Consider the following 56,241-nt stretch of genomic DNA (forward strand, 5'->3'; position numbering starts at 1 on the left):
GGGGGGGGGGGGGGCCCCGGGGGGGGCCCCCGGGGGGGGGGCCCGCGCCCCCCGGGCGCCCCCCCCCCCCCCCCCCCCCGCGGCCCCCCGGCCGGCCCCCCCCCGGGGGGGCCCCCCCCCCTCGCCGGTTTCCGGGCCCGGGGACGGTCGGGCCCGGAGGGGATCAGCAGGCGGCGCCGTTGAGCTTGACCGCGCCGGGTGCGGCGGCCGAGCCGTTCGCGGTGAAGCCGACGGTCACCGACGCCCCGGCCGCCAGCGAGCGCGCCCAGTCCGGGGCGGCCGCGGTGACCGTGGTGCCCGACTGGGTGACCGTGGCGTTCCAGCCGCTGGCCAGGGTCACCCCGGCCGGCCAGGCCCAGGTGACCGACCACGGGTTGGCCGCCGAGGTGCCGGTGTTCTTCACGGTCAGCTCGCCCTGGAAGCCGCCCTGCCAGGCGTTGACCTGCTTGTACGTCGCCGTGCAGGCGCCGGACGGCGGCGGCGGGGTGGACGAGCCGGTCGGGGTCGGCGTGGGCGTGGGAGTCGGCGTCGGGGTCGGGGTCGGCGAGCCGGTCGGGGTCGGGCTCGGGGTGCCGCCGCCGCCACCCACCGGCGGGATCAGGTACGGCGAGATGATGTCCTGCTTGGCCTGGTTGATGGTGGTCCAGTCGTCGTTGGCGATGCCGCCGGTGTCACCCGAGTTCGGGTTCCACGACCAGTAGGTGAAGGACATCCCGTTCACGCCGGTGCCGGTGTAGGCGAGCAGGTTCTGCAGCCAGACCTTGTCCTTCGGGTCCTGCAACGTGGTGCCGAACTCGCCCATCATGATCGGCGCGATGTTCTGCTTGTACAGGTAACCCCAGTACTTGTCCCAGATCGCCGGCAGGTTCGCCGGGTAGGTCGGGTCGTCGAACCAGGCCTGGTGGTAGACCGAGGTGGCGTACTCGTGCGGGGAGTAGACCAGCCGGTTGGCCACGTTCAGCCGGACCGGGAACTGCCCGGCCTTGGACAGGTTGCCACCCCACCAGCCGCAGTCCTCGTCGTTGCTGGTGTCGCCGTCCCAGACGTTCGACAGGCCGCCGCTGGGGCAGCTCACCCCCTCCACGAAGATCAGCCAGTTCGGCTGCACCCCGAGGATCGCGTTGCCGGCCCGCTCGGCGGCCAGCCGCCAGTCGCGGGCGGTGTCGCCGCAGCCCCAGCAGGCGCCGGTGGCGGCCGGGTTGGTCCCCTCGGCGTGCGGCTCGTTGTGCAGGTCCGCGCCGATGACGGTGGGGTTGTTCGCGTACCGCTGGGCGAGCGCCTTCCAGTCGGCGATCCAGGTCGCCTCCGAGACACCGGCGGTGTACCACAGCGGCGACTGCCCGGCCGAGGTGGGCCGGTGCCGGTCCAGGATGATCCGCATCCCCTTGCTGCCGGCGTAGTCGACGACCTTGTCCAGAATCTGCAGCGGCGACAGCCCGACCAGGTCCGGGTTGACGAAGTCGTTGACCCCGCTGGCCGTCGCGCCCGGCTTCACCGCGTCGTCCGACCACGGGATACGCAGCGTGTTGTAGCCCAGCCGGGCCATCGTGTCGAGCTGGCCGCGCCACGGGTTGCTCGACCACAGGCCGTGGAACGTCTTGTTGTCGGTCTCCATGCCGAACCAGTTGATGCCGGTCAGCCGGACGGTGGCGCCGGTGCTGTCGACGATCTTGTTGCCGTTGGTGTGCAGGTAGCCGGTGCCGGTGCCGCCGACGGCGGCGGCGGCCGGGGTGGTGCTGACGGCGGCGGCGACGAGGACGCCGGCCGCGGCGGTGGCGAGCGCGGTGAGCGCGCCGCCGAGGGCGGTGGGTCGGTGCATGCGAGCTCCATCTCGGATGCCCGCGCCGCGCGAGCGCCGCGGGCGGAGGACCTGGGGGAGACGTCCCACTCGTCATCGCGTACGCGGACAGCGCGGGACGGGCCGTGCCACGTGGACGGCCACTCGCGGACATCATCGACGCGTCCTCCCGCGGCGCTGCGCGCCACCGGTGCCCTCGCGTCGATGGTGGAACCTGGCTCTGCCGCCATTGTTCTCACCCCACCCCACCCCGTCAACAGCCCCACCCCCGCCCCGGTTCCCGCTGATTCACGCGAATCAGCGCGGGTGGGGTGGGTGGGGGTGGACGGGCGGGAGCCCCGGTCCCCGTGAGGGGACCGGGGCTCCCGGGTGGATCGGGGTCAGCCGGCCTGTTCGGCGAGCTGGAGGAACTGCCGCTTCGAGGCGAGCGCCTGCTCGGCCTCCTTGACCCGGCGGGCGTCCCCGGCGGCCTGCGCCCGGGCCAGCCGCTCCTCGGCCTCGGCGACCTGCGAGCGCATCTGGGCCAGGAGGGGATTGTCCTCCTTGGTGGTGCGGCGCCAGGCCGAGTCCATCACCTCGCGGACCTTCTCGTCGACCGCCCGCAGCCGTCGCTCCAGCCCGGCGGCGGCCTCCCGCGGCACCCGGCCGGCCTCGTGCCACTGGGCCTGGATGTCGCGCAGCTTGGCCTGCGCGCCCTTCGGGTCACCGTCGACGTCCAGCGCCTCGGCCTCGGCCAGCAGCGCCTGCTTGCGCTCCAGGTTGCCGCGCTGCTCGTTGTCCCGGGCGGAGAAGACCTCGCTGCGCCGGCTGAAGAAGGCGTCCTGGGCAGCACGGAACCGTTCCCAGAGCTTCTGCTCCGCCTCCTTGGAGGCGCGCGGCGCGGCCTTCCACTGGTTCATCAGGTCCTTGAGCTGGTTGGCGGTGGCCGCCCAGTCGGTGGAGTCCCTCAGCTTCTCGGCCTCGGTGACCAGCTCCTCCTTGACCGTCTGCGCCTGCTTGCGCTGCTGGTCCAGGGTGGCGAAGTGGGCGCCCCGCCGGCGGGTGAAGCCGTCCCGGGCGGCGGCGAACCGCTTCCACAGCTCACCGTCGGTCTTCTTGTCGACGCCGCGGATGGTCTTCCACTCGTCGAGGATCTCCTTGAGCCGGTCGCCGGCGGTCTTCCAGCCGGTCGACTCGGCGGCCAGCTTCTCGGCCTCCTCGACCAGGGCCGTCTTGCGCGCGAGCGCCTCGACCCGGGCGGCGTCCTTGGCGGCGCGGGCCTCGCCGGCCTTGGTCTCAGCCACCTCGGTGAGCTTGTCCAGCCGGGTGGCCAACGCGTCGATGTCACCGACGACGTGCGCCTCGGGCAGCGAGGCACGGATCCGCTTGATCGTGGTCAGCGAGTGACCGGCGTCCGCCGCGCCCGAGTTGAGCCGGGCCTCCGTCAGGTCGACCTCGGTCACCAGGTCGGCGAAGCGCCGGGCGAAGTGGGCCAGGCCCTCCTCCGGCGCGCCCGCCTGCCAGGATCCGACCACCCGCTCGCCCTCGGCGGTCTTGACGTACACGGTGCCGTCCGCGTCCACCCGTCCGAAGGCAGTCCAGTCGCTCATGTGCCCATCCTCGTTCTCCCGGCGTCGACGGGACACGTCCCGCGATCGCCGCCACGGCGCAGCAAAGTCACTCCCGGCATTGTCACAGGTCCGCCCCCGTCCGCGTCGAGCGCCTGTCGTTGACCGTGACCATACGGTGTCCTTGCGCCCAGATGACCGGATCGGCGCGGGGACGCACCGGCGCGTCCGGCTACCGTGACCGGTGTGCCTCTGGTCGCCGCAGCCGTCTGCCCCCACCCTCCGCTGATCGTCCCCGCGCTGGCCGGCGCCGCCGCCGGTGAGCTGGACGACCTTAGGGCCGCCTGCGACGCGGCGGTCGCCGGCCTGTACGCCTCGGGCGCGCGCACCGTCGTCGTGGTGGGCGGCGGCGACCGCACCGCCGACCTGTCCCACCCGTTCCGGGGCAGCTTCGCCCCCTGGGGCCTGCCGCTGGAGGTCCGGCTCGACGCCCCGCCCGGCGACCCCACCGGCACCCGGTCCGACGGCGACGTCGGCGCCCAGCCCGCCGGTGCCGGGCCCGACGTCGGTGTCGGGCCCGACGGCGGTGCCGAGGCCGGGGACCTGCCGCTGAGTCTGCTCGTCGGCGCCTGGCTGCTGCGCCGCTCGTCGCCCGCCCGGTCCCGACCCGATGCCGGAACCAACGCCGACGCCGGGCCCGGTGCCGGTGCCGGTGCCGGTGCCGACGAAATCACCTGGCGGATGGCGATCGTGGCACCGGACGCCCCGACCGGGGAGTGCGCGGCCCTCGGGGCCGGTTACCGGTACGACGGTGACTGGGCGTTGCTGGTGATGGGGGACGGGTCGGCCTGCCGGGGCCCGAAGTCCCCCGGGTACGACGACCCGCGCGCCGAGGCGTACGACGAGGGGGTTGCCCGGGCCCTGGCCGGCGCGGACGCCGAGGCCCTGCTCGGCCTGGACCCGGTGCTGTCGGCGCGGCTGAAGGTCGCCGGGCGGGCGCCCTGGCAGGTGCTGGCCGGCGCGGTCCGGGCGGCCGGCGGCGACTGGCGCGGCGAGCTGAGCCACTCCTCGGCCCCCTACGGCGTTTCCTACTTCGTGGCGAACTGGGTGCGGGCATGACGGTGATCGCGGTGGTCGGGCCGACCGCCGCCGGCAAGTCGGCGCTGAGCATCGCGCTGGCGCACGCCCTCGACGGCGAGGTGGTCAACGCCGACTCCATGCAGCTCTACCGGGGGATGGACATCGGCACGGCGAAGCTCACCCCGGCCGAGCGCGAGGGCGTGCCGCACCACCTGCTGGATCTGTGGGAGGTCACCGAGCCGGCCAGCGTCGCGGAGTACCAGCGGCTTGCCCGCGCGGCGGTCGACGACATCCTGGCCCGGGGGCGTACGCCGCTGCTGGTCGGCGGCTCGGGCCTGTACGTGCGGGCGGTGCTGGAGCGGTTCGAGTTCCCCGGCACCGACCCGGCGGTACGCGAGCGGCTGGAGGCGGAGCTGGCGGCCGTCGGCCCGGCTCCGCTGCACGCCCGGCTGGCCGAGGCGGACCCGGCCGCCGCGGTGAGCATCCTGCCCGGCAACGGGCGGCGGATCGTCCGGGCACTGGAGGTGATCGAGCTGACCGGTGCGCCGTTCACGGCGTCCCTGCCGCAGCCGACGCCGTACTACCCGTCCGTGCAGCTCGGCGTGGACCTGGACACCGCCGCGTTGGACGAGCGGATCGCGCTGCGGGTGGACCGGATGTGGGCCGACGGGCTGGTCGCCGAGGTCCGGGAGCTGGTCGGTCGGGGCCTGCCCGAGGGGCGGACGGCGAGCCGGGCGCTCGGCTACCAGCAGGTGCTGCGCTTCCTGGCCGGCAAGACCACCGAGACCGAGGCGTACCAGGAGACCATCCGGGCCACCCGGCGGTTCGTCCGCCGGCAGCGGTCCTGGTTCCGCAGGGACCCGCTGATCCACTGGCTGGACTCCGCCGCGCCGGACCTCCTGCCGAGTGCGCTGCGGACGGTCGCCGAGCATCGGGGATGATGGGGGCGTGGAGTTCACCAAGGGCCACGGCACCGGCAACGACTTCGTCATCCTGCCCGACCCGGACGGCGCGCTCGACCTGACGCCCGGCCTGGTCGCCGCGATCTGCGACCGGCGGCGGGGGCTCGGCGGGGACGGTGTGCTGCGGGTCGTCCGGGCCGCCAAGCACCCGGACGGCGCCGCGCTGGCCGGCGAGGCCGAGTGGTTCATGGACTACTGGAACTCGGACGGCTCGTTCGCCGAGATGTGCGGCAACGGCGCCCGGGTCTTCGTCCGCTACCTGCTGACCCACGGGCTGGCCGACGCGGCCGGCGGCACGCTGCCGGTGGCCACCCGGGCCGGGCTGGTCCGGGCCCGGGTCGAGGGCGAGGCCGTCGCCGTCGAGATGCGCCGCCCCCGGATGTACGACGCCTCGGTGGCCACCCTGGGCGGGCTCACCCTGCCCGGCACGGCGGTGGACGTCGGTAATCCGCACCTGGTCTGCGCGCTGCCGGCCGGGCTGGAGCTGGCCGGGCTGGACCTGACCCGGGCCCCGGAGTTCGACGCCGCGCTCTTCCCGGCCGGGGTGAACGTCGAGTTCACCGCCCCCGGCGAGCCGGTGGACGGCACGGACGACCACGTGCTCATGCGGGTCTACGAGCGCGGCTCGGCCGAGACGCTCTCCTGCGGCACCGGCGCCTGCGCGGTCGGCGCGGTGGCCCTGCGCGACGCCGGCCGGGACACCGGCACGGTCACCGTGGACGTCCCCGGCGGCCGCCTCACGGTGACGGTGACCGACGACTCCTGCTGGCTCTCCGGCCCCGCCGTCCTGGTCGCCGCCGGCACCCTCACCCCAGGCTCCCTCCACCCCTGACCACTCGCACCCCCGGGGCCGGCCGATCGCCCAGTTGATCATGATGTTGACTGGCCAACCCGGCCCTCAGTGCGCGGTCAACCCCATGATCGACGCCTCAATCCCACGCCCCACCCCGGCCGGCTTGCCCACCCCGGGTCTGTCGAGCGGTTGTTGATCAAGAGGTTTGCGTCAGGAATCGGCCTCAGGGTGACGCAAACCTCTTGATCAACACGGCCGGGGCCGGGGCCGGGGGTGGGTCAGGGGGTGGCGGCGGCGTTGGCGGCGATCTCGGGGAGGTCGGCGGGGCCCGGGTCGGCGGCCGGCGGCGGCGTCACGGCCGGGTTCTGGGCGGCGGCGCGGACGGCCGCGGCGACGGCCGGGGCGACCCGGGCGTCGAACACGCTGGGCACGATCACCGTCGGGTTGATCTTGTCCTCGCCGACCACGTCGGCGATGGCCCGGGCCGCCGCGATCGCCATCTCCTCGGTGAACTCCTCGGCGTGCGCGTCCAGCATGCCGCGGAAGACGCCTGGGAAGGCGAGCACGTTGTTGATCTGGTTCGGCTGGTCGGAGCGGCCGGTGGCGACCACCGCGGCGTGCTTGCGCGCCTCCCGCGGGTCGACCTCCGGGTCCGGGTTGGCCAGCGCGAAGACGATCGCGTCCTTGGCCATGGTGGCGACGTCGTCGCCGGTGAGCAGGTTCGGCGCGCTCACCCCGATGAACACGTCCGCGCCGCGCACCGCGCCGGGCAGGTCACCGGAGTAGTTCTCCTTGTTGGTGTTCTCCGCCAGCCACTGCCAGGCCGGGTTGAGGTCGGGCAGCCCACGGTGCAGGGCGCCCTGCCGGTCGTACGCGATGATGTCGCCGACGCCCTGGCGCAGCAGCAGCTTCATGATCGCGGTGCCGGCCGCGCCGGCGCCGGAGACCACCACCCGGACGTCCGCGAGCCGCTTGCCCACCACGCGCAGCGCGTTGGTCAGCGCGGCCAGCACGCAGATCGCGGTGCCGTGCTGGTCGTCGTGGAAGACCGGGATGTCCAGCGCCTCGCGCAGCCGGGCCTCGATCTCGAAGCAGCGCGGCGCGGCGATGTCCTCCAGGTTGATCCCGCCGTACGCGGGCGCGATCGCCTTGACGATTGCCACGATCTCGTCGGTGTCCTGGGTGTCCAGCACCACCGGCCAGGCGTCAACCCCGCCGAAGCGCTTGAAGAGCGCGGCCTTGCCCTCCATCACCGGCAGCGACGCGGCCGGCCCGAGGTTGCCCAGGCCGAGCACCGCCGAGCCGTCGCTGACCACGGCGACCGTGTTGCGCTTGATGGTCAGCCGGCGGGCGTCGGCCGGGTTCTCCGCGATCGCCATGCAGACCCGGGCCACCCCCGGGGTGTACGCCCGGGACAGCTCGTCCCGGTTGCGCAGCGCCACCTTCGGGGTGACCTCGATCTTGCCGCCCAGGTGCAGCAGAAAGGTGCGGTCGGAGACCTTCCGGACGTCCACCCCGTCCAGCGCCGTCAGCGCGTCGACCACCTGGTCGGCGTGGGTGGCGTCGGCGGTGTCGCAGGTCAGGTCCACGATCACGCTGGTCGGGTCGGAGTCGACCACGTCCAGGGCGGTGACGATCGCGCCGGCCTCGCCGACGGCGGTGGTCAGCCGGCCGATGGAGGAGGCGTCCGCGGTCACCGCGATCCGGACCGTGATCGAGAAGCCGGCACTGGGCAGGCGGGTGATGGCCACGGGAAGTTCCCTCCGTCAACGCTGAGCGGCTCGCCTCGCCTTTCTACCCGCCTCCCGGCGGCGGCCGGCGGGCGGCCCCGCTTTTGGCGGTGTTCACCACGGGCATATAGCGGGTGCGTCGCGCGTTGACACATGTCAGGATTGCTCGGTACGTGCACAGAACGGACAGGAGACGCGACTTGCCAGACCAGGAGACCTACGTTCCCTACGAGGACGACGAGCTCGAGGCCGGCAGCACCGGCGAGTACGAGCTGTCGGAGCGGCAGGCGTTGCGGCGGGTCCCCGGCCTCTCCACCGAGCTCACCGACATCACCGAGGTCGAGTACCGCCAGCTCCGGCTGGAGCGGGTGGTGCTCGTGGGCGTGTGGACCGAGGGCACCCAGACCGACGCGGACAACTCCCTCACCGAGCTCGCGGCGCTCGCCGAGACGGCCGGCTCGCAGGTGCTCGAGGGGCTGATCCAGCGGCGCGGCCGCCCCGACCCGGCGACCTACATCGGCCGGGGAAAGGTCGACGATCTCAGTTCGGTGGTGCTGTCCACCGGCGCCGACACGGTGATCTGCGACGGTGAGCTGTCCCCGTCCCAGCTGCGCAACCTGGAGCAGCGCACCAAGGTCAAGGTGGTCGACCGGACGGCGCTGATCCTCGACATCTTCGCCCAGCACGCCAAGAGCAAGGAAGGTAAGGCGCAGGTCGAGCTGGCCCAGCTCGAATACCTGCTCCCGCGCCTGCGTGGTTGGGGTGAGACGCTGTCCCGGCAGACCGGTGGCTCCGGTCGCGGTGGCGGCGCCGGTGGCGGCGTCGGCGTGCGTGGCCCCGGTGAGACCAAGCTGGAGACCGACCGGCGCCGGATCCGGCACCGCATCTCCCGGCTGCGCCGGGAGATCAAGGCCATGAAGACGGTACGCCAGACCAAGCGCTCCCGCCGGTCGCGCAACTCGGTGCCCGCGGTGGCGATCGCCGGCTACACCAACGCCGGCAAGTCCAGCCTGCTCAACCGGCTGACCGGCGCCGGCGTGCTGGTGGAGAACGCGCTCTTCGCCACGCTCGACCCGACCACCCGCAAGGCCACCACCTCCGACGGCCGGCTCTACACCCTGTCGGACACGGTCGGCTTCGTCCGGCACCTGCCGCACCAGATCGTCGAGGCGTTCCGCTCCACCCTGGAGGAGGTCGCTGAGTCGGATCTGGTCGTGCACGTGGTCGACGGCTCCCACCCGGATCCGGAGGAGCAGGTCCGCGCGGTCCGCGAGGTGCTCTCCGAGGTGGGCGCCGACCGGCTGCCCGAGCTGCTGGTGGTGAACAAGACCGACGCGGCCGACGAGGACACCCTGCTGCGGCTCAAGCGGCTCTGGCCGGACGCCGTCTTCGTCTCCGCGCACAGCGGGCGCGGGATGGACGGGCTGCGCCAGTCCATCGAGGAGCGGCTGCCCCGCCCGGCGGTGGAGGTCCGCGCCGTGCTGCCGTACGACCGGGGTGACCTGGTCGCCCGGGTGCACCGGCAGGGTGAGGTGCTGAGCACCGCGCACCTGGCGGAGGGCACGCTGCTGCACGTCCGGGTCGGTCAGGCGCTCGCCGCCGAGCTGGCGCCGTACGCCGCGGGGGAGGAGCAGGCGGTGGCCGCGCTGCGCTGAGCGCTCCCACGGTCACCATGGCGGCGCGGGCGGCATGCGACACTGGCGGAATGCGCCGCGCCGTTTCCTCGGTCACGGTTGCCCTCGGCCTGTTCGGGGCGACCGTGGCACCCGCCGTCGCCGCCATGGCGGCGCCCACCTCTTCCGCCCCCGTCACCCCGGGCAAGAAGCGCTGCACCATCGAGGACCCGCGTCTGCGCGAGCTGTCCGGCCTGGTCGCCACCAGGACCGGCTATATCGTGATCAACGACGGGTCGCCGCAGGAGAACCGCAAGCGGGTCTTCTACCTCGACACCAGATGCGCGATCGCCAAGGAACCGGTGCGGTACTCCGGCGACGGCCCGTTCGACACCGAGGACCTGACCCTCTCCCCGGACGGTAAGACGCTCTGGATCGCCGACACCGGTGACAACGTGACGAGCAAGGAGCGGCGCAGCCGGGTCGCCGTGTGGACCATGCCGGTCGACGGCAGCAAGCAGCCGGTGCTGCACCGGCTGTCGTACCCGGAGCGCAAGCCGCACGACGCGGAGGCGCTGCTGATCGGCGCCGACGGCCTGCCCCTGGTGATCACCAAGGTGCCCAGCGGCAAGTCCGAGATCTTCACCCCGACCGGCAAGCTGCGCAGCGGCGACACCGAAGCGGTGCCGATGAAGAAGGTGGGCGAGGTCAGCCTGCCCACGACCAGCACCGAGAACCCGTTGAGCATCCTCGGCCGGGTGGCGATCACCGGCGCCGCCCGGTCACCGGACGGCGCCAAGGTGGTGCTGCGCACCTACGCCGACGCCTTCGAGTACGACGTCACGGGCGGCGACGTGCTGGCCGCGCTGACCGGCGGCAAGCCGCGGGTCACCCCGCTGGCCGACCCGTTCGGCGAGGCCATCTCCTACACCCCGGACGGGAAGACCTTCGTCACCGTCTCCGACGGCGGGGACCTGGCCGCGGACGACCCGATCGACATCTTGGCCTACACCCCGTCGACCAAGGGCGCCGAGCCGACCGGCAATGTCGCCGCCGCCGTGAAGAAGCCGGCGGAGAAGGCCTGGTACGCCGACATCAGCCTGGACCAGATCAAGTACCTGATCCTCACCATCGGGATCATCGGCGTGCTGCTGCTCGGGGCCGGTGTGTTCGGCATCGTGCGGGCCCGCCGCAACCCCCCGCCGGTCGACGACGGCGACGCCGCCGACCGGGACGACGTGTACTCCTCGGGTTCGCTGCCGGCGGGCGGTGGCTACGGCGCCGGCCGGCCCGCGGGAGACCCGGCGGGCGGTGACCGGCCGCGCGGCGGCGTGTACGGCGGTGCCGCCGGAGGCGGGGTCTACGGCGGTGGTCGCGCGGGCAGCGGCGTCTACGGCGCCCCGGCCGGGGCGGCGCCGGGCCGGCCGACCGCCGGCGGCGGCGGCGGCTTCTACGGTGGCCCCCGGCCGCCGGACGGTGCCGGTGAGCGCCCCCGCGGTGGTGGCGGCGTCTACGGCGGCGGTCGACCGGCCGGTGGCGGGGTCTACGGCGGCGCGCCGCGCGGCGGCCCCGGCGACGGGCCGGCCAACGGTCGCGGCGCCGCTCCCCAGGGCGGCGGCGGCCGAGCCGGTGTGCCAGGCGCGGGCCCGGGCGGCGGGGGGCCGCGCGGCGCAGCTCCCGCAGCGGGCACACCGGGTGGCGGTGGGCCGCGGGGCGGCGGTTCCGGCGGTGGCCCACGCGGCGGTGGTTCCGGTGGCGGGCCGCGCGGCGGTGGTTCCGGTGGCGTGCCGCGCGGCGGCGGTGCCGTGCCGCGCGGCGGCGGTGCCGTGCCGCGCGGCGGCGGCGGTCAGGGTGGCCGGGCCGAGCCCCCGCGCCGGGAGCCGGGCCCGCGGGACCAGTGGTCCGGCCCGCGTCGCGACGGCCGCCCGGACGACCGGCGCGACGGCCAGTACGGCTACGGCGCGCGTTACTGATCCGACGAGAGAACGAGGCTGGCCCCGCCGGCAGGCGGGACCACCCTCGTCGCGTTCCAGATGGTCAGATCCGCCGGAGCACCGCGACGACCCGACCCATGATGGTCGCGTCGTCGCCGGGGATCGGGTCGAAGGCCGGGTTCTGCGGCATCAGCCAGACGTGCCCGTCCCGGTGGCGGTAGGTCTTGACCGTCGCCTCGCCGTCGAGCATGGCCGCCACGATCTCGCCGGAGTCGGCGTTCGGCTGCTGCCGGACCACCACCCAGTCCCCGTCGCAGATCGCCGCGTCGAGCATCGAGTCGCCCTTGACCTGCAGCATGAAGACCTCGCCCTCACCCACCAGCTCGCGGGGGAGCGGGAAGATGTCCTCCACGGCCTGCTCGGCCAGGATCGGGCCACCGGCCGCGATCCGGCCCAACATCGGCACGTACGCCGGGGCGGGGCGCTGGGCCCGGCTCAGCTCGTCGTCGGCGTCGCTGGGGGCACGCACGTCCACCGCGCGGGGCCGGTTCGGGTCGCGCCGCAGGAAGCCCTTCTTCTCCAGCTCCTTGAGCTGGTAGGCCACGCTCGACGGGGAGACCAGGCCGACGGCCTCGCCGATCTCGCGCACGCTCGGCGGGTAGCCGTGCCGCTCCACCCAGCTCCGGATGAACTCCAGGATCCGCCGCTGGCGGGCGGTGAGGTCGACCGTCGCCGGGTCGGGGAAGCTGCTGACCACCGCGGTGACCGGGCGCACGGCCGGCTGGCCGCTCCGGCTGCGGGCGGCGCGGGGGCGCCGAGTGGCCGGCGGACCCGCCTCGGCGATCTGCTGCGGGTTCTTCTGCCGGCTGGCCCGGTCCTCGGTCACGTCCGTCCTCCCTGGTCGGCGCTGGGTGCCTTGGCGGCTCGTGGTGCGTGCGGGGGTGTCGCGGGGTGTTCCGCGACGCCGACCCGACGTGGCTCGCCGGGCCCGGTCGTTCATGACCGTATAGGTGAGATCGGTCATTTTCAAACATCTGTACGACCTGCCGTCGGCGTGTCGGGTGGAAAAGGCGGGAATCTCGAACGCGCGTTCTGATAAATGGTACGACGGGCTCGTACTCCTGTTCGACCGGCAGGCGTTCTCGCGGTGACCGTCCGTTTCCCGGTTCTCGGCCGGACGGCCGGTAACCTCCCGCGGGGCGCGTCGGTTGGGGATGTCGGCACACCGTCGACGAGCCGGTTGTCGATCTTCCCGGAGGGGGTGGGTGGCGGTGTCGGACAGGTGACGCGCCGGACACGCCGACCAACTTGACCGCACCCGGCCGGCGGCATACGGTCGACCCCTAGATGTAGTAGTCACACGGGCGTAAGTTGCCCACAGGTTGGGTTCGGCTACCGACCGCACTCCCGTACCGTCGACGACGGCGAGGGCCCGGCCACCGGGTCGCGCCGGGCCGACGCGTGCCCGGGTGCCGGTGCCGCGCCCGCCGTCGATCAAGGAGGTCCGGCGCATGCGGTGTCCGTACTGCCGACACGCCGACTCCCGGGTGGTCGACTCGCGGGAGGCCGACGACGGGCAGTTGATCCGCCGCCGGCGGTCCTGCCCGGAGTGCGGCAAGCGGTTCACCACGGTCGAGGAGGCCGTGCTCGCGGTGGTCAAGCGCAGCGGGGTGACCGAGCCGTTCAGCCGGACGAAGATCATCGGCGGGGTGCGCAAGGCGTGCCAGGGCCGCCCGGTGGACGAGGACTCGATCGCCCTGCTGGCGCAGAAGGTCGAGGAGACCGTGCGGGCCAAGGGGGCCGCCGAGATCCCGAGCAACGAGGTGGGGCTGGCGATCCTGGGCCCGCTGCGGGACCTGGACGAGGTGGCCTATCTGCGCTTCGCCAGCGTCTACCGGTCCTTCGACTCGCTCGCCGACTTCGAGCGCGAGATCGAGACGCTGCGGGCCGCGGCGCGCGCCCGCGAGGCCGGGGCCGTCGAGGCCGCCGGCCGTACCAGTTGATTTTGAATTTCTGACAGTGAACGACGCGCGGTGGGTGACCGCGCAGACGAGGGGGCGATGAGATGGCGGGGGACGGCGTGACAGCGAGCCGGTCGCGGGCGGCGAAGAACGGCGCGGCGACGGGGCTGAAGGTGCAGCGGGTCTGGACGACCGAGGGCGTGCACCCGTACGACGAGGTGGCGTGGGAGCGCCGCGACGTCGTGATGACCAACTGGCGGGACGGCTCGATCAACTTCGAGCAGCGCGGGGTGGAGTTCCCCGAGTCCTGGAGCGTCAACGCGGCCAACATCGTGACCACCAAGTACTTCCGGGGCGCGGTGGGCACCCCGCAGCGTGAGTGGTCGCTCAAGCAGCTCATCGACCGGGTGGTCAGCACCTACCGCAAGGCCGGTGAGGAGCACGGCTACTTCGCCAACCCGGGCGACGCGGAGATCTTCGCGCACGAGCTGACCTGGATGCTGCTGCACCAGGTGTTCAGCTTCAACTCGCCGGTCTGGTTCAACGTCGGTACGCCGTCGCCGCAGCAGGTCAGCGCCTGCCTGCCGTACGACTCCCTGGTCAGCACCCCGGCCGGGCTGGTGCCGATCGGCAAGCTGGTCGAGGACGAGGCCGTCGGTGCCAAGGTGTACGACGCCAGCGGCCTGACCAGCATCGTCGCCGTCAAGGCCAACGGGGTGCGCGACGTGCTCCGACTGCACACCAAAGCGGGTTACACGCTCGACGTCACCCCGGACCACGTGGTGTGGAAGAGCACCGGCGCCGGCACCGGCGACTGGGTGGAGGCCGGCACCCTCAAGGCCGGTGACCAGCTCGAGTGGCACCGCACGTTCGCCTACGGCGAGGCCGAGATCGACCTGCGCGAGGTCCGCGAGGCCGCGCTTGCCGGCTGGCTGCAGTCGGACGGCTTCGTCGGCCAGTACGACCACGGCACGAACCGGTCGCTGACCATCGAGGCGATGACGGTCAACGACGACGAGCTGGCCTGGGTCACCGGCACCCTCGACGAGGTGTTCGCCGGCGCCCACCGGCACGAGCGTCCGGTGGTGACGCAGAGCGACGAGCTGGACTGCCGCCGCACCCGCCTGTACGGCGAGCACCTGCGCCCGTTCGTGGACAAGTGGGACCTGCTGACCCGCGGCGTCGACATGGAGGTGCCCGAGCGGCTCTTCACCGCCCCGCTGCCGGTCGTCGCCGGCTACCTGCGCAGCATCTTCCAGGCCGAGGGTTACGTGTCGGCGCGGGAGAGCTCCACGCTGGTCGCAGTGGACATGATCTCCGAGAGGCTGATCCGGGGCGTGCAGAGCCTGCTGCTGCGCTTCGGCATCTTCTCCCGGGTCAGCCACAAGCCCGACGCGCGTGCCGACCGGAAGGGATGCTGGTCGGTCCGCATCCAGAACGACGGCGACCGAGACCTGTTCGCCACCCACATCGGGTTCCTCGGTGCGGAGAAGATGGCCAAGCTCGAGCAGAGCTTCGCCAAGCCGGGCCGGCCGGCCAACGACGTCAAGCGGCTGGAGATCGATCGGGTCGAGTCGCTCGGCGCGATGGAGGTCTACGACATCCAGACCGAGAGCGGCGAGTTCCTGGCCGGCAACCTGCGGGTGCACAACTGCTTCATCCTGGCCGTCGACGACTCGATGGACTCCATCCTCGACTGGTACAAGGAGGAGGGGCGGATCTTCCAGGGCGGCTCGGGCGCCGGGGTCAACCTCTCCCGGATCCGGTCCTCGAAGGAGCTGCTCTCCTCCGGCGGTACCGCCTCCGGCCCGGTCAGCTTCATGCGCGGCGCGGACGCCTCGGCCGGCACCATCAAGTCCGGTGGCGCCACCCGGCGCGCGGCCAAGATGGTCATCCTCGACGTGGACCACCCGGACATCGAGGAGTTCGTGGCGACCAAGGCGCGCGAGGAGGACAAGATCCGCGCGCTGCGGGACGCCGGCTTCGACATGGACCTGGGCGGCGCCGACATCGTCAGCGTGCAGTACCAGAACGCCAACAACTCGGTCCGGGTCTCCGACGAGTTCATGTCGGCGGTGGAGAACGGCGGCGGCTTCGACCTGCGCGGCCGGCTCGACGGGCAGACCATCGAGACGATCGACGCCAAGAAGCTCTTCCACACCATCTCCCAGGCCGCCTGGGAGTGCGCCGACCCCGGCCTGCAGTACGACGACACCATCAACGACTGGCACACCTGCCCGGAGACCGGGCGGATCACCGCGTCGAACCCGTGCTCGGAGTACCTGCACCTGGACAACTCCTCGTGCAACCTCGCCTCGCTGAACCTGATGAAGTTCCTCCGCGCCGACGGTGGCTTCGAGGTGGAGAAGTTCGTCAAGAGCGTCGAGTTCGTGATCACCGCGATGGACATCTCGATCTGCTTCGCCGACTTCCCGACCGAGAAGATCGGCGAGACCACCCGCGCCTACCGGCAGCTCGGCATCGGCTACGCCAACCTCGGCGCGCTGCTGATGGCCACGGGCCTGCCGTACGACTCGGAGCAGGGCCGCTCGGTGGCCGCCGCGATCACCTCGCTGATGACCGGCACCGCGTACCGCCGCTCGGCCGAGCTGGCCGGCATCGTCGGCGCGTACGACGGCTACGCCCGCAACGCCGAGCCGCACAAGCGGGTCATGCGCAAGCACGCCGCCGCGAACGACGCCATCAAGCCGGCCGGCACGGTGGCCACCGCGATCCAGCGGGAGGCGACCAAGCAGTGGACCGAGGGCAACAAGACCGGTGACAAGTTCGGCTGGCGCAACTCGCAGGCCAGCGTGCTCGCACCCACCGGCACCATCGGCCTGATGATGGACTGCGACACCACCGGCGTCGAGCCGGACCTGGCGCTGGTCAAGTTCAAGAAGCTGGTCGGCGGCGGCTCGATGCAGATCGTCAACCAGACGGTCCCGCGCGCCCTGCGCAGCCTCGGCTACCCCGAGGAGCAGGTCGAGGCGATCGTAGAGCACATCGCCGACCACGGCCACGTGGTGGACGCCCCGGGCCTCAAGCCGGAGCACTACCCGGTCTTCGACTGCGCCATGGGCGAGCGGTCCATCGCGCCGATGGGCCACGTGCGGATGATGGCGGCCGTCCAGCCGTTCATCTCCGGCGCCATCTCCAAGACGGTCAACATGCCGGAGCAGGCGACCGTCGCCGACGTCGAGAAGATCTACTTCGAGGGCTGGAAGCTCGGCCTGAAGGCGCTGGCGATCTACCGCGACAACTGCAAGGTCGGCCAGCCGCTCTCGGTGGCCAAGCCGAACAAGGCAGTGGTCGAGGCGGCCGTCGAGGCCGCGGTCGAGGCCGCCTCGGTGGAGAGGGTCGTCGAGAAGGTGGTCGAGTACCGCCCGGTGCGCAAGCGGCTGCCGAAGAAGCGCCCGTCCGAGACGGTCAGCTTCTCCGTCGGCGGGGCCGAGGGCTACCTCACCGCGTCGTCCTACCCGGACGACGGCCTCGGTGAGGTCTTCCTCAAGATGTCCAAGCAGGGCTCCACCCTGGCCGGCGTGATGGACGCCTTCTCGGTGGCCATCTCCATCGGCCTGCAGTACGGCGTCCCGCTGGAGACGTACGTCAGCAAGTTCACCAACATGCGCTTCGAGCCGGCCGGCATGACCGACGACCCGGACGTGCGGATGGCGGCCTCGGTGATGGACTACATCTTCCGTCGCTTGGCGCTGGACTTCCTGCCGTACGACCGCCGCGCCGAGCTGGGCATCTTCACCGCCAAGGAGCGGGCCGCGCAGCTGCGGGCCGAGGCCGACGCGGAGAGCGCCGCCGCCGAGCTGACCGCGATGGCCTCCTCCGCCCCGGTGGAGTCGCCGGAGACGAAGACCGGCCCGGAGGCCATGACCGGCCCGGTGGCCCAGCCGGCCCAGGAGCTGGCCGACGTGGCCGCCGCCAAGCCGGCACCGTCGGTGGGATCCTCCACCGAGCTGCTGGAGGCCGTGATCGGCAAGGCCGCCGACGCGCCGCTCTGCTTCACCTGCGGTACGAAGATGCGCCCCGCTGGTAGCTGCTACGTCTGCGAGGGCTGCGGCTCCACCAGCGGCTGCAGCTGACGTACCCGCACCCCTCGGGGGAACGCTGATGGGAGATGCCTCCCGCCCATCTCAGGGCGGGAGGCATCTCGCCGTCGCGGGGTAGGAGCAGGGCCGGTGAGGCCTTCCGCTGTACCGTCCGGTCAGGATGGTGACGAGGGAGGCGCGGTGTTCGATGACGACTCGACTCCGGCCCAGCCGTACCGGCGGTCGGGCGCGCCGGCGACGATGCGCTGGTTGTTGGTCGACGAGTCCGGGTCGGGAGCGGCGGACGTCGCTGTCGCGGCCTGCGTGGACGTGGAAGGCTTGTTCGTCGACGACCCAGCCGCGGCGCCCGCGGCGACACTGCTCGGTTGCCGGCCCGGGCCTCCGCTGCGGCTGGCCCTGGACGCGCTGACCCGAGGTGCCGGCAATCCAGGTGGCGCCCTGCACCGTCGCCGGATCGACGCGGCCCTCCACAGCCTGGCCGACAGTGGCATGGCGACCCGGGTGATCGGTGCGTCTCTGGGGGCATCGGTGACAGCGGTTCGCCCGTCGGTCTTGGGGCACGACCTGCTCGACGTGGCCTTCGACGCCGCGATCGGCGACCCGCTGCCGGGCGGCGCGCGGGATGTCTGGGAGCTCTGGCGTGCCGGCCGTCCCGCCGCACCGGGCCTGTGGACGGGCTACGACCGCGGACTGCGGCACGAGTGGTCCCGCGCCGCGCTGGCTCATCATCCCGACGAACGGCCGGACCGGCCTGCCGGTGGCACCTTTCACCTCGACGGCAGCGTGATCACCGATGTGGAGGGTTTCTACTGCGCCATCGGTGAGGCCGTGAACGGGCCGGGCGGTTACTTCGGTTGGAACCCCGCCGCGCTCAGCGACTGCGTGCTCGGAGGCTGGGGCGCCACGTCGCCGTTCCGCCTGGTCTGGCACCACGCCGAGGTGGCCCGAACAAACTTGACAGGTGAAAGCGGCACTGCCGCCACTTTCCCACAACTGCTCGGGTGGCTCCGGGCGGACGGTGTCCAGGTCGAGTGGCGTTGACGACCCCACTGAACCGGTACCCCTTCCGTCAGGCGGAACGGGCGCTGGTCCGCTGAGCGGGGTGCGGTTTTCCGCACCCCCGGCGGTGCGGTCGGCCCGCTGACCTCGGCGGTCGACCTCATGGTCCGGGCCACGACGGGTTCATAGCGTCTTGAGCATGATGAACCTGTCGATGCACGCCGGCCTGTTGGCCGAGGAGCCTGATCCGTCCCAGGGCGGCCTGGTCGGGCTGGTGACCGGCCTGATGGAGCGGCTCGGCGCCCCGGGCGCCGGCTTGGCCGTCGCGTTGGAGAACTTGTTCCCGCCGATCCCGAGCGAGGTGATCCTGCCGCTGGCCGGGTTCACCGCCAGTCAGGGCCGGATGAGCCTGTCCGCCGCCATCCTCTGGACCACAATCGGTTCGGTGCTGGGCGCGGTTGCGCTCTACCACGTCGGGGTCGCCTTCGGGCGGGAGCGGGTCCGCGCGGTCGCGTCCCGGCTGCCGCTGATCAAGGTGGCCGACATCGACCGGACGGAGGCCTGGTTCCTTCGGCACGGGGCCAAGACGGTCTTCCTCGGCCGGATGATCCCGATCTTCCGCAGCCTGATCTCCGTACCGGCGGGTGTGCAGCGGATGCCGATGACCACGTTCCTGCTCTACACCACCCTGGGCAGCCTGATCTGGAACACGGTGTTCGTGCTGGCCGGCTACCTGCTCGGCGAGAACTGGCACGCGGTCGAGGCGTACGTCGGGACGTTCCAACGGGTCGTCGTCGTGGCCTGCGCGCTCGCCGTGGGGTACTTCGTCGTCTCCCGCCTGGGCAGGGCCCGTCGCCGGCCGCCGGCTTTGGACGGCGGGTCGGTCTCGAATCGGGCCGGCGCCCCGAGCGGGGACGGCCGGGGCACCGTGTACGGAAGCCCGCGTCGGGCGAAGATGACCGGTGATCGGTAGCCGGTTGGTCGAGCACGCGAGCCGATGACCGGTAGCCGGTCGATCCGAGGTGGCACGAACGTGAGGGGCGGGGCGGTGGCGGAGCGCGCGGCGTATGGCTGGCGGCCTTGGATCGGTGCCACGGTCCGCCGGGTCCGACCGCTCGCGGGCGTGGTGCTCGGCGTCCTCACCGCCGCGGTCGAGTCGCTGTTCCTGCTCCTCGCCGGGCTCGTCGTACTGGCGGTCTCGCCGGCGCCGGCGGTCCGCCGCCGCGTAGGTGCGGCCATGATCGGGTACGCCCGGTCCCTCGCCGAGGGCGAGCGACGGCGGCTCGCCGTGATCGCCTCGGAGCCGACCCCGCCTCCGGTCCGGGCGAGCGGACCGCGGGTGCTCGGCTACCTCGCCGCCCGACTGGTGCCGGCGGTGCTCGGCGCTGTGACCGGCGGTCTGCTCGTGGTCGGTGCCGTGCTCGCCGCCATCGTGCTGCGCTCGTTCGCGGCGGGCACCCTGACCGTGGCCGACCTGCTGCTGCAGGGGCTCGTCGGGGCGGCCCTGCTGACGGTGAACCTGCAGGCGATGGTCAGCGTCGCCGCGCTGGACCGGCGGCTGGCGCGCGGCCTGCTGGAATCCAGCAGTCGGGAGGCGCTGCACCAGCGGATCACCGAACTGGCGGTGAGCCGGGCCGGCGTCATCGCCGCCGTCGATGCCGAGCGCCAGCGCATCGAACGCGACCTGCACGACGGGCTGCAGCAACGCCTCGTCGCGCTCGGCATGCTGCTCGGGCGGGCGCGGCGTAGCGGCGACCCGGACCGGACGCGCGCCCTTCTGGCCCAGGCCCACGAGGACGCCCAGCGCGCCGTCGAGGAGCTGCGGGAGGTGGCCTGGCAGGTCTACCCAGCGGCGCTCGACCACACCACGTTGGACGAGGTGCTGACCATGGTGGCCCGACGGTCCGCGACGCCGGTCAGGATCAGTTACGACGTCCCGGTCCGGCCGGCCCGTCCGGTCGAGACCGTGCTGTACTTCGTCGCGTGCGAAGCCGTCACCAACGCCGCCAAACACGCCCGAGCGACCCTGGTCACCATCGAGATCTCATCCCGGGACACCGAGATCGAGATGCGCGTGCGTGACGACGGCGTCGGCGGCGCCGACCCGTACGGCAGCGGCCTGCAGGGGCTCGCCCGGCGGGTCTCGGCCATGGACGGCCGGTTCGACGTGCACAGCCCGGCCGGCGGCCCGACGACCATCCGGGTGGGGGTGCCGTGCGCGTAGTCCTCGCCGAAGACTCCACCCTGCTGCGCGAGGGGCTGGCCCGGCTCCTCGCCGACGAGGGGCACCAAGTGGTCGCCGCCGTCGCGGACGCGGACCGGCTCGTCACCGCCGTCGCGGAGCACCGCCCCGACATCGTCGTCACCGACGTACGCATGCCGCCAACCAACAGCGACGACGGGCTGCGGGCCGCGCTGGAGGTCCGCCGCCGCTGGCCCGACGTCGCGGTGCTCGTGCTGTCCCAGTACGTCGAGAAGCGGTACGCCGCCAGGCTCCTCGCCGACCGGTCCGAAGGGGTCGGCTACCTCCTGAAGGACCGCGTCGCCCAGGTCGAGGACTTCCTCGACGCCCTCGACCGGGTCGCCGCCGGCGCCACGGCGCTCGACCCCGAGGTCGTCCGGCAGCTCGTCTCCGCCACCAGCCACACCGACCCGCTCAACCGCCTCACCCCACGCGAACGCGACGTGTTGCAGCAGATGGCGCAGGGGTACACCAACGCCGCCGTCGCCGAGCGCCTGCACGTGTCGCAGAGTGCGGTCGAGAAGCACATCAACGCCATCTTCGACAAGCTCGGCGTGTCCCACGTGACCGGCTACAGCCGGCGGGTCCTGGCGATCCTGCGCTACCTCGGCTCGTAGCCGCACCCGTCAACCGGCGGGGCACCGAGCGGCCCGCCCGAATGGAATGCTTGCCGCATGACGACGGCGGAAACCTACGTCCGGTTCGCCGATCGGGAAGCGCGCGGCGTGTCGCCGACGTACGAGCGGCTCGCCCTCGCGGTGTCCCGGGACTGCAAGCTGCTCGACCTGCTCGACGGGCTGCCGCCGGCCAAGCGCCAACCGAACCTGCTCTTCGCCGTGGTGCGGCTGCTCGGCGGCCCGGTCGACGACCCGACCGCGTTCCACGACTACACCGTGGCGAACTGGCCGGCGATCGAGCCGGAGATCCGCTCCCGGGCCACCCAGACCAACGAGGCCGGACGGTGCGCCGTACTGCTGCCGGTGCTGGCGTCGTTGCCGCAACCGCTGGCCCTGCTGGAGGTCGGCGCGTCCGCCGGCCTCTGCCTCTATCCCGACCGGTACGCCTATCGATACGGCGACCACCTGATCGGCGCCGGCGCCCCGGTGCTGGACTGCGCGCTCACCGGTGCCGCCCCGCCGGACCGGTTGCCGGAGGTGGTCTGGCGGGCCGGCCTGGACCTGAACCCGCTCGACGTCACCGACCCGGCCGACCTGGCCTGGCTGGACGCGCTGATCTGGCCGGAGCACGGGCACCGGCGGGAGCGGCTGCGGGCCGCCGCGACGGTCGCGGCGGCCGAACCTCCGCTGCTGGTCCGCGGTGACCTGGTGGACGACCTGCCCGCGCTGGCCGCCCGGGCCCCGGCCGACGCCACCCTGGTGGTGTTCCACACCTCGGTGCTCTACCTCGTGCCGCCGCCGCGGCGGACGGCGTTCGCCGACCTGGTCCGTACGCTGCCGGGGCACTGGGTGGCGAACGAGGCGCCCGAGGTGCTGCCGTACGACGATCTGCCGGCGCCGCCCGACGGGGCGCACCACAACGTGCTCGCCCTGGACGGCCGCCCGGTGGCCTGGGCCCGGGGGCACGGCCAGGCGATCACCTGGTTCGGCTGATCACCGCTGCGGGTCGGGGTCGGCGTCGCGGGAGAAGAGCCGGCTGATCCGCTCCTTGTGGCGGGTCATCCCGGAGATCTCGATCCGGGCGTCCGGTGCGGCCTGGCCAACCCGTTCCAGGAAGTTCACCAGGCCGGGACCGGCCAGCAGCGTACGGGTGCGGCCGGTGCCGTACCGGATCCTCGCCATGTTCCGGCCGCTGGCGGCGGTGCTGATCTCGGTCAGCTCGGCCAGCGGCACCCGGGTCGTCCAGAGGGGAGCGCGCAGCCGCAGGTGGGTGTCGGTCAGCTGCAACCGGTACACCAGACGGAACATCCCCCAGGCTCACACCGCCGGCGTCCCGACCACGACCGCCACCAGCCGCACCCACCAGGGCACGTCCTGGTCGACCATGACCGCGATGACGGAGAAGACGATGGGGAACACCAGGATCAGCCCGTACACCGCCAAAGCCGGATGGTAGGTGTAGGTGCTCGTCCGGTCACTCATCACTGCCCCCCCCGTGGCGTCGACGCGCGTCGTTCCTACCCGGTGGCCCGGATCACCACACCCGGGCACGCGGCGACGCGGGCCGCCCCCGCCTCCGTAGAGTTGCCGCGGTGAGTGAGGAGCGACGTCCGCCGGCGGACCGGCCGTTGACCGAGCCGCACCCGTCCCGGCTGCCCGCCGGCCATCCCGACCGGGCCCGGATCCTCGCCGCGCACGCCGCCGCGCTTGCCGCCGGGGAGGCCGGCTACCTCGACCCGGCCACCGGGCTGTTCGTGCTCAGCGCCGGGTTCCTGTTACGCCGGGGCACCTGCTGCGGGCGCGGCTGCCGGCACTGCCCGTACGTCGACGACTGAAACCGGGTCGCCCCCGCGCCGTCGACCGCCTAGCGTTCCGCCGATGACGACCCGGCTGGAGCCCGCGCAGAGCGCGACCGCGCGCCCGCTGTGGCGGGACCGGAACTTCGCCCTGCTCTGGGGCGGTCAGACGGTGAGCGAGGTGGGCACCCGGATCTCCGGCGTGGCGGTGCCGCTGCTGGCCGCCGACACCCTGCGGGCCAGCGTGTTCCAGATCTCGCTGCTCAGCACGCTGGCCTGGCTGCCGTACCTGCTCTTCTCGCTGCCGGCCGGTCTGCTGGCCGACCGGGTCGACCGGCGTCGGCTGATGATCGGCTGCGACCTGGGCCGGGCCGGGTTGCTGCTCTGCCTGCCGCTGGCCGCGCTGCTCGGCCACCTCACCCTCACTGTCCTGTACCTGGTGGTCGGCCTCTCCGGCGTGCTGACCGTGCTGTTCACCGTGGCGTACAAGACCACCCTGCCCACGCTGGTGTCGGCCGACCGGCTGGTCGAGGGCAACGCCCGGCTCACCGTCAGCGAACACGCCGCGCAGCTGGTCGGGCCGACCCTGGGCGGCGCGCTGACCGGGCTGGTCGGCGCGGCGCGGACCTTCCTCGGCACCACCCTGGCCTTCGCGGCCAGCGCGGTCACCCTGCTGCTGATCCGGCCGCCGCGGCGCTCGCCCCGGCCGGCCGCCGCCCCGGTGTCCGCGCGCGGCGCCCTGGTGGAGGGCTTCGGCTTCATCCGCCGCCAGCCGATCCTGGTACGCCTGCTCGCCTGCACCGCCACCACGAACTTCTTCGCGGTGGCGATTCAGTCGCTGGAGGTGACGTTCCTGGTCCGGGAGCTGCACGCCGCCCCGGCCACGGTCGGGCTGGTCTTCTCGCTCGGCGCGGTGGGTGGCCTGGCGACCGGCGCGCTGGCCGGCCGACTGACCCGGTGGCTCGGCTCGGCCCGGGTGATCTGGGTGGCGATGGCCGCCCCGGGCCCGCTCTACCTGCTGCTGCCGCTGGCCCGCCCCGGCTGGGGCCTGTCGCTCTACGTGGTCGGCCTGGCCGCCTTCTCCGCGAACGTGATGCTCTACAACGTGGCCCTGGTCTCGTACCGGCAGCGGATCACGCCCGCGGACCTGCTCGGTCGGGTGACCGCCGCGTTCCTCTGGGTCTGCTTCGGGGTGATCCCGCTCGGCGCGCTCTTCGGCGGGGCGCTCGGCAGCTGGTACGGGCTGCGGCCGGCGCTGATGGTGTGCGCCCTGGGGACGTGGAGCGCGGCGCTGTTCGTGGTGGCGTCTCCACTGCGGAGGATGCGCGACCTGCCGGCGGGCTGACCGGCCGACCCGGGGGTTCCGCCCGACGGGGCGAGCCCGTACGGTGTCCGACGGACATCCGGCGGGCCCTCCGCCGACGATCGCGGAGGTTCCCACGTGCGCGCCCCGATCTGCCTTCCCGCCGCCGTCGTGCTGCTGACCACGGCCTGCGCCGCCCAGGACGCCCCCGCGGTCGCGCTGCCCGAGCCGGCGCCGGTGACGGTGGAGGTGGCGGCGGCGTCGTCCGGCGGCGCCTGCCGACTGCTGGACTTCGCGACCATCGCCAAGCACACCGGCGACCGGTTCGACGTGGCGGCCGCCAGCGACCAGGACGACACCCACACCTGCGTGGTGCGGACGGCGACCGCCTCCTGGCCGGAGCTGAGCCTGACCGTCACCGACACCCCGATCGACGCGGCCGGCTTCACCGCGGACGTCCGACCCGACGGGTCGGTCGCCGTGCCGAAGCTGGGCCGGGCCGGCTACCGCCGGGTCACCGCCGGCACCACGAAGCACGGCCCGGTGGCCGAGGTGGGCTGGCTGGCCCAGGAGGAACGGCTGGGCGTGCTGCGCTGGACAGGTCGTCCGGGGGCGGCACGCGCGGCGGCGGACGCCCAGGCCGGCCGGTTGATCACCCTGGCCCGCACGCTGGACATGGACGCGAGATGACCCGCCCGGCGGCCGGTTGACCCGGCTACCGGCTCACTGGCCGGCGGCTCAGTGGGCGGCGACGAAGACCCGGGAGGCGACCTCGCGGGGCAGCCGCACCCGCTCACCCGAGCGGTCGATGAACACCCCGTCGCGCTCCTGCGCCACGGTCACCGTGGCGCCCGGGTCGACCCCGGCGGCGTGCAGCTGGCGGAGCACGTCCGCGTCGGTCTGCACGCTCTCGCAGATCCGCCGGACCACGACCTGCCCGGTGAGGCCGGGGAAGGCCAGGTTGCGCTCACCCTCGATCGGGTCGGCCTCCGGGCCCGGCGAGCCCAGCTCCTCCAGCCCCGGGATCGGGTTGCCGTACGGCGAGCGGCTGGGCCGGTTGAGCAGGTCGTACACCCGCTTCTCCACCGCGTCGCTCATCACGTGCTCCCACCGGCAGGCCTCCTCGTGGGCCTCCTCGTAGGGCATCCCGATCACGTTGACCAGCAGCAGCTCGGCCAGCCGGTGCTTGCGCATCACGGAGACGGCGCTGCTGCGCCCGGCCGCGGTCAGCGCCAGGTGCCGGTCGCCCTCGACGGTGAGCAGGCCGTCGCGCTCCATCCGGGCGACGGTCTGGCTGACGGTGGGCCCGCTCTGCCGCAGCCGCTCGGCGATCCGGGCGCGCAGCGGTGGCACCCCCTCCTCCTCAAGCTCGAGGATGGTGCGCAGGTACATCTCGGTCGTGTCGACCAGGTCATGCTTCACGTCAGCGGCCTCCCGGTGGTCGATGCTACCCCGGGCGCCCGACGGCCCCCGCCGGCGAACCGCGAGGTGAGTGCCGGAATGGTGTTCACTGGAGCGCATGTCCGGAACCGATGAGCTGCTGGTCGAGCCCGCGGCGCTCGCCGGCGAGCTGCGCCGCGCCGACCCGCCCACCCTGCTCGACGTGCGCTGGCGGCTGGCCGGGCCGCCCGGCCGGGACGACTACGCGGCCGGTCACCTGCCCGGGGCGGTCTTCGTCGACCTGGACACCGCGCTCTGCGGCCCGCCCGGCCCCGCCGGGCGGCACCCGCTGCCCGACCCGGGCGCGCTGCAGGCCGCGCTGCGGGCGGCCGGCGTCCGGGCCGGTCACCCCGTGGTGGTGTACGACGGCGGCGACGGCATGTCCGCCGCCCGGGCCTGGTGGACGCTGCGCTGGGCCGGCCACCGCCCGGTGCGCCTGCTGGCCGGCGGCTGGCCGGCCTGGACCGCCGCCGGCCTGCCCACCTCGACCGAGGTGCCGAGCCCGGCGCCCGGCGACGTGACCGTCCGCCCCGGCGCGCTGCCGGTGCTGGACGCGGCCGCAGCGGCCCGACTGGCCGCCGCCAACGAGGGCGTGCTGCTCGACGTGCGGGCCGCGCCCCGCTACCGGGGCGAGACCGAGCCGGTCGACCCGGTGGCCGGGCACGTCCCCGGCGCGGTGAACCTGCCCGCCCCCGAGTACGTCGCGCAGGGGCGGTTCCCGGCCGCAGACGAGCTGCGGGAACGGTTCGCCGCGGCCGGGGTGACCGACGGGCCGGTCGGGGCGTACTGCGGGTCGGGGGTGACCGCCGCGCAGGCCGTGCTGGCGCTGCACCTGGCCGGCCGGCCGGACGCCGCGCTGTACGTCGGGTCGTGGAGCGAGTGGGTGGCCGACCCGGCCCGGCCGGTGGCCACCGGTGAGGAACCGCCGCGCTGAGCCGCGCGCGTGAGGGGCGGCCGGCGGCCCGCGTGCGACGATGTCGTCATGTCGGACGACACGGTGGTGATCTGGGACGAATCCCTGCTCGCCTACGACATGGGGGAACATCCGCTCGACCCGGTGCGGGTCGAGCTGACCGTCGCGCTCGCCCGCGAGCTGGGCGTGCTCGACCGGCCCGGGGTGCGGCTGGTCAAGCCGGAGCCGGCCGACGACGCGCTGCTCACGCTGGTGCACCGGCCCGACTACCTGGACGCGGTCCGCGCCGCGCCGCGCGACCCGCTGTTCGCCGGGTACGGGCTGGGCACCTCGGACAATCCGGTCTTCGACGGAATGCACGAGTCCAGCGCCTTGATCGTCGGCGCGACCGTGGCCGCCGCCGAGGCGGTCTGGCGGGGCGACGCCCGGCGCGCGGTCAACGTCTCCGGTGGCCTGCACCACGCCATGCCGGACCGGGCCGCCGGGTTCTGCGTCTACAACGACCCGGCGGTGGCCATCGCCCGCCTGCTCGACCTGGGCGCCGAGCGGATCGCGTACGTCGACGTCGACGTGCACCACGGCGACGGCGTGCAGGAGGCCTTCTACCACGACCCGCGGGTGCTCACGGTCAGCCTGCACGAGACCCCGCTGGCGCTCTTCCCCGGCACCGGCTTCCCGGACGAGACCGGTGGCCCGGGCGCCGAGGGCAGCGCGGTCAACGTGCCGCTGCCCCCGGGCACCGGGGACGCCGGCTGGCAGCGGGCCTTCCACGCGGTCGTGCCGTCGGTGCTGCGCGCGTTCCGGCCGCAGCTGCTGGTCACCCAGTGCGGCGCGGACGGGCACCGGATCGACCCGCTGGCCGACCTGCACCTGTCCGTCGACGGGCAGCGCGCCACCTACCTGGCGCTGCGGGCGCTCGCCGACGAGCTGTGCGACGGCCGCTGGGTGGCCACCGGTGGCGGCGGGTACGCGCTGGTCGAGGTGGTGCCCCGGGCCTGGACGCACCTGCTGGCGATCGCCACCGGCGACCCGCTCGACCCGGCCACCCTCATCCCGCCGGCCTGGCGGGCGCTGGCGCAGCGGCGGGCCCCCGGGCGGGACGTGCCCCTGCGGATGACCGACGACGTCGACCCGGCGTACCAGCCGTGGCAGCCGACCGGCGAGCCGAACGCGGTGGACCGGGCGGTGACCGCCGTGCGCAAGGCGGTCTTCCCGCTGCACGGGCTCGACCCGCACGACCCGCGCGACTGAGCCGGTGACCACCGTCGACCAGCCGGTGGACGTGCTGCTCAGCGACGGCAGCACCGTCCAACTGCGACCGATCCGGCCGCAGGACGCGCCGGAGATCGTGGCGATGCACTCGCGGTTCTCCGAGCGCACCCGCTACCTGCGCTACTTCTCGCCGTACCCGCGGATCCCGGAGCGGGACCTCCAGCGGTTCGTGAACGTCGACCACCGCGACCGGGAGGCGTTCGTGGTGCTCGCCGGCGCCCGGATCGTCGCGGTCGGCCGGTACGAGCGGCTCGGCCCGGACTCGCCGGAGGCCGAGGTGGCGTTCGTGGTGGAGGACGACTACCAGGGCCGGGGGATCGGCTCGGTGCTGCTGGAACACCTCGCCGACGCGGCCCGTCGCTACGGCGTGGTGCACTTCGTCGCCGAGGTGCTCCCGGCCAACGGGGCGATGCTGCGGGTCTTCTCCGACTTCGGTTACCAGGTGCAGCGACAGTTCGCCGACGGCGTGGTGCACCTGAGCTTCCCGATCGCCCCGACCGAGGCGACCCTGGAGGTGCAGCGCGGCCGGGAGCACCGCACCGAGGCGCGGTCGATCGCCCGGCTGCTCGCCCCGCGCGGGGTCGCGGTCTACGGCGCCAGCGCCACCGGGCAGGGCGTCGGCGCGGCGGTCCTCGGGCACCTGCGCGACGGTGGTTACCCCGGCCCGGTCGTCCCGGTGCACCCGAGCGCGGCGACCGTGGCCGGGCTGCCCGCGTACCCCTCGGCGGTGGACGCCGGGCACCCGATCGACCTGGCGGTCGTCGCGGTGGCGCCCGACGCGGCGCCCGGGGTGGTGGCCGACGCGGCCGCGGCCGGCGCGCACGGCCTGGTGGTGATCTCCGCGGGCTTCGCCGAGGCCGGCCCGGACGGCGCCGCGGCCCAGCGGGCGCTGGTCCGGGCCGCGCACGCCGCGGGCATGCGGGTCGTCGGCCCGAACTGTCTCGGGGTGGCGAACACCGACCCGGCGGTACGCCTCAACGCCACCCTCGCCCCGACGCTGCCGGCCCCCGGGCGGGTGGGCCTGTTCAGCCAGTCCGGGGTGTTCGGGGTGGCGCTGCTGGCCGAGGCGTCCCGGCGCGGGCTGGGCCTGTCCAGCTTCGTCTCCGCCGGCAACCGGGCCGACGTCTCCGGCAACGACCTGCTGCAGTACTGGCAGGACGACCCGGGCACCGACGCGATCCTGCTCTACCTGGAGACCTTCGGGAACCCGCGCAAGTTCGCCCGGCTGGCCCGCCGGATCGGCCGGCACAAGCCGGTGGTCGCGTTGGCCTCGCTGGCCCGCCCGACCGGTGCCGGGCCGGCGCTGGACACCGCCGCGGTCAGCGCCCTGTTCGCCCAGTCCGGGGTGATCCGGGTGGACACCGTGGCGGAGCTGCTGGACGTCGGTGTGCTGTTGGCCAACCAGCCGCTGCCGGCCGGCCCCCGGATCGCCGTGGTGGGCAACTCGTCGGCGTTGACCGGGCTCGCCGCCACCGCCTGCGCCGCGCGGGGGTTGACCGTGGCGGACGGGTACCCGCGCGACGTGGGTCCCCAGGCAGGCGCCGCCGAGTTCGCCGCCGCGCTGGCCGGGGCCGCCGCCGACGAGCGGGTGGACGCGCTGGTCGCGGTCTTCGCCCCGCCGCTGCCCGGTCAGCTCACCGTCGAGGAGCTGGACGTCGGTGCCGCGCTGGCCACCGGCAAGCCCACCGTGGCGACCATCCTCACCGGCCGGGTGCCGGCCGGGGTGCCGGCGTACCCGAGCGTGGAGGAGGCCGTGCGGGCGCTGGCCCGGGTCACCGGGTACGCCGGCTGGTTGCGCCGCGACCCCGGTACGCTGCCCGACCTGCCCGCCGTGGACCCGGCGGCGTCGCGGGTGGACGCCGCCGATCCGGCGGCGCTGCTGCGGGCGTACGGGATCGACGTGGTGGAGTCCGCGCCGGCGGTCACCGTGGACGAGGCGGTCGCCGCCGCCGAGCGGCTGGGCTGGCCGGTGGCGCTCAAGGCGGCCGCCCCCGGCCTGCGGCACCGCCTCGACCTCGGCGCGGTCCGCCTCGACCTGGCCGACCCGGCCGCGCTGCGCCGGGCGTACGCGGAGATGACGCCGCTGTTCGGCGCGGACGTGCTGGTTCAGCCGATGGTGCCGGCCGGGGTGGCCTGCGTGGTGGAGCTGATGGAGGATCCGGCGTTCGGGCCGGTGGTCGGCTTCGGGCTGGGTGGGGTGGCCACCGAGCTGCTCGGCGACCGGGCCTGGCGGGCCGTGCCGCTGACCGACCGGGACGCCGCCGAGCTGGTCGACGAGCCGCGCGCGGCGCCGCTGCTGCGCGGGCACCGGGGCGCGGCGCCGGTGGACCGCATGGCCCTGGTGGACCTGCTGCTGCGGGTCGGCCGGCTCGCCGACGAGCACCCCCGGGTGCGCTCGCTCAGCCTCAATCCGGTGCTGGCGCGGCCGGACGGCATCTCGGTGCTGCACGCCACGGTCGGGGTCGGCGCGGTCGCCGCCCGCCCGGACACCGGACCACGCCGCCTGTAGGGCGGGCGCACCGGTCCGCCCGGCGGCGGTCAGCCTACGGCCGCGACCAGCCTATGGCGACGGTCAGCGCAGGGCGACGGTCAGCAGGGCCAGCACAGACATCACGGCGAGCGCGACGAGCACCCCGACGCAGTCCATGTACGCGGCCGGCCGCACGCCGCCGCGTTCGGGCAGCGCTCCGCCGGGCGAGGTCGTCTCGGGTGTGGTCATGCTTACATCCTGAAGGCCCGCGCTCGCCGGGACAATGCCCTTGGCGAATTCCGCCGGGCTCAGCCGCGCGCGGAGATCTGCTGGATCGACCATGCGTTGCCGTCCGGGTCGGTGAAGTAGACGAAGCCGACGTTGTCCAGCGGGTGCGGAACCGGGCCGGGATTCTGCCCGATCACCTGGATCTCGCTCACCTCGACGCCCCGCTCGACCAGCTCGGCCCGCGCCCGCTCCAGGTCGGGCACCACCAGCTGCAGCCCCCTGAGCGAGCCGGGCGGCATCTGCGGCACGGCGCCCCGGCCGATCACCACCGAGCAGCCGGAGCCCGGCGGGGTGAGCTGCACGATCCGGGCGCCATCGGCGAGGCCGACCCCGTCGCCCATCCTGACGTCGTGGTCGACGGTGAAGCCGAGCCGCTCGGCGTAGAACTCCTTGGCCCGGTCCACGTCGGAGACCGGCACCACCACCACTTCCAGCGTCCAGTTCATGCCGCCCACCCTGCCCGACCGGTACGACGGTTCCGGTGCCGAACACGCGGTGGGCCCCGGCGAACCGCCGGAGCCCACCGCGTACCGTCCACCGTCAGCAGGCGTACGCCTCCAGTCGCTGCGCCCGCTCCGGGGCGCGCAGCTTCAGCAGGGTCACCTTCTCGATCTGCCGGATCCGCTCCCGGGACAGCCCGAACTCCTTGCCCACCTCGTCCAGGGTGCGCTGCCGGCCGTCGTCCAGGCCGAACCGCAGCCGGATCACCGCCTGCTCCCGCTGGGAGAGGGTGGACAGCACGATCCGTACCTCGTTGCGCAGCTCCCCGGTGGACGCGGCGTCACCCGGCTGCGCGGCCGGGTCGACCGCGGCGACGAAGTCGCCCAGCGCGCTCTCGCCGTCCTCGCCGACGGCCTGGTCCAGGCTGACCGGCTCCCGGTCGTACGAGATCAGCTCGATCACCTGGAACTCCGGGATCTCCAGCGCCCGGGCCACCTCGGCCACGGTGGGCTCCCGGCCCAGGCTGACCGACAGCTCCCGGCGCACCCGGACCATCCGGTTGACCTGCTCCACCATGTGCACCGGGATGCGGATGGTGCGGGCCTGGTCGGCCATCGCCCGGGTGATCGCCTGCCGAATCCACCAGGTGGCGTACGTGGAGAACTTGTAACCCTTGGCGTAGTCGAACTTCTCCACCGCCCGGATCAGCCCCAGGTTGCCCTCCTGGATCAGGTCGAGGAAGGCCATCCCGCGCCCGGTGTAGCGCTTGGCGATGCTGACCACCAGCCGCAGGTTCGCCTCCAGCAGGTGGTCCTTGGCGGCGTGGCCCTGGGTGACGATCAGCTCCAGGTCGGCGCGCAGCTCGGCGGAGACGGGAGTGCAGGTGGAGAGCTTCTCCTCGGCGAACAGGCCGGCCTCGATCCGCTTCGCGAGATCCACCTCCTGCGCCGCGGTGAGCAGCTTCGTCCGGCCGATCCCGTTGAGGTACGCCCGGACCAGGTCGGTGGAGATCCCGCGCTCGTCGGTGGCGTCCAGGTCGGCCAGGACGCCGGGGTCGGCCTCGGTCGTGGTGGTGGCCGGGCGGGTCTGGTGCTCGCTCATCTGCAGGGCCATCTCTGTCTCTCCCCGTGTCCGCTTCTCGCTGTCGCGTACCGGCCCCAGTGGCGCCGATGGGAACAGCTTTCCAACCGGGGCGTGAAACGGGAGTGAGGCGATCGGAGACCCGACAGCAATCCACCCCTCGCGCGGAACGCCTGCCGGCGTTGATCAAGGAGTTTGGGTCAGAATTCGGCTCGGGGAGACGCAAACTCCTTGATCAACAAGGGGGTGGGGTGGGGGTGGGGGTTAGAGGTCCAGGAGGAGGGTGCGGGGGCCGGTGTTGACGCTCTCCACGAGCATGTGGGTGCGGAAGCGGCCGGTCTCCACCTTGGCGCCGCGGGCGCGCAGCGCCTCCACCATCGCCGACACCAGGGGTTCCGCCTGTTCGGCCGGGGCGGCGGCCGTCCAGGAGGGACGGCGGCCCTTGCGGGCGTCGCCGTAGAGGGTGAACTGGCTGACCACCAGCAGCGGGGCGCCGGTGTCCGCCGCGCTGCGGTCGTCGTCCAGGATGCGCAGCTCGTGGAGCTTGCGCGCCATGGTCTGCGCCACCTGCGGCGTGTCGGCGTGGGTGACGCCGAGCAGCACCAGCAGGCCGTCGGCGATCTCCCCGACCACCTCGCCGTCCACGGTGACACTCGCCCGGCTCACCGTCTGCACCAGCGCCCGCATCAGCGCACCGCCGCGATCCGGTGCCGGCGGGAGGCGCTGCTGGTCGCGCGGGCGGATCGGCCGGGAGTCACGGCGTCACCGGCTCGATCAGGCCGCGCTCGACCAGGTGCGTCACGATCGGGCCGGCGGCCTCGGCCAGCTCGTCGACGGTCACATCGTGCGCCGCGGCGAGCAGGGCGAGCTGGTCGCGCAGCGGCATCCGGCCGTCGGCGCCGCCGACCAGGGCCAGCACCAACGGGTCGATCTCCTCCGACCAGCGCAGGCCGTGCGGCATCACCAGGACCTGCCGGTCGACCGCCCAGCCGTCCTCGCCCATGGTGGCCTCCTGCCGCAGCTGCAGGCCGGGAGCGGCCCGGTAGCGCTCGGCGAGCAGCGCCTCGGTGCCGCGTACCCGGAGGAAGTCCTGCCGGTCGAACCAGGCGGCGATCTGGTCGCCCATCGGCGGCTGGACCCGCTGGCGCAGGTCCTCCACCCGGATCAGCGGGTCGTCGTGGCCGGCCCGGCGCAGCGAGACGATGCCGAAGCCGATCGCCTCCACCTTGTGCGCGTCGAACCAGTCCAGCCAGGCGGCCATTCGCTCCGGGTCGGCCGCGTGGCCCACGTCGGTCAGCCACAGGTTCACGTACGCCATCGGGTCGGCGACCTCGCGCTGGATCACCCAGGCGTCCAGGCCGGTTCCGGCGAACCAGCCGGTCACCCGCTCGGCCCAGTCCTCGCCGGCGACGTGCACCCAGTTCGCCAGGTACTGCATGGTCCCGCCCTCGGTGAGCAGGCCCGGCGCGGCGGCGGCCAGCTCGGACCCGATGGCGTCGCCGACCCGGCCGGAGTCCCGGTAGACGTGCGTGGTGGTGCCCGGGCCGACCACGAACGGCGGGTTGCTGACCACCAGGTCGAAGCGGCGCCCGGCCACCGGGGCGACCATGTCGCCGCGGAGCAGTTCCCAGTCCTGCCCGTTGAGCGCGGCGGTGGTGGCGGCGAACCGCAGCGCCCGCTCGGAGACGTCGGTCGCGGTGACCGTACGGGCGTGGGTGGCCAGGTGCAGCGCCTGCACGCCGGAGCCGGTGCCCAGGTCCAGCGCGGTGCCCACCGGCCGGCGTACGGTGGCGCCGATCAGCGTCTGGGTCGCCCCGCCGATGCCGAGCACGTGCTCGCTGTGCAGCGGTCGGCCCGGTCGGGCGCTGGCCGGCACGTCGGCGAGCACCCACCAGTCGTCCCCGTACGGCTCCAGGTCGACGCCGGCACGCAGCCCGTCGCCGTGCCGCTCGACGATGCCCCCGGCGAGGGCGTCGGCGACGGTGAGCGGGGCGAGCGCGGCGGCCACCATGGACTCCGCCTCGGTCTGGTCGCAGATGAACACCCGGATCAGCGTGGCCAGCGGATCGCGGTCCTCGGTGGCCCGCAGCGCGGCGCGGAAGTCGTTGCGGGCGGCGCCGCCGGTGGCCGTCGGGCCGAGCCGGCCGGCGATCCCGTTCGAGGTGAAGTCCGCCCGGGTCAGCGCGGTGCGCAGCGCCTCGACGCCGGCGGGGGAGAGCAGCATGTCGTGTCGGTCCACCTCGCCATCCTGCCCCGTGGCGAGCCTCGGTCGGCCCGCACCCCGGAAGAACCGCCCGGTCGCCGGGTCGGCCGCGTGGCGCTCCCGTCGGCGGCGGGTCGGCCGCGGCGCCTCCGGATCGCCGGCTCCCGGCCCGGACGCCGATCCGGACCGGCACCCTCGATGGCCGGCACGATGAGCCCGCCGGGGAGTCGGCCCGGTCGGGACGGTCGGGTCGGGCAGGATGTGGGGATGACGCTGTCGCTGCCCATCGACCCCGAGGCCAACCGGCTGCTGGAGCGCGACCCGCTGGCGCTGCTCATCGGCATGGTGCTGGACCAGCAGATCCCGATGGAGAAGGCGTTCTCCTCGCCGTACGTGCTGGCCCAGCGGCTCGGCCACGAGCCGGGCGCGCGGGAGCTGGCCGAGCACGACCCGGAGGCGCTGGTCGCGATCTTCGCCACCCCGCCGGCCCTGCACCGCTTCCCGAAGGCGATGGCCGGCCGGGTCCAGGAGGTCTGCCGGGCGCTGGTCGACCGGTACGACGGCGCCGCCGCCGGTCTCTGGGCCGACGTCGCCGACGGCCGGGAGCTGCTGCGCCGCGTCGGCGACCTGCCCGGCTTCGGCCGGCAGAAGGCGCAGATCTTCGTGGCCCTGCTCGGTAAGCGGTACGACGTGCGGCCGGACGGCTGGCGCGAGGCGGCCGGGCCGTACGGCGACGCCGACGCGTACCGGTCGGTGGCCGACATCACCGACCCGGAGTCGCTGCGGCGGGTCCGCGAGTTCAAGCAGGCGGCCAAGGCGGCGGCGAAGGCCGCCAAGGGCTGACGCAACCGGCCGGTACGGCCGCTCGTTGTGCTCCGCGACAGCGGCGACGGGCGGGCGATGGCGGACGGGCGGGGCGGGGCGCTGGTGCGCGGCGAGGTCAGTTCCGCCCGGGCCACCTTCCTGGAGCTCTTCTTCGACCTGGTCTTCGTCTTCGCGCTGACCCGGGTCTCGCAGCGGCTGATCGACGACCTGACGGCCCACGGGCGCGACGTGCTGCGGGAGACCGCCCAGACGGTGCTGCTCTTCCTCGCGCTGTGGATGGTCTGGACGATGGCCGCCTGGGTTACCAGCCGGTATGACCCCGACCGGCCCGCCATCCACGTCCTGGTGAGCGCCTCGATGTTCGCCAGCATGGTGATGGCCGTGGCGATCCCGCGGGCGTTCGCCGAGCGGGCGTTGGCGTTCGCGCTGGGGTACGTGGCGATCCAGGTCGGCCGGCCGCTCTTCCTCACCCTGGCGCTGCGCGGGCATCCCCGGCGCGCGGTCACCGCCCGGATCCTGCTCTGGTTCGCGATCGGTGCGGTGCCGTGGCTGGCCGGCGCCCTGCTGCCGGGGTGGCGGTCGGCGCTCTGGGTGGCGGCCCTGGCCTGGGACTACGTCGGGCTCGCGCTGGGCTGGCCGCTGCCGGGGCGGGGATCGGCGCGGGCCGCCGGCTGGGCGGTGATGGGGGAGCACCTGGCCGAGCGGTACCAGCAGTTCTTCCTCATCGCGCTCGGCGAGAACATCCTGGTCATCGGGCTGGCCTACAGCGGCGAGGCGTTCTCCGTCGGCGGCGCGCTCGCGTTCACGCTCTCCTTCATGACCACGGCCCTGCTCTGGCGGATCTACTTCCACCGGGCCGGTCACGTGCTGGCCGACGCGATCCGGGCGGCCCGCCGGCCGGGGGTGCTCGGCGAGTCGGCGAGCTGGACCCACCTGGTCATCGTGGCGGGTGTGCTGCTCACCGGGGTCGGCTACGAGCTGGTCGTCGCACACCCGTACGGGCCGGCGACGCGGGGCTGGCCGTTCTTCGTGACCGGCGGGCCCGCCCTCTTCCTGGCCGCCCGCGCCCGCCTCGAGTACGAGATCTTCGGCCGGGTGTCCCGTAGCCGGGTGCTCGGGGTGGCGCTGCTGCTGGCGCTGCTCCCGGTGGCGGCGCGGCTGCCACCGGTCGGCGTGCTGGCGCTGGTCGCGGCGCTGCTCGGCGGGATCGCGGCCGGCGACGCGCTGCGGGCCCACGGTCGGCCGCTCGAGGAGCCCACCCCGCCGCTGTAGCGGGGCGGGCGCACCGGCCCCGGTGGCCCGCTCAGGCGGCGGTCGGGCGGGACAGCGACGCCAGGGCGCGGCGCACGTCGGCGAGCGACACGGTGGCCGAGTCGTCCAGGTCGGCCAGGCCGGCCTCGATCCACTGCCGCATCAGCGTGGTCACGCCGATGCCGCGTGCCTCGGCGGCCGCCCGGACCCGGTCGTACGTCTCCAGCGGCAGGCGCACCGAGCGGCTGACCATCGGCACGTCGGTGTCGGGGGTGGGCAGCTCCAGCGGCGGACTCTCGTCGATCAGGTCGGCGAGTGGGTCGTCGCCGTGGAACCGCTTGGTGGCCTCGTTACGGTTCATCGCCGTCGCCTCCTCATCGGCGCGATCTCCGCACGGCCTCGTCGTAGCGCTTGGCCTCGACGTCGCTCAGCTCGCGGGCGGAGAGGATGTCCCAATCGTTGTCGGTGCCGTCGGCCTCGGCGAGCAGCACGGCCAGTCGTCGGCCGCGGCGGTTCGCCGCGTAGACGACCATCACGTCGTCGCCCAGGTGCCGGATCACCCGGCGGGTGCTGTGCAGGGCCTCCCAGACTTCCCCGGGCGCGACGTCGTAGACCCGCAGGTTGGCCAACGCCTCGTCGGTGAAGCTGAAACGGCTGCCCACGCGGGCAGCGTACCACGCACGTAACACGCAACTGGTACGCGTCGATTTTGGCTGATCACGGCTCGGTGGTGACAGGATGAAGGGAATCCCCTCGAGGAGGTCCGTGGTGAAGCATCAGGCGTACCAGCCGATCCTGATCACCGACGCCTCGCGCAGCCAGGAGGACCAGCTCACCAGCAGGCAGAAGCGGTACGTGCTGATGATGGGCATCCGGGTGGCCTGCGTGATCGCCGGCGCGATCCTGGTCGGCACGAAGGCGCCCCTGCTCTGGCTCTGGTTGTCGCTCGTCGCGCTCGGCATGATCCTGATTCCCTGGCTGGCCGTGCTGCTGGCCAACGACCGGCCGCCGAAGGAGGAGCACCGGCTGGCCGGGCGGTTCCAACCCCGGCGCCGGGACGAGACCCCGCCGATGAGCCTGACCGCCGAGGAGCGCCCGCACCGGGTCATCGACGCCGAGCCCTGAGCGGGCCTGCGGTGGACCGGCTCGGGGCCACCTGCCAGAATTGACCGTTGGAGGTGCAGACGTGAGCACACAGATTCTGGAGCGTCCGGAGCTGAAGGACGCGGACACCGGTCCGGAGATGTTCCACTACGTCCGCAAGGAGAAGATCGCCGAGAGTGCCGTCATGGGCACCTTCGTCGTGGCGCTCTGCGGTGAGACCTTTCCGGTGACCAAGGCCGCCAAGCCGGGCTCGCCGGTCTGCCCGAAGTGCAAGGAGATCTACGACTCCTACCGGGAGTGATCCCGGCCGGCCGGCCCGACCGTCGCCGTAACCTTCGGCCGTGACCACCTCCACCGCCCTGCTCCTCGCCGACCTGACCGGGGTGGCCGTCTTCGCCGCCTCCGGTGCCTCCGCGGCGGTGGCCAAGCGGCTCGACATCTTCGGCGTCGTCTTCGTCGGCTTCGTGGCGGCGCTCGGCGGCGGCATCTTCCGGGATCTGGTCATCGACGAGTCGCCGCCGCTGGCCTTCGCGGACTGGCGCTACGCCAGCACCGCCGCGGTCACCGCCGCCGCCGTCTTCTGGCTGCACCCCCAGCTCGCCCGGCTGCGGACCACCGTCCTGGTGCTGGACGCCGCCGGGCTGGCCCTGTTCACCGTCACCGGCACCCTCAAGGCGCTCGACGCCCGGGTGCCGCCGGTCGGCGCGATCGTGCTCGGCATGCTGACCGCGATCGGCGGCGGCCTGGGCCGGGACCTGCTCACCGCCGAGATCCCGGTGGTGCTGCGCCGGGAGATCTACGCGGTGGCCGCGCTCGCCGGCGCGGTCGCCGTGGTCCTGCTGGACGCCCTGGGGTACGCCGGGACGCTCCCGCTGACGGGTGCGGCGGTGCTGGTGTTCGTGCTCCGGCTGGTGGCGTTGCGGCGGCGGTGGTCCGCCCCGGTGGCGACGCTGCAACCGCCCAGGACCGGGGTGCGCGGCCCGCAGGAGTGAGTGCGCTGCCCGCAGGGGTGGGTGCGCGGGCGGGGGTGTCGGATGTGACCAGCGTGGCGTCGGATAGGCCGAGGGACGTCCGCTGGTTATGCTGGGGCCGGCCTTCGCGGCAACATCTGCGCGGAGGCGTTTTCATGGGCGGCGGCACCCGTGGCCCTCGGCCCGGGTCCGCCGGTGAGGTGGTCGGAGAGGAGCCTTCGCGTGGCAGCCCGGACGCCGGCGCTCGAGACGTTCCCGCCCCTGCGGGCCTGGCAACGCAGGGCGCTGGTGGAGTACCTGCGCCGCCGCACCGACGACTTCACCGCGGTGGCCACCCCCGGCGCCGGCAAGACCACCTTCGCCCTGCGGATCGCCGCCGAGCTGCTGGCCGACGGCACCGTCGAGGCGGTCACCGTGGTCGCTCCCACCGAGCACCTGAAGACCCAGTGGGCCACCGCCGCGGCCCGGGTCGGCATCCAGCTGGACTCCGCGTTCCGCAACGCCGACCTGCACTCCGCCGCCGACTTCCACGGCGCCGTGGTCACCTACGCCCAGGTCGGCATGGCGCCCCAGGTGCACCGGCGGCGCACCATGACCCGGCGCACGCTGGTCGTCCTGGACGAGATCCACCACGCCGGCGACTCGCGGACCTGGGGCGACGGCGTCAAGGCGGCCTTCGAGCCCGCGGTACGCCGGCTGATGCTCACCGGCACGCCGTTCCGCTCCGACGACAACCCGATCCCGTTCGTCGAGTACGAGCGGGGCGGCGACGGCCTGCTGCGCTCTCGGGCCGACTCCGTCTACGGCTACTCCGACGCGCTGCGCGACGGCGTCGTCCGGCCGGTGCTGTTCCTGGCGTACTCGGGGGAGACCCGGTGGCGGACCAACGCCGGCGACGAGCTGGCCGCCCGGCTGGGCGAGCCGATGACCCAGGATCTGGTGGCCCAGGCGTGGCGGACCGCCCTGGACCCGGCCGGCGACTGGATGCCCCAGGTGCTGCGCGCCGCGGACGCCCGGCTGACCGTGCTGCGCAACGCCGGCATGCCGGACGCCGGCGGCCTGGTGATCGCCAGCGACCAGCAGACCGCCCGGTCGTACGCCAAGCTGATCGAGCGGCTGACCGGCGAGCGGGCGGCGGTGGTGCTCTCCGACGACCAGGGCGCCTCCGGCCGGATCGCGTCGTTCGCGGCGTCCGAGCAGCGCTGGCTGGTCGCGGTCCGGATGGTGTCCGAGGGGGTGGACATCCCCCGGCTGGCGGTCGGCGTCTACGCCACCAGCGCCAGCACGCCGCTGTACTTCGCGCAGGCGATCGGCCGCTTCGTCCGGGCCCGCCGTCCGGGGGAGACCGCGTCGGTCTTCCTGCCCAGCGTGCCGCACCTGCTCGGGCTGGCCAGCGAGATGGAGGCCGAGCGGGACCACGTGCTCGGCAAGCCCAAGGACCGCGAGGGTTTCGACGACGACCTGCTGGAGCGCGCCCAGCGCGACGACCAGGCCAGCGGCGAGCTGGAGAAGCGGTTCGCCGCGCTGTCCGCCACCGCCGAGCTGGACCAGGTGATCTTCGACGGAGCGTCCTTCGGCACGGCGGCCCAGGCGGGCACCCCGGAGGAGGAGGAGTACCTGGGCCTGCCCGGCCTGCTCACCGCCGACCAGGTTTCGCTGTTGCTGACCAAGCGCCAGGCCGAGCAGCTCGCCGCCCAGCGCCGCCGGACGGCCACCCCGGCCGCTGAGCCGGCCGCTGCGGCCCCCGCGGCCCCGCCGGCACCGATGAGCGCCGCCCAGCGTCGGGTGGCGCTGCGTCGCCAGCTGAACGCCCTGGTGGCGGCCCGGCACCACCGCACCGGCCAGCCGCACGGCAAGATCCACGCCGAGCTGCGCCGGCTCTGTGGCGGCCCGCCCAGCGCCCAGGCGACCATCGAGCAGCTCGAGGAGCGGATCGCCACCGTGCAGACGCTCTGAGCCGCCCTACGCAGAAGCCGGCCGGAGACCCTGGTGGGTCTCCGGCCGGCTCATGTCGTCGGTTGCGGTTTTCGGATCTCAGTTCGCCATCAGATCGGCGCCACGCCAGCTGAACTCCGGGTCCGTCGCGTAGCGCACGGTGATCTTCACCAGATCCTCCGCGTACTTGTTCGCGTGGTGCCCACAGAACACCAGCTCGCTCCCACCCGCCAGAGTGATGCGGAGCTTGCCGGCAGCATTGCAGCGGTCGCACCGTTCATCGGCGGCTGGGGGAGCCACCGTTTCGGGCGGCGGCGTGAGGGTCGGGGTCATCGCCTTCCTCCTCTGGTCGTCACCGATGAACACTCTCTTCGGTCCTTGCTCACCCATCGTGCAACACCCGGGCCGGGCCCTGCCTTCCCTGTGTGCCCGCGGGCGACCGAGGTCACACATTGCAGGGAGACAGTGTGCCGTGCACCAAGGGTGCCACGTCAACGATCACAAACGAGCAAACGCCCGATCACCTTTGAGTGTTCTACGGCTGGTGATCAAACCGACACGGCTGGTTGACGCGCGGGCTCAGTCCAGGTAATCGCGCAGCACCTGAGAACGGGACGGGTGGCGCAGCTTGGACATCGTCTTGGACTCGATCTGCCGGATCCGCTCCCGGGTCACGCCGTACACCTGGCCGATCTCGTCCAAGGTGCGCGGCTGGCCGTCGGTCAGACCGAAGCGCAGGCGTACCACGCCCGCCTCACGCTCGGAGAGCGTCTGCAGCACCTGCTGGAGCTGGTCCTGCAGCAGCGAGAAGGAGACCGCGTCGACCGCGACCACGGCCTCCGAGTCCTCGATGAAGTCACCGAGCTGGCTGTCGCCCTCGTCGCCGATGGTCTGGTCGAGCGAGATGGGCTCCCGGGCGTACTGCTGGATCTCCAGCACCTTCTCCGGGGTGATGTCCATCTCCTTGGCCAGCTCCTCCGGGGTGGGCTCGCGGCCCAGGTCCTGAAGCAGCTCACGCTGGATGCGGCCGAGCTTGTTGATCACCTCGACCATGTGCACCGGGATGCGGATGGTGCGGGCCTGGTCGGCCATCGCCCGGGTGATCGCCTGCCGGATCCACCAGGTGGCGTACGTGGAGAACTTGTAGCCCTTGGTGTAGTCGAACTTCTCGACCGCCCGGATCAGGCCGAGGTTGCCCTCCTGGATCAGGTCGAGGAAGGCCATGCCCCGGCCGGTGTACCGCTTGGCCAGCGACACCACCAGTCGGAGGTTGGCCTCCAGCAGGTGGTTCTTGGCGCGCTCGCCGTCGCGGGAGATCCAGCCCAGGTCCCGGACCATGTCCCGGACGAGCTTCTCCTCGCCCTCGTCGGCGGCCCGCAGCCGCTCCGCGGCGTAGAGCCCGGCCTCGATCCGCTTGGCCAGCTCCACCTCCTGCTCCGCGTTGAGCAGCGGGACCTTGCCGATCTGCTTGAGGTACGCCCGGACCGAGTCGGCGGAGGCGGTCAGCTCCGCGTCCCGGCGCGCCTGCTTGAGCGCCTCGGACTCCTCGTCGTCCCACTCGAAGTCGTTGTCGGTGGCGGAGGCGGCGGCGTCGGTCTCGGCGGCCTGGGTCAGCTCGGCCGGCTCCTCGACCACCACGTCCTCGATCTCGGCGGCCAGCTCCTCCGGGTCGATCTCGCCCTCGGCGCCCTCGCCCTTGACCTTGCCGTCGGTCGCCTTGGCGGCCTTGGTGGCGCCGGCGGCGGCCACCGTCGCCTTGGTGGCGCGGGTGGCCTTCGTCGCCTTGGCGGCGGGCGTGGCGGCCCTGGCGGCCACCCCGGCGGTGGTCGTGGCGGTGGCCTTGCGCGGCGCCGCCTTGCGCGGCGCGGGCGCCGTCGCCTCCTCGGCGGCGGGCGCCTGCTTGGGCGCCGGCGCGGCGGCCTTCTTGGTGGTCTTCGCGGTGGCGGCCCGGGACGCCGGGGTGGCGGACCGGGCGGCGGCCACCCGGCGACGGGTGCTGGTGGAGCCGTCCACCACCACCGTCACGCCCGCGTCGGAGAGCGCCCGCAGGATCTTCTTGGCCTGGGCCGGGGTCACCTCAGCGGCCTCGACGGTGTGCGCGAGCTGGGCCGACGTCAACTGACCGCCGGCGCTCTGCGCGTGCGCGATCAGGGTGTCGGTGAGCGAGCGAACGTCGGCGCCGGTCTGGCGTGGTTCTGTCACGAATGACCTTCCGGAGGCGAAAGAGCGAGCACGGCCGGGGTGCCCGGCGCAGCGTGGGACGACCGTGCCGGACGATGTCTGAGGGACCCCCGTGTCCCGTTCCGGCCGGGTCGGCGGCGGTCCGGTGCACGTGGGCAGGGTGAATTGTAACGCCGTCTGCGGCGATCATCCTGCGGCGCACGGCGGACCGGCGGGCAGGGACCGCCGATTGGGCGCAGTTGTGGACTTTGTAAGGATGATACCCACGCGCGAACTCGGATGTTCCGCCTCGTGCGGGAAGGGGACGAACACCATGACCCGTTCGACGCCGACGCCGACGCCGACGCGGCTGCTGGAGATCGCGGTGACGGTGGCCCGCGACGCGGCGGCCACCGCGTACCGGATGCGGGCCGAGGGGGTGTCCGTCGCGGCCACCAAGAGCACCGTCACCGACGTGGTGACCGCCGCCGACCGGGCGGTGGAGCGGCAGGTGCTGGACGCCCTGGCCGCGCTCCGGCCGGACGACGCGGTGCTCGGCGAGGAGTACGGCGCCGGGGAACCGGCCGCGGCGGCCAGCGGGGTCCGCTGGATCGTCGACCCGATCGACGGCACGGTCAACTACCTCTACGGCCTGCCGTACTGCGCGGTCTCGCTGGCCGCCGAGGTGGACGGCGCGGTGGTCGCCGGCGTGGTGCGCAACGTCTTCACCGGCGAGGAGTGGACCGCCACCGCGGGCGGCGGCGCCTGGCGGGAGGGGCGGCGGCTGCGTTGCTCCACCGAGACCGACCTGGGTCAGGCGCTGGTCGCGACCGGGTTCGGCTACGCCGCCGCCCGCCGGTCCCACCAGGCCCGGGTGGTCGCCGAGCTGATCCCGCACGTGCGGGACATCCGCCGCTTCGGCGCGGCCGCGCTGGACCTCTGCCTGGCCGCCGAGGGCCGGGTGGACGCGTACTACGAGAAGGGGCTGGCCGCCTGGGACCTGGCCGCCGGCGGGCTGGTGGCCACCGAGGCGGGCCTGCGGGTCAGCGGGCTGCGCGGCCGGCCCGCCGGACCGGACCTGGTGCTCGCCGCGCCGCCCGCGCTCGTCGGGGCGCTGCACGACCGGCTGGCCGCGCTGGACGCCTCCGGCGGCCCGTGACCGGGGCCGAAGGGGGCCGCTACTTCACCGGCATCGGGCAGGAGCCGTCCGGCGCGACCGGCGCCCCCAGGTCACCGAGCGACTGGTTGACCTCGGTGGTGGTGGCCAGCTGCTGGAACGAGCTGCCCAGGATCACGTCGACCGTGTCGTCGGTGCGCTTGGCGTCGTACTTGGGGTCGGCGTTGTTCAGGAAGTACGCCCGCAGCAGGTGGGCGGAGCCGACCCCCTTCGGGCCGTACCGCAGGACGGCCACGCCGTCGACCCCGCTGGGCGCGTTGGCCACCTTCTTCACCTGGAACTTGCGGTTGCGGAAGTCGTCCGCGACGTCCGCCGCCCGGCCCGGCTGGTTGGTGCCGTTGTAGACGTTGATCTTCACGTCCTGGTTGTTCCGCAGCCGGACGTCGGCCAGTGGCCAGCCGTCCGGGCAGCCGCCGGCGAGGCCGGCCTTGCCCTGGGTGTCCTTGACCAGGGCGACGACCACGAACACCAGGGCGATGACCGCCAGCAGACCGACGACAACGAGTGCTCGCACTCGCGCAAAACTCATCTGGGCGCTCCCCGGGGACGTGACGGTGATGGTGGTTGCCGGCGGTCGGACCGCCCCGCCGGCCGTCGAGTACGCCGCTGAGGTTAACGGTTGTCCGGCGGTCGCGTGGAAACAGTCCGACATGCCGGCGCGCCATCAGGGAACCGGGTAGTACTACCCCTATCTTCGTGTCGCCTGAGTCACATCGGGAACAACTCGGGGGCCAGGGGCGTACATCTCAGCCACGAGGGCGGTATACATGCCTCGCCCACGAGGGGGTAAGGTTCCGCGCTCGCTGGGGGTGTTTCCCTGGCGGCTCCGGCTCGCCCGACCGTCGGGTCGGCTGACCGACAGAATTGTCCGCCCAGCGGGAACCGAAACAGCGTCGCCCGGCGTTACAACCGGAAGCGACAACATCGATATTGGAGAGTGAAACCGATGGCCACCGACTACGACGCCCCGCGTCGCGACGAGGTCGACCTCGGCGAGGACAGCCTGGAAGAGCTCAAGGCCCGGCGGGTCGACTCACAGTCGGGCGCCGTGGACGTCGACGAGGCCGAGGTGGCCGAGAGCTTCGAGCTGCCCGGTGCCGACCTCGCCGACGAGGAGCTCACCGTCAAGGTCCTCCCGATGCAGCAGGATGAGTTCCGGTGCGGCCGGTGCTTCCTGGTCCACCACCGCAGCCAACTGGCGGTCGAGCGCAACGGCGATCTGATCTGCCGCGAGTGCGTCTGACCCCCGATCCACGCGGCGGCCTCCCCGGCGGGGCCGCCGCTGCCCGCGCCGCCGTGCGGGCGTGGCGCGGAACTGCTTGACTTCAGGGGTAGTTTCCACGCCGACGGGATCCTTGGAGGACTGGCGGATGAACGAGCACGGCGAACGGAACGAGGCGTCCGGGCGCCCCGAACCGGGCGACCGGGTCGACCCGTTCCCGGGCGACGGCACGGAGAGTGCCGCCGACCGGGCCGGTGACGAGCTGGGCGCCACCGTCGCGGAGCTGACCGCCGACGACCTCGCCCCGTCCCGCCGCCGGCAACTGCTCACCCGGCTGGTCGGCCAGGTCCGCGCGCGTGGGGTGGGCGACCTGTTCAAGCCCAGGGCCGCGGTGCGCTGGATGACCGACACGGTCGGCGACGTCGCGCCGCACGTGCCCATCCGCGACCTGGCCACCCTGCGCCGGCACTTTCCCGGCCTGGACGACGAGGCGCTCGCCGACCGGCTGGTCCGCAACGCCGCCCGGGCCACCGCCGGTGTCGGCGCGGCCGGTGGTGGTGTCGCCTCGGTGGAGTGGGTGGTCACCCCGACCCTGCTCTCCGCCCCGGTGCTGCTGGCCGCCGAGACGGTCTCCGTGGTGGCCGTCGAGCTGAAGCTGATCGGCGAGCTGCACGAGATCTACCGCGTTCCGCTGCCGACCGGCGGCACCCAGCGTGCCGTGGCGCTCGTGCAGTCCTGGGCCAGCCAGCGCGGGATCAACCCGATGATGCCCGGTGTGGGGGTCAGCGCGGTGCTCGGCACCGCCGCCCGCCGCGAGCTGCGCGACACCCTGCTCAAGCGGTTCGGTCGCAACCTCACCACGCTCGGCCCGTTCCTCACCGGCGCGGCGGTGGCCAGCTACCTCAACCAGCGCTCGACCAAGACGCTGGCCGAGCAGCTGCGCCGCGACCTGCGCAAGTCCGGCGGCGCGCTGCCGCCGCACGGTCGCCCGGCGCTGCCCTGACCGCCGTCGAGCGGATCACCGACGACACGTGCCGGTGACCGGTTCCGCCCGGTGTCGCCTCTTCCGCGGGGTCGTCCCGGCGACGCTCAGCCGGCGTCGTCGCGGGCGGCCAGCAGGGCCTCGGCCAACCGGGCCGGATGCCGGCTGCTCACCACCCAGAACGGGGTGGGATCGGCCGGGTCGGCCAGCACCACCTGCACCGCGCCGCCGATCCACGGCCGCTGCACGACGAAGGCGAGCGGATCCGCGCCCACGCCGAGCACCTCACGCCGCCCGTCCGCGTCCAGCGGCACCGCGTCGGCCACGAGGCGCACCGGTAGGTGGGCGTCGTCCACCCACAGCTCGCCGTCGCGCACCGCGACCCGCACGCGACCGAGCCGCCACAGGCCGACCAGGGTCGCCGGGATGAGCAGCGCGAAGGGCAGCCAGGCGCGCACCCCGGTGGCGCCCATCCAGATCTCGGCGGCGGCCAGCCCGGCCAGCGCCAGCGCGGACAGCCAGAACCACCAGGGCAGCGAGAGCCGTTCGGCGTAGCCCGCGGTCGCCGCGGGGCGCCGGGGCGGCGACGACGGGGAAGGCGACAGGCTCACTCCTGCCAGGGTACGGCGCACGCCGGCCGGTCGAACCGGCAGGATGGCAGGGCACCCCGCGAACGCCGACGGAAGAGGAGACCGTGACCCACGTGGTACCCGTACCCGTGCGGCAGCTCGATCCGGAGCTGCCGCTGCCCGCGTACGCCCATCCCGGCGACGCCGGGGCCGACCTGGTGGCCGCCGCGGACGTCGAGCTGCCGCCCGGCGGCCGGGCCCTGGTCCCCACCGGCGTGGCGCTGGCCCTGCCGCCGGGTTACGTCGGGCTGGTCCACCCGCGCTCGGGCCTGGCGGCCAGGCTCGGCGTGACGGTGCTCAACGCCCCCGGTACGGTCGACGCCGGCTACCGGGGTGAGATCATGGTCAACCTGATCAACCATGATCGGGACGCGCCGGCCCGGATCTCCCGTGGTGACCGGATCGCCCAGCTCGTCGTGCAGCGGGTGGAGCGGGCCGAGTTCCGGCCGGTGACGGAGCTGCCCGGGTCGCCGCGCGGCACCGGCGGGCACGGCTCCACCGGCGGCCACGCCGGGCTGGTGCCGGCACCCGGTGGGACGGCCGGCGCCGCCGGCGCGGGTCGGGGCGGCGTTCGGACGGAAGAGGTGGCAGGGTGAGTGCGAACAGCGGAGGGTGGACGCAGTGATCTTCAGCCGTAAGCGGGCCGGTGACGGGCGGCACGCCCAGGACGACCGGGCCACCGGGCTCGACCCGCAGGACACCGGGCAGGACCCGCAGGTGCCGGCGCGTGGCCCCTACGACGCCACCGAGGTCGAGGACGACATTGAGCGCCTCGACCTGGGCAGCCTGCGCATCCCCGCGGTGCCCGAGGTCGAGGTGCGGGTGCAGGCCGACCCGCAGGGCGTGATCCAGCAGGTCGTGCTCGTGCACGGGGAGAGCGCGCTGCAGCTCGGCGTGTTCGCCGCCCCCCGCTCCGAGGGCATCTGGGACGAGGTGCGCGAGGAGATCCGGCAGTCGCTGTTCGCCGACGGTGCGGCCGCCCAGGAGGCGCAGGGCGAGTACGGCACCGAGCTGCACGCCCGGGTGCGCACCCCGGACGGCCTGACCGACCTGCGCTTCGTGGGGGTCGACGGGCCGCGCTGGATGGTCCGGGGCGTCTTCCAGGGCGCCGCCGCGACGAACCCGGCCGCCGCCGGCCCGCTGGCGCTCTGCCTGGACGGCCTGGTGGTCGACCGGGGCAACGAGGCGAAGCCGGTGCGCGAGCCGCTCCCGCTGCGGCTGCCCCGGGAGTTCGCCGAGCAGGCCGGCGGCGAGGCCGCCCCGGCATCCGGCCCCAGCGGGGCCTGACCGACCGGTCACCGGGCCCGGGCGCGACCTCGCGCCCGGGCCCGAGCCCTGTCCGCGGGCCCGAGCCGGACGCCGGACCCGGTCGCGCGCCGGTTCGGCGTACGCTGGCGGGACGATCCGGCGGTACGCCGGCGGGCAGGTGCCGGCGCGGGCCGGCCGGCGTGGAGAGGTGACGCGGAGGTCATGTCGACCGACCAGGGCCGGGTGTCGCTGCGGCGCATCCTGCAGCGGCTCACCGCCACCGAGGCCGAGATCGAGGCGCAAGAGCTGCAACGCGAGAGCGCACAGTGCGGCGGCGTGCCGGCCCGGCAGTGCACCCGGGGCCAGCTGGTCTCGGTCACCGGGCGGTTGCGCACCGTCGTCTACACGCCGCGCACCAACCTGCCCACCCTGGAGGCCGATCTCTACGACGGCAGCGACGTGGTCACCCTGGTCTGGTTGGGTCGGCGGCACATCGCCGGCATCGAGCCGGGCCGGCACCTGACCGCGCGCGGGCGGGTGGCGGTCCGGGACGATCGCAAGGTCATCTACAACCCGTACTACGAGCTGGAGTCGCCGAAGTGACGACCGGACAGCACCCCACTACCGGGCAGCACCCGACGACCGACCCGGTGACCGGGTTGCCCGAGGACGAGCGGCTGCCCACCATCGCGGAGCAGATGGCCGACCAGCTCGGCGGCTGGCGCGGGCTGGTCGAGTCCAGCATCCCGGTGGTGGTCTTCGTCCTGGCCAACGTCGTCGGTGAGCTGCGCCCGGCGGTGCTCGCCTCGATCGCGGTGGCGCTGCTGATCGCGGTGGTCCGGCTGGCCCAGCGCCGCCCGGTGCGGCACGCGGTCAACGGCCTGTTCGGCATCGCCGTCGGCGCGGCCATCGCCTGGAAGACCGGCGACGAGCGCGACTTCTACCTCCCCGGCATCCTCTACGGCATCGGCTACGGGGTGGCCCTGTTGGTATCGGCAGCCGTCCGCCAGCCCCTGGTCGGCTGGATCTGGTCGGTGCTGGTCGCCAAGGGGCAGGCCGGCTGGCGGCACGACCCGCGGCTGGTGCGCACCTTCACCCAGCTCACCGTGCTCTGGGGTGTGGTCTGGCTGGCCAAGGTCGGCGTGCAGGCCGCCCTCTACCTGGCCCACCAGGACACCGCGCTGGGGGTGGCCCGGCTGGCCCTGGGCTACCCGCCGTACGCGCTGCTGCTGTTGATCACCGTCTGGACGGTGCGCCGGGTGACCCGGGAGAACGCGCCGCAGCCGCTGCCCGGCGCCTGACCGACCGGGCCGACCCGCGGGCACCGGGGGCCACCCCGGCGGGCGGCTCAGCCGGTGCCGCGGGTGCGCTCGACGCTGTCCGCCCCGAGGATCACCGCGCGGACCTCGTCCTCCACCTCGGCGGTGCACACGAAGATCAGCTCGTCGGCGGCCTCGATCGGGTCGTCCGGGCTGGGCACCAGAACCCGCTTGCCGCGCAGGATCGCCACCAGCGCGGCGTCCCGGGGAATCGGCACGGCGTGGATCGGCTGGCCGACGTACGGCGCGGTGGGCGGCAGGGTGATCTCCACCAGGTTCGCCTCGCCCTGCCGGAACGTCATCAGCCGGACCAGGTCGCCGACGGTGACCGCCTCCTCCACCAGGGCGGCCATCACCCGCGGCTTGCTGACCGCCACGTCGACGCCCCACTGCTCGGTGAAGAGCCACTCGTTCTCCGCCCGGTTCACCCGGGCCACCACCCGGTTCACCGCGAACTCGGTCTTGGCCAGCAGCGACACCACCAGGTTGACCTTGTCGTCACCGGTGGCGGCGACCACCACGTCACAACCGGAGACGTTCGCCTCCTCCAGGCTGGCCAGCTCGCAGGCGTCGGCGAGCACCCAGTCGGCGGCCGGCACCCGGTCGGGCCGGAGCATCTTGGGCTGCCGCTCGATCAGCATCACCTGGTGGCCGTTGTCGATCAGCTCCTGGGCGATCGACCGGCCCACGTTGCCGGCGCCGGCGATGGCGATCCGCATGACTCAGTGCCCTCCTTCGGGCGGCGTCGCGGCCACCGCGGTGACCGAGGCGACGATGTCGTCGGTGACCAGCACGTAGAGCTGGTCACCCTCCTGCACGACGGTGGAGCCGGTGGGCAGCGTGCCGATGCCGAACCGGGTCAGGTACGCCACCCGGGCGCCGGCGGCCTCCTCGAGCTGGCGCAGCGGCCGGCCGACCCAGTCCTTGTGCACCGGGATCTCCATGATCGACACGGTGCTGGTGGGATCGCGGAAGATCTCCACGTTGCCCTCCGGGACCAGGTGCCGCAGCATCCGGTCGGCCGTCCAGCGCACGGTGGCCACGGTGGGGATGCCGAGCCGCTCGTAGACCTGGGCCCGGCGCTGGTCGTAGATCCGGGCGGCGACCCGGGAGACGCCGAACGTCTCGCGGGCCAGCCGCGCGGAGATGATGTTGGAGTTGTCGCCGCTGGACACCGCGGCGAAGGCGTCGGCCCGCTCGATGCCGGCCTGCCGCAGCACCTCACCGTCGAAGCCGGCGCCGGTGACGGTGATGCCGGCGAAGTCGGGGCCGAGCCGGCGGAACGCGTCGGCGTCCTGGTCGATCACGGCCACCGAGTGTCCCCGGGACTCCAGGCTGTGGGCCAGGGTCGAGCCGACCCGGCCGCAACCCATGATCACGACGTGCACGGTGTCCCTCCCAAGGTGCCGCCCGTCCTGGGCGCGCCTGTCGACTGCGAGCCTGCCACGTCCGGGCCGCCGGCGGGTGACCGACCGTACCGCGCGGACGCCGGAGAACGTGATCAGGCACCCCTGGAACGGCGGTGGACGGTGGTCGTACCCTTGGCGCTTGTGGCCCGTCCCACCTCGCTGCTGAAGCGACTCCTCCTCGGTCGACCGTTCCGGTCCGACCGGCTCCAGCACACCCTGCTGCCCAAGCGCATCGCGCTGCCCGTCTTCGCCTCCGACGCGCTGTCCAGCGTCGCGTACGCGCCGGACGAGATCCTGCTGACCCTCTCCATCGCGGGCGCGTCGGCGTTCCTCTTCTCGCCGTGGATCGCCCTCGCGGTCGTCGTGGTGATGCTCACCGTGGTGGCCAGCTACCGGCAGAACGTGCACGCGTACCCCTCCGGCGGCGGCGACTACGAGGTGGCCACGGTCAACCTGGGGCCGCGCGCCGGGCTGGCGGTGGGCAGCGCGCTGCTGGTCGACTACGTGCTGACCGTCGCCGTGTCGGTCTCCTCCGGGGTGGCCAACCTCGGCTCGGTGGTGCCGTTCGTGGCCACCCACAAGGTGCTGATCGCGGTCGCCGCGGTGGTGCTGCTCACCGCGATGAACCTGCGCGGCCTGCGCGAGTCGGGCACCGCCTTCGCCATCCCCACCTACGGGTTCGTGATCGTGATCGGCGGCATGATCATTACCGGCCTGATCCGGGTGTTCGTGCTCGGTGACGAGCTGCGCGCCCCCAGCGCGGGGCTGGAGATCAGGCCCGAGCACAGCGTGGCCGGGTTCGCGCTGATCTTCCTGCTGCTGCGCACCTTCTCCTCCGGCTGCGCCGCGCTCACCGGCGTGGAGGCGATCTCCAACGGGGTGCCGGCGTTCAAGGCCCCCAAGTCGAAGAACGCGGCGACCACGCTGCTGCTGCTCGGCACCATCGCGGTGAGCATGCTGGTCGGCATCATCTGGCTGGCCCGGCTGACCGGCCTGCAGTTCGTCGAGGACCCGTCACAGATCATCTCCGGCCCCGACGGGTACGTGCAGAAGACTGTCACCACCCAGCTCGGCGAGACCGTGTTCGGCTCCGGCTCGGTCCTGCTCTACGTGGTCGCCGGGATGACCGCGTTGATCCTGTTCCTGGCCGCGAACACCGCGTTCAACGGCTTCCCGGTGCTCGGCTCGATCCTGGCGCAGGACCGCTACCTGCCCCGGCAGCTGCACACCCGGGGCGACCGGCTGGCCTTCTCCAACGGCATCATCTTCCTCGCCGTCTCCGCGGTGGTGCTGATCGTCGGCTTCCAGGCCGAGGTGACCCGGCTGATCCAGCTCTACATCGTCGGCGTGTTCGTCTCGTTCACGCTCTCCCAGGCCGGCATGATCCGGCACTGGAACCGGCACCTGCGTACCGAGCGGGACCCGCAGGCGCGCAGTCGGATGTTCCGCTCCCGGGCGATCAACGCCTTCGGCATGGTGCTCACCGGCGTCGTGCTGATCATCGTGCTGGTCACCAAGTTCCTGCTCGGCGCCTGGATCGCGATCGCCGCGATGGCGGTGATCTACGTGCTGATGCTGGCCATCCGCCGGCACTACGACCGGGTCGCCACCGAGCTGGAGCCGACCGAGGCGCGCGGCGTGCTGCCCGCCCGCAACCACGCCATCGTGCTGGTCAGCAAGCTGCACCAGCCGACCCTGCGGGCCATCGCGTACGCCCGGGCGACCCGCCCGGACACGCTGACCGCGGTCACCGTGAACGTGGACGAGAAGGACACCCGGGACCTGCAGGCCGACTGGGAGCGGCGGGAGCTGCCCGTCCCGCTCACGGTGATCGACTCGCCGTACCGGGAGATCACCCGGCCGATCCTGAACTTCGTGGCGAACACCCGCCGGGCGTCGCCCCGCGACGTGGTCACCGTCTTCATTCCGGAGTACGTCGTCGGCCGCTGGTGGGAGAACCTGTTGCACAACCAGAGCGCGTTGCGGCTCAAGGGCCGGCTGCTGTTCGAGCCCGGGGTGATGGTGACCAGCGTGCCGTGGCAGCTCGCCTCCACCGCCAGCAAGAACCTGGACCGACTGGACGCGACGCTGACCCGTACCCCCGCCCGGGGGCCGCGGGTCGCGCCGCGCAGCACCCTGCCGCCGGAGGTCCCGCCGGTGGTCTCCGCCCCGTCCGGCGAGAGCGGCCCTGGGGGGCGGCCGTGACCGGGGACGCGGTGGGCGAGCGGCGCGGGCTGGAGGAGGCCGAGCGGGTCGAGCTGATGGTCGACGCGGTCGCCCCCGGCGGCCACTGCGTGGCCCGGGTCGACGGCCAGGTGGTCTTCGTCCGGCACGCGCTGCCCGGTGAGCGGGTGGTGGCCGAGGTGACCGAGCTGCACAAGGGGTTCGCCCGCGCCGACGCGGTGGAGGTCCTCGACCCCTCCCGGGACCGGGTCCCCCCGCCGTGCCCGTACGCCCGTCCCGGCCGGTGCGGCGGCTGCGACCTGCAGCACGTCGCGCCCGCGGCCCAGCTGGCCTGGAAGGCCACGGTGGTGCGGGAGCAGCTCACCCGCCTCGGCGGGCTGACCGACGCCGAGGCGGACGCGCTGGGCGTGGCCGTCGCCCCGCTGCCCGGCGGCCCGCTCGGCTGGCGCTCCCGGGTCCGCTACGCGGTCGACGGGGCCGGCCGCGCGGGCCTGCTCAAGCACCGTTCGCACGAGGTGGTGCCGATCGAGCGCTGCCTGATCGCCCATCCGGCGATCCAGGAGCTGCCGGTGCTCACCCCGTCGGGCGTGCGCTGGCCGGACGCGGAGGCGGTCGAGACGGTCGCCTCCACCGGCGGGGACGTCAGCGTGACCGCGATGGCCGACGGGGAGAGCACGCCGGTCAGCGGGCCGCAGAGCGTCCGGGAGCGGGCCGCCGGCCGGGAGTGGACGCTGCCCGCCGGAGGCTTCTGGCAGGTGCACCCGGCCGCCGCCGACGCGCTGGTCGACGCGGTCCTGGAGCTGCTCGACCCGCGCCCCGGAGAATCCGCCTGGGACCTGTACGGCGGGGCCGGGCTGTTCGCCGCCGCGCTCGCCGACCGGGTCGGGCCGGCCGCCCGGATCACCCTGGTCGAGGCGGCCGCCGAGGGCGTCGAGGCCGCCCGGAGGAACCTCACCGACCTGCCCAGGGTGGAGGCGGTCGCCGCTCGGGTGGAGACCGCGCTGGCCCGGCGCCGGATCACCGGCCCGGTCGACCTGGTGGTGCTCGACCCGCCGCGCTCCGGGGCCGGCGCGGCGGTGGTGCGCGGCCTGGTCGCGGCCGGGCCGCGCGCAGTCGCGTACGTGGCCTGCGATCCCGCCGCCTTCGCCCGGGACGTGCGCACCTTCACCGGGGCCGGTTGGCGGCTGGCCGAGCTGCGCGGCTTCGACCTGTTCCCGATGACCCAGCACGTCGAGCTGGTCGGCCTCTTCCTGCCCCCGGCGGCGGCCCGGGACTAGCCTGGCGCGATGAAGATCGTCGGGCTGATGTCGGGCACCTCGTACGACGGGGTGGACGTGGTGGCGGGGGAGTTCCGCCTCGACTCCGAGACGCTCCGGCTGCGGCCGCTCGGGCACCGCGAGCTGACCTACCCGGACGACCTGCGGGCCGCGATCGGCGCGCTGCTGCCCCCGGCGGCCACCACGATCGAGGCGGTCTGCCGGCTGGACAACCGGCTCGGCGAGGTGTTCGCCGAGGCGGCGGCGGTCGGGGTGGAGCTGGCCGGTGGCACGGCCGACGCGGTCGTGTCGCCCGGGCAGACCGTCTTCCACTGGGTCGACGGCGGGCGGGTGCGCGGCACGCTCCAGCTCGGCGCGCCGGCCCGGGTGGCCGCGCGGGTCGGCGTACCGGTGCTGCACGACCTGCGCTCGGCGGACGTGGCGGCTGGCGGGCAGGGCGCGCCGCTGGTCCCGGCGTTCGACGCGCTGCTGCTCGACCCGGCCGCCGCCCCCCGCGCAGCGCGGGGCTCGGACAGCGCAGCGGTGCGGGCGGCATTGAACCTGGGCGGGATCGCGAACCTCACCGTGGTCGCGCCCGGGGCGCCGGTCCTCGGCTACGACGTGGGCCCGGCCAACGCGCTGCTGGACGCGGCGGCCCGGCGCTTCCTCGACCGCCCCTGCGACGTCGACGGGGCGCGGGCCGCCGCCGGTCGGGTGCACGCCGGGCTGCTGGACCTGCTGCTCGCCGAGCCGTACTACGCCGCGCCCCCGCCCAAGTCGACCGGCAAGGAGCTGTTCCACGCCGGTTACCTCGACGAGCGGCTGGCCCAGGCCGGGCCGGTGGCCCCGGACGACGTGCTGGCCACCCTCACCGAGCTGACCGCGCGCACGGTGGCCGCCGAGTGCGACCGGCACGGGGTGACGGAGGTCATCGCGGCCGGCGGCGGAGTGCGCAATCCCACCCTGCTGGGCCGGCTGGCCGCCCTCGGCGCCGGCCGGTGGCGGCTGCGCGTCACCGACGAGCTGGGGGTGCCGGCGCAGGCCAAGGAGGCGTACGCGTTCGCCCTGCTGGGCTGGCTGTCCTGGCACGGTCTGCCCGGCGCGGTGCCCTCGGTGACCGGCGCCTCCCGGGCGGCCGTGCTGGGCTCCTGGACGCCGGCCGGGCCGGCGTACGCCGCCACCCCGCCCGCGCCGCCGCGCCGGCTGGTCGTCGACGAGGTGGACCCGCGGTGATCCCCGGTCGAGCTGCGGTGCTGCGGGCGGCCGATAGACTCTCACGTCATGAGTGTTGAAGAGGACACGGCCAACCACGGTCGGCTGCTGGGCGCCGTCCGTGGGCCGCAGGACGTGAAGCGGATGACCGCCGAGCAGCTGGACATCCTCGCCGCCGAGATCCGCGACTTCCTGATCGCCAAGGTCTCCCGCACCGGTGGGCACATCGGCCCGAACCTGGGCGTCGTCGAGCTGACCCTGGCCATGCACCGGGTCTTCGACTCGCCGCGCGACCGGCTCCTGTTCGACACCGGCCACCAGTCGTACGTGCACAAGATCCTCACCGGCCGGCAGGACGGCTTCGACCAGCTCCGCCAGCGCGGCGGCCTGTCGGGCTACCCGAGCCAGGCCGAGAGCGAGCACGACCTGATCGAGAACTCGCACGCCTCCACCGCGCTGTCCTACGCCGACGGCCTGGCCAAGGCGTACGCGCTGCGCGGTGAGCAGCGCAGCGTGGTCGCCGTGGTCGGCGACGGTGCGTTGACCGGCGGCATGTGCTGGGAGGCGCTGAACAACATCGCCACCGCCGGCAACCCGCTGGTGATCGTGGTCAACGACAACGGCCGGTCCTACTCGCCGACCATCGGCGGCCTGGCCGACCACCTCTCCTCGCTGCGGCTCAACCCCGGCTACGAGAAGGTCCTCGACACCGTCAAGGACGCGCTGGGCAACACCCCGTTCGTCGGCAAGCCGATGTACGAGGTGCTGCACGCGGTCAAGAAGGGGATCAAGGACGCGGTCGCCCCGCAGG

At 73.7% G+C, this 56,241-nt stretch carries 54 protein-coding genes and 3 pseudogenes (1 of these 57 only partly in view); 37 read left to right on the forward strand and 20 right to left on the reverse strand.

The annotated features are described in order from the left end of the window. Positions 1–163 precede the first annotated feature (163 nt). On the reverse strand, positions 164–1,819 hold the full coding sequence (locus ACFY3U_RS00005) for a cellulase family glycosylhydrolase (protein ID WP_387192267.1): 1,656 nt from the start codon (positions 1,817–1,819) through the stop codon (positions 164–166). 359 nt (positions 1,820–2,178) lie between these two features. After that, complete coding sequence (locus tag ACFY3U_RS00010; RefSeq protein WP_387192270.1) at positions 2,179–3,387, reverse strand: DUF349 domain-containing protein; 1,209 nt, start codon at positions 3,385–3,387, stop codon at positions 2,179–2,181. 195 nt (positions 3,388–3,582) lie between these two features. Here ACFY3U_RS00010 and ACFY3U_RS00015 point away from each other — a divergent pair, with 195 nt between their 5' ends. Genes ACFY3U_RS00015 through dapF form a run of 3 tightly spaced genes read left to right on the forward strand, consistent with a single transcriptional unit; the run spans position 3,583 to position 6,219 of the window. Beyond that, complete coding sequence (locus ACFY3U_RS00015) at positions 3,583–4,464, forward strand: hypothetical protein (RefSeq protein WP_387192274.1); 882 nt, start codon at positions 3,583–3,585, stop codon at positions 4,462–4,464. After that, on the forward strand, positions 4,461–5,366 hold the full coding sequence (gene miaA, locus ACFY3U_RS00020; RefSeq protein WP_387192277.1) for a tRNA (adenosine(37)-N6)-dimethylallyltransferase MiaA: 906 nt from the start codon (positions 4,461–4,463) through the stop codon (positions 5,364–5,366). The genes ACFY3U_RS00015 and miaA overlap by 4 nt, the downstream gene beginning before the upstream one ends. A 7-nt stretch (positions 5,367–5,373) precedes the next feature. Continuing rightward, a complete protein-coding gene (gene dapF / locus ACFY3U_RS00025) occupies positions 5,374–6,219 on the forward strand; it encodes a diaminopimelate epimerase (RefSeq protein ID WP_387192280.1) in 846 nt (281 codons plus the stop codon). 239 nt (positions 6,220–6,458) lie between these two features. On the opposite strand, the gene ACFY3U_RS00030 is transcribed toward dapF, so the two are convergent. Continuing rightward, complete coding sequence (locus ACFY3U_RS00030; RefSeq protein WP_387192282.1) at positions 6,459–7,931, reverse strand: NAD-dependent malic enzyme; 1,473 nt, start codon at positions 7,929–7,931, stop codon at positions 6,459–6,461. Positions 7,932–8,110: 179 nt separating this feature from the next. Between ACFY3U_RS00030 and hflX the strand changes: the two genes are divergently transcribed. Further along, the gene (gene hflX / locus ACFY3U_RS00035; protein ID WP_387192285.1) at positions 8,111–9,565 is read left to right on the forward strand and encodes a GTPase HflX; all 1,455 of its coding nucleotides are present in this window, start codon (positions 8,111–8,113) and stop codon (positions 9,563–9,565) included. Positions 9,566–9,615: 50 nt separating this feature from the next. Next, positions 9,616–11,496 carry a hypothetical protein gene (locus tag ACFY3U_RS00040; protein WP_387192288.1) on the forward strand — a complete coding sequence of 627 codons (1,881 nt, stop codon included), beginning with the start codon at positions 9,616–9,618 and terminating at the stop codon, positions 11,494–11,496. Between the two features lie 64 nt (positions 11,497–11,560). Here the strand turns inward: ACFY3U_RS00040 and lexA are convergent, their stop codons facing one another. After that, positions 11,561–12,343: a transcriptional repressor LexA gene (gene lexA, locus ACFY3U_RS00045; RefSeq protein ID WP_387192291.1), complete on the reverse strand. Its 783-nt coding sequence runs from the start codon at positions 12,341–12,343 to the stop codon at positions 11,561–11,563. Positions 12,344–12,968: 625 nt separating this feature from the next. Between lexA and nrdR the strand changes: the two genes are divergently transcribed. The 9 genes and pseudogenes from nrdR (at position 12,969) to ACFY3U_RS00090 (ending at position 22,333) form a co-directional block, all read left to right on the forward strand. Beyond that, positions 12,969–13,460 carry a transcriptional regulator NrdR gene (gene nrdR, locus ACFY3U_RS00050; protein WP_387192294.1) on the forward strand — a complete coding sequence of 164 codons (492 nt, stop codon included), beginning with the start codon at positions 12,969–12,971 and terminating at the stop codon, positions 13,458–13,460. 62 nt (positions 13,461–13,522) lie between these two features. Then, positions 13,523–13,999, forward strand: a pseudogene (locus tag ACFY3U_RS00055) (vitamin B12-dependent ribonucleotide reductase); the annotation flags it as partial. A 39-nt stretch (positions 14,000–14,038) separates the two neighbouring features. Beyond that, positions 14,039–14,881, forward strand: a pseudogene (locus tag ACFY3U_RS00060) (LAGLIDADG family homing endonuclease); the annotation flags it as partial. A gap of 180 nt (positions 14,882–15,061) precedes the next feature. Next, positions 15,062–17,515, forward strand: a pseudogene (locus ACFY3U_RS00065) (vitamin B12-dependent ribonucleotide reductase); the annotation flags it as partial. Between the two features lie 147 nt (positions 17,516–17,662). Continuing rightward, a complete protein-coding gene (locus tag ACFY3U_RS00070) occupies positions 17,663–18,523 on the forward strand; it encodes a barstar family protein (RefSeq protein ID WP_387192297.1) in 861 nt (286 codons plus the stop codon). Between the two features lie 157 nt (positions 18,524–18,680). Further along, positions 18,681–19,454 carry a DedA family protein gene (locus ACFY3U_RS00075; RefSeq protein WP_387192300.1) on the forward strand — a complete coding sequence of 258 codons (774 nt, stop codon included), beginning with the start codon at positions 18,681–18,683 and terminating at the stop codon, positions 19,452–19,454. 75 nt (positions 19,455–19,529) lie between these two features. After that, positions 19,530–20,705 (forward strand): sensor histidine kinase, encoded by a 1,176-nt coding sequence (locus tag ACFY3U_RS00080; RefSeq protein WP_387192303.1) that lies wholly within the window; start codon positions 19,530–19,532, stop codon positions 20,703–20,705. Continuing rightward, positions 20,696–21,340 (forward strand): response regulator, encoded by a 645-nt coding sequence (locus ACFY3U_RS00085; RefSeq protein WP_387192306.1) that lies wholly within the window; start codon positions 20,696–20,698, stop codon positions 21,338–21,340. Before ACFY3U_RS00080 ends, ACFY3U_RS00085 begins: the two co-directional genes overlap by 10 nt. Before the next feature lie 57 nt (positions 21,341–21,397). After that, a complete protein-coding gene (locus ACFY3U_RS00090) occupies positions 21,398–22,333 on the forward strand; it encodes a DUF2332 domain-containing protein (protein WP_387192308.1) in 936 nt (311 codons plus the stop codon). On the opposite strand, the gene ACFY3U_RS00095 is transcribed toward ACFY3U_RS00090, so the two are convergent. Together ACFY3U_RS00095 and ACFY3U_RS00100 are read right to left on the reverse strand one after the other, a co-directional pair. Next, positions 22,334–22,648 (reverse strand): hypothetical protein, encoded by a 315-nt coding sequence (locus tag ACFY3U_RS00095; RefSeq protein ID WP_387192310.1) that lies wholly within the window; start codon positions 22,646–22,648, stop codon positions 22,334–22,336. A gap of 9 nt (positions 22,649–22,657) precedes the next feature. Next, complete coding sequence (locus tag ACFY3U_RS00100) at positions 22,658–22,822, reverse strand: hypothetical protein (RefSeq protein WP_387192312.1); 165 nt, start codon at positions 22,820–22,822, stop codon at positions 22,658–22,660. Between the two features lie 110 nt (positions 22,823–22,932). On the opposite strand from ACFY3U_RS00100, the gene ACFY3U_RS00105 reads away from it, so the two are divergent. From ACFY3U_RS00105 to ACFY3U_RS00115, 3 genes are all read left to right on the forward strand, one after another. Beyond that, positions 22,933–23,175, forward strand: a complete 243-nt coding sequence (locus ACFY3U_RS00105) for a DUF5522 domain-containing protein (protein ID WP_387192315.1) — start codon at positions 22,933–22,935, stop codon at positions 23,173–23,175. Between the two features lie 43 nt (positions 23,176–23,218). After that, positions 23,219–24,481 carry an MFS transporter gene (locus ACFY3U_RS00110; RefSeq protein WP_387192318.1) on the forward strand — a complete coding sequence of 421 codons (1,263 nt, stop codon included), beginning with the start codon at positions 23,219–23,221 and terminating at the stop codon, positions 24,479–24,481. A gap of 96 nt (positions 24,482–24,577) precedes the next feature. Next, positions 24,578–25,129 carry a hypothetical protein gene (locus ACFY3U_RS00115; RefSeq protein ID WP_387192320.1) on the forward strand — a complete coding sequence of 184 codons (552 nt, stop codon included), beginning with the start codon at positions 24,578–24,580 and terminating at the stop codon, positions 25,127–25,129. Positions 25,130–25,177: 48 nt separating this feature from the next. Here ACFY3U_RS00115 and ACFY3U_RS00120 read toward each other — a convergent pair whose 3' ends face one another. After that, positions 25,178–25,861: a metal-dependent transcriptional regulator gene (locus ACFY3U_RS00120; protein WP_387192322.1), complete on the reverse strand. Its 684-nt coding sequence runs from the start codon at positions 25,859–25,861 to the stop codon at positions 25,178–25,180. A 97-nt stretch (positions 25,862–25,958) separates the two neighbouring features. Between ACFY3U_RS00120 and ACFY3U_RS00125 the strand changes: the two genes are divergently transcribed. From ACFY3U_RS00125 to ACFY3U_RS00135, 3 genes are read left to right on the forward strand one after another with little or no spacing between them, the layout of a single operon-like run. Next, positions 25,959–26,813: a sulfurtransferase gene (locus ACFY3U_RS00125; RefSeq protein ID WP_387192325.1), complete on the forward strand. Its 855-nt coding sequence runs from the start codon at positions 25,959–25,961 to the stop codon at positions 26,811–26,813. A gap of 48 nt (positions 26,814–26,861) precedes the next feature. After that, on the forward strand, positions 26,862–28,043 hold the full coding sequence (locus tag ACFY3U_RS00130) for an acetoin utilization protein AcuC (RefSeq protein WP_387192328.1): 1,182 nt from the start codon (positions 26,862–26,864) through the stop codon (positions 28,041–28,043). Positions 28,044–28,047: 4 nt separating this feature from the next. Continuing rightward, on the forward strand, positions 28,048–30,573 hold the full coding sequence (locus tag ACFY3U_RS00135; protein WP_387192331.1) for a GNAT family N-acetyltransferase: 2,526 nt from the start codon (positions 28,048–28,050) through the stop codon (positions 30,571–30,573). Positions 30,574–30,636: 63 nt separating this feature from the next. Here the strand turns inward: ACFY3U_RS00135 and ACFY3U_RS00140 are convergent, their stop codons facing one another. The 5 genes from ACFY3U_RS00140 to ACFY3U_RS00160 form a co-directional block, all read right to left on the reverse strand. Then, the gene (locus ACFY3U_RS00140) at positions 30,637–30,783 is read right to left on the reverse strand and encodes a hypothetical protein (RefSeq protein WP_387192334.1); all 147 of its coding nucleotides are present in this window, start codon (positions 30,781–30,783) and stop codon (positions 30,637–30,639) included. Between the two features lie 59 nt (positions 30,784–30,842). Beyond that, positions 30,843–31,268 carry a VOC family protein gene (locus tag ACFY3U_RS00145; RefSeq protein ID WP_387192337.1) on the reverse strand — a complete coding sequence of 142 codons (426 nt, stop codon included), beginning with the start codon at positions 31,266–31,268 and terminating at the stop codon, positions 30,843–30,845. Between the two features lie 94 nt (positions 31,269–31,362). Next, the gene (sigB, locus tag ACFY3U_RS00150) at positions 31,363–32,376 is read right to left on the reverse strand and encodes an RNA polymerase sigma factor SigB (protein ID WP_387192339.1); all 1,014 of its coding nucleotides are present in this window, start codon (positions 32,374–32,376) and stop codon (positions 31,363–31,365) included. A gap of 231 nt (positions 32,377–32,607) precedes the next feature. Then, entirely contained in the window at positions 32,608–33,030 is a 423-nt protein-coding gene (gene dtd, locus ACFY3U_RS00155) for a D-aminoacyl-tRNA deacylase (protein ID WP_387192342.1), read from the reverse strand. A 67-nt stretch (positions 33,031–33,097) separates the two neighbouring features. Further along, positions 33,098–34,582, reverse strand: coding sequence for a methyltransferase (locus ACFY3U_RS00160; RefSeq protein WP_387192345.1), 1,485 nt, complete (start codon positions 34,580–34,582; stop codon positions 33,098–33,100). A 231-nt stretch (positions 34,583–34,813) separates the two neighbouring features. Here ACFY3U_RS00160 and ACFY3U_RS00165 point away from each other — a divergent pair, with 231 nt between their 5' ends. Then, entirely contained in the window at positions 34,814–35,389 is a 576-nt protein-coding gene (locus ACFY3U_RS00165; protein ID WP_387192348.1) for an HhH-GPD-type base excision DNA repair protein, read from the forward strand. A gap of 27 nt (positions 35,390–35,416) precedes the next feature. After that, complete coding sequence (locus ACFY3U_RS00170) at positions 35,417–36,643, forward strand: low temperature requirement protein A (protein WP_387192351.1); 1,227 nt, start codon at positions 35,417–35,419, stop codon at positions 36,641–36,643. Between the two features lie 31 nt (positions 36,644–36,674). Here ACFY3U_RS00170 and ACFY3U_RS00175 read toward each other — a convergent pair whose 3' ends face one another. Together ACFY3U_RS00175 and ACFY3U_RS00180 are read right to left on the reverse strand one after the other, a co-directional pair. Continuing rightward, positions 36,675–36,983, reverse strand: a complete 309-nt coding sequence (locus ACFY3U_RS00175) for a hypothetical protein (RefSeq protein ID WP_387192354.1) — start codon at positions 36,981–36,983, stop codon at positions 36,675–36,677. A 13-nt stretch (positions 36,984–36,996) separates the two neighbouring features. Beyond that, positions 36,997–37,284 (reverse strand): hypothetical protein, encoded by a 288-nt coding sequence (locus ACFY3U_RS00180; protein ID WP_387192358.1) that lies wholly within the window; start codon positions 37,282–37,284, stop codon positions 36,997–36,999. Positions 37,285–37,390: 106 nt separating this feature from the next. On the opposite strand from ACFY3U_RS00180, the gene ACFY3U_RS00185 reads away from it, so the two are divergent. The 4 genes from ACFY3U_RS00185 (at position 37,391) to ACFY3U_RS00200 (ending at position 40,653) form a co-directional block, all read left to right on the forward strand. Then, positions 37,391–37,747 (forward strand): DUF3099 domain-containing protein, encoded by a 357-nt coding sequence (locus ACFY3U_RS00185; protein ID WP_387192361.1) that lies wholly within the window; start codon positions 37,391–37,393, stop codon positions 37,745–37,747. 61 nt (positions 37,748–37,808) lie between these two features. Then, complete coding sequence (locus ACFY3U_RS00190) at positions 37,809–38,027, forward strand: DUF3039 domain-containing protein (protein ID WP_346535762.1); 219 nt, start codon at positions 37,809–37,811, stop codon at positions 38,025–38,027. A 40-nt stretch (positions 38,028–38,067) separates the two neighbouring features. After that, positions 38,068–38,718, forward strand: a complete 651-nt coding sequence (locus ACFY3U_RS00195; protein WP_387192365.1) for a trimeric intracellular cation channel family protein — start codon at positions 38,068–38,070, stop codon at positions 38,716–38,718. A 201-nt stretch (positions 38,719–38,919) separates the two neighbouring features. Then, on the forward strand, positions 38,920–40,653 hold the full coding sequence (locus ACFY3U_RS00200) for a DEAD/DEAH box helicase (protein ID WP_387192368.1): 1,734 nt from the start codon (positions 38,920–38,922) through the stop codon (positions 40,651–40,653). Positions 40,654–40,731: 78 nt separating this feature from the next. Here the strand turns inward: ACFY3U_RS00200 and ACFY3U_RS00205 are convergent, their stop codons facing one another. After that, positions 40,732–40,965: a hypothetical protein gene (locus tag ACFY3U_RS00205; protein ID WP_036374862.1), complete on the reverse strand. Its 234-nt coding sequence runs from the start codon at positions 40,963–40,965 to the stop codon at positions 40,732–40,734. Between the two features lie 246 nt (positions 40,966–41,211). Then, on the reverse strand, positions 41,212–42,834 hold the full coding sequence (locus ACFY3U_RS00210) for an RNA polymerase sigma factor (RefSeq protein ID WP_387192371.1): 1,623 nt from the start codon (positions 42,832–42,834) through the stop codon (positions 41,212–41,214). A gap of 292 nt (positions 42,835–43,126) precedes the next feature. Here ACFY3U_RS00210 and ACFY3U_RS00215 point away from each other — a divergent pair, with 292 nt between their 5' ends. After that, on the forward strand, positions 43,127–43,951 hold the full coding sequence (locus tag ACFY3U_RS00215; RefSeq protein WP_387192374.1) for an inositol monophosphatase family protein: 825 nt from the start codon (positions 43,127–43,129) through the stop codon (positions 43,949–43,951). Between the two features lie 19 nt (positions 43,952–43,970). On the opposite strand, the gene ACFY3U_RS00220 is transcribed toward ACFY3U_RS00215, so the two are convergent. Further along, entirely contained in the window at positions 43,971–44,483 is a 513-nt protein-coding gene (locus ACFY3U_RS00220; protein ID WP_387194056.1) for a LytR C-terminal domain-containing protein, read from the reverse strand. Between the two features lie 432 nt (positions 44,484–44,915). Here ACFY3U_RS00220 and ACFY3U_RS00225 point away from each other — a divergent pair, with 432 nt between their 5' ends. Both ACFY3U_RS00225 and ACFY3U_RS00230 read left to right on the forward strand, forming a co-directional pair. Continuing rightward, positions 44,916–45,212, forward strand: coding sequence for a DUF4193 domain-containing protein (locus ACFY3U_RS00225; protein ID WP_067315205.1), 297 nt, complete (start codon positions 44,916–44,918; stop codon positions 45,210–45,212). 127 nt (positions 45,213–45,339) lie between these two features. Beyond that, positions 45,340–46,194, forward strand: coding sequence for a hypothetical protein (locus ACFY3U_RS00230; RefSeq protein ID WP_387192378.1), 855 nt, complete (start codon positions 45,340–45,342; stop codon positions 46,192–46,194). Between the two features lie 86 nt (positions 46,195–46,280). Here ACFY3U_RS00230 and ACFY3U_RS00235 read toward each other — a convergent pair whose 3' ends face one another. Further along, on the reverse strand, positions 46,281–46,784 hold the full coding sequence (locus ACFY3U_RS00235; protein ID WP_387192381.1) for a DUF3093 domain-containing protein: 504 nt from the start codon (positions 46,782–46,784) through the stop codon (positions 46,281–46,283). An 83-nt stretch (positions 46,785–46,867) separates the two neighbouring features. Here ACFY3U_RS00235 and dut point away from each other — a divergent pair, with 83 nt between their 5' ends. From dut to ACFY3U_RS00255, 4 genes are all read left to right on the forward strand, one after another. Further along, positions 46,868–47,398 carry a dUTP diphosphatase gene (dut, locus tag ACFY3U_RS00240; protein ID WP_387192383.1) on the forward strand — a complete coding sequence of 177 codons (531 nt, stop codon included), beginning with the start codon at positions 46,868–46,870 and terminating at the stop codon, positions 47,396–47,398. 25 nt (positions 47,399–47,423) lie between these two features. After that, on the forward strand, positions 47,424–48,089 hold the full coding sequence (locus tag ACFY3U_RS00245; protein ID WP_387192386.1) for a DUF3710 domain-containing protein: 666 nt from the start codon (positions 47,424–47,426) through the stop codon (positions 48,087–48,089). A gap of 183 nt (positions 48,090–48,272) precedes the next feature. Next, positions 48,273–48,653, forward strand: a complete 381-nt coding sequence (locus tag ACFY3U_RS00250) for an OB-fold nucleic acid binding domain-containing protein (protein WP_387192389.1) — start codon at positions 48,273–48,275, stop codon at positions 48,651–48,653. Further along, a complete protein-coding gene (locus ACFY3U_RS00255; RefSeq protein WP_387192392.1) occupies positions 48,650–49,351 on the forward strand; it encodes a DUF3159 domain-containing protein in 702 nt (233 codons plus the stop codon). The genes ACFY3U_RS00250 and ACFY3U_RS00255 overlap by 4 nt, the downstream gene beginning before the upstream one ends. A gap of 47 nt (positions 49,352–49,398) precedes the next feature. On the opposite strand, the gene ACFY3U_RS00260 is transcribed toward ACFY3U_RS00255, so the two are convergent. Then, positions 49,399–50,088: a potassium channel family protein gene (locus ACFY3U_RS00260; protein WP_387192395.1), complete on the reverse strand. Its 690-nt coding sequence runs from the start codon at positions 50,086–50,088 to the stop codon at positions 49,399–49,401. Positions 50,089–50,091: 3 nt separating this feature from the next. Further along, positions 50,092–50,757 (reverse strand): potassium channel family protein, encoded by a 666-nt coding sequence (locus ACFY3U_RS00265; protein WP_387192398.1) that lies wholly within the window; start codon positions 50,755–50,757, stop codon positions 50,092–50,094. A gap of 162 nt (positions 50,758–50,919) precedes the next feature. Between ACFY3U_RS00265 and ACFY3U_RS00270 the strand changes: the two genes are divergently transcribed. The 4 genes in view from ACFY3U_RS00270 to dxs are tightly spaced (at most 48 nt apart) and all read left to right on the forward strand, a layout consistent with a single transcriptional unit that may run on beyond the window. Continuing rightward, entirely contained in the window at positions 50,920–52,983 is a 2,064-nt protein-coding gene (locus tag ACFY3U_RS00270) for an APC family permease (protein WP_387192400.1), read from the forward strand. After that, entirely contained in the window at positions 52,980–54,239 is a 1,260-nt protein-coding gene (locus ACFY3U_RS00275; protein WP_387192403.1) for a class I SAM-dependent RNA methyltransferase, read from the forward strand. The genes ACFY3U_RS00270 and ACFY3U_RS00275 overlap by 4 nt, the downstream gene beginning before the upstream one ends. 9 nt (positions 54,240–54,248) lie before the next feature. Continuing rightward, complete coding sequence (locus ACFY3U_RS00280; protein ID WP_387192406.1) at positions 54,249–55,451, forward strand: anhydro-N-acetylmuramic acid kinase; 1,203 nt, start codon at positions 54,249–54,251, stop codon at positions 55,449–55,451. A gap of 48 nt (positions 55,452–55,499) precedes the next feature. Further along, positions 55,500–56,241, forward strand: partial view of a 1-deoxy-D-xylulose-5-phosphate synthase gene (gene dxs, locus ACFY3U_RS00285; protein WP_387192409.1) — the beginning only. 1,217 nt of this gene lie beyond the right edge of the window; 742 of the gene's 1,959 nt are visible here — the first part of the coding sequence; its start codon is at positions 55,500–55,502; its stop codon lies off the right edge, out of view.

Origin of the sequence: Micromonospora sp. NPDC000089, from assembly GCF_042899365.1 — a bacterium.
Lineage (GTDB): Bacteria > Actinomycetota > Actinomycetes > Mycobacteriales > Micromonosporaceae > Micromonospora.

What these genes read in the sequence shown, in the direction of transcription:
- ACFY3U_RS00125 (WP_387192325.1), top strand. Translation starts at nt 25,959, where the DNA reads ATGTCCGGAACCGATGAGCTGCTGGTCGAGCCCGCGGCGCTCGCCGGC.
- ACFY3U_RS00165 (WP_387192348.1), top strand. Translation starts at nt 34,814, where the DNA reads ATGACGCTGTCGCTGCCCATCGACCCCGAGGCCAACCGGCTGCTGGAG.
- ACFY3U_RS00095 (WP_387192310.1), bottom strand. Translation starts at nt 22,648, where the DNA reads ATGTTCCGTCTGGTGTACCGGTTGCAGCTGACCGACACCCACCTGCGG.
- ACFY3U_RS00110 (WP_387192318.1), top strand. Translation starts at nt 23,219, where the DNA reads ATGACGACCCGGCTGGAGCCCGCGCAGAGCGCGACCGCGCGCCCGCTG.
- ACFY3U_RS00010 (WP_387192270.1), bottom strand. Translation starts at nt 3,387, where the DNA reads ATGAGCGACTGGACTGCCTTCGGACGGGTGGACGCGGACGGCACCGTG.
- ACFY3U_RS00005 (WP_387192267.1), bottom strand. Translation starts at nt 1,819, where the DNA reads ATGCACCGACCCACCGCCCTCGGCGGCGCGCTCACCGCGCTCGCCACC.
- ACFY3U_RS00205 (WP_036374862.1), bottom strand. Translation starts at nt 40,965, where the DNA reads ATGACCCCGACCCTCACGCCGCCGCCCGAAACGGTGGCTCCCCCAGCC.
- ACFY3U_RS00145 (WP_387192337.1), bottom strand. Translation starts at nt 31,268, where the DNA reads ATGAACTGGACGCTGGAAGTGGTGGTGGTGCCGGTCTCCGACGTGGAC.
- ACFY3U_RS00250 (WP_387192389.1), top strand. Translation starts at nt 48,273, where the DNA reads ATGTCGACCGACCAGGGCCGGGTGTCGCTGCGGCGCATCCTGCAGCGG.
- ACFY3U_RS00140 (WP_387192334.1), bottom strand. Translation starts at nt 30,783, where the DNA reads ATGACCACACCCGAGACGACCTCGCCCGGCGGAGCGCTGCCCGAACGC.
- sigB (WP_387192339.1), bottom strand. Translation starts at nt 32,376, where the DNA reads ATGGCCCTGCAGATGAGCGAGCACCAGACCCGCCCGGCCACCACCACG.
- nrdR (WP_387192294.1), top strand. Translation starts at nt 12,969, where the DNA reads ATGCGGTGTCCGTACTGCCGACACGCCGACTCCCGGGTGGTCGACTCG.
- ACFY3U_RS00130 (WP_387192328.1), top strand. Translation starts at nt 26,862, where the DNA reads ATGTCGGACGACACGGTGGTGATCTGGGACGAATCCCTGCTCGCCTAC.
- ACFY3U_RS00260 (WP_387192395.1), bottom strand. Translation starts at nt 50,088, where the DNA reads ATGCGGATCGCCATCGCCGGCGCCGGCAACGTGGGCCGGTCGATCGCC.
- ACFY3U_RS00075 (WP_387192300.1), top strand. Translation starts at nt 18,681, where the DNA reads ATGATGAACCTGTCGATGCACGCCGGCCTGTTGGCCGAGGAGCCTGAT.
- ACFY3U_RS00090 (WP_387192308.1), top strand. Translation starts at nt 21,398, where the DNA reads ATGACGACGGCGGAAACCTACGTCCGGTTCGCCGATCGGGAAGCGCGC.
- ACFY3U_RS00040 (WP_387192288.1), top strand. Translation starts at nt 9,616, where the DNA reads ATGCGCCGCGCCGTTTCCTCGGTCACGGTTGCCCTCGGCCTGTTCGGG.
- ACFY3U_RS00215 (WP_387192374.1), top strand. Translation starts at nt 43,127, where the DNA reads ATGACCCGTTCGACGCCGACGCCGACGCCGACGCGGCTGCTGGAGATC.
- ACFY3U_RS00175 (WP_387192354.1), bottom strand. Translation starts at nt 36,983, where the DNA reads ATGAACCGTAACGAGGCCACCAAGCGGTTCCACGGCGACGACCCACTC.
- ACFY3U_RS00280 (WP_387192406.1), top strand. Translation starts at nt 54,249, where the DNA reads ATGAAGATCGTCGGGCTGATGTCGGGCACCTCGTACGACGGGGTGGAC.
- ACFY3U_RS00230 (WP_387192378.1), top strand. Translation starts at nt 45,340, where the DNA reads ATGAACGAGCACGGCGAACGGAACGAGGCGTCCGGGCGCCCCGAACCG.
- ACFY3U_RS00100 (WP_387192312.1), bottom strand. Translation starts at nt 22,822, where the DNA reads ATGAGTGACCGGACGAGCACCTACACCTACCATCCGGCTTTGGCGGTG.
- ACFY3U_RS00225 (WP_067315205.1), top strand. Translation starts at nt 44,916, where the DNA reads ATGGCCACCGACTACGACGCCCCGCGTCGCGACGAGGTCGACCTCGGC.
- dtd (WP_387192342.1), bottom strand. Translation starts at nt 33,030, where the DNA reads ATGCGGGCGCTGGTGCAGACGGTGAGCCGGGCGAGTGTCACCGTGGAC.
- miaA (WP_387192277.1), top strand. Translation starts at nt 4,461, where the DNA reads ATGACGGTGATCGCGGTGGTCGGGCCGACCGCCGCCGGCAAGTCGGCG.